Source organism: Mesorhizobium album (assembly GCF_033977205.1).
In the GTDB taxonomy this organism is placed as follows: domain Bacteria; phylum Pseudomonadota; class Alphaproteobacteria; order Rhizobiales; family Rhizobiaceae; genus Mesorhizobium; species Mesorhizobium album.
This window is the reverse complement of record NZ_JAVIIW010000020.1, coordinates 57,672-111,841: the sequence shown is the minus strand read 5'-3', so window position 1 is coordinate 111,841 and position 54,170 is coordinate 57,672. Positions and strand designations below refer to the sequence as shown.

The 54,170-nt window shown below is 64.3% G+C and carries 57 protein-coding genes and 4 pseudogenes (2 of these 61 cut by a window edge); 29 read left to right on the top strand and 32 right to left on the bottom strand.

Going from position 1 to position 54,170, the window contains the following annotated elements; all coding sequences use genetic code 11:
* From RFN28_RS18070 to RFN28_RS18060, 3 genes and pseudogenes are all read left to right on the top strand, one after another.
* Window positions 1-1,430: the 3' portion of a winged helix-turn-helix domain-containing tetratricopeptide repeat protein gene (locus RFN28_RS18070; RefSeq protein ID WP_320288662.1), read on the top strand. 106 nt of this gene lie to the left of the window's left edge; only the last 1,430 of its 1,536 coding nucleotides appear in the window; the start codon falls outside the window, past its left edge; the stop codon is at window positions 1,428-1,430.
* Window positions 1,431-1,726: 296 nt separating this feature from the next.
* Window positions 1,727-1,901: pseudogene (locus RFN28_RS34885) on the top strand (IS3 family transposase); the annotation flags it as partial.
* Window positions 1,902-2,093: 192 nt separating this feature from the next.
* Window positions 2,094-2,309, top strand: coding sequence for a dodecin (locus RFN28_RS18060; RefSeq protein WP_320288661.1), 216 nt, complete (start codon window positions 2,094-2,096; stop codon window positions 2,307-2,309).
* A 285-nt stretch (window positions 2,310-2,594) separates the two neighbouring features.
* Here RFN28_RS18060 and RFN28_RS18055 read toward each other — a convergent pair whose 3' ends face one another.
* The 6 genes and pseudogenes from RFN28_RS18055 to RFN28_RS18030 all read right to left on the bottom strand — a co-directional run bounded on the left by RFN28_RS18055 (window position 2,595) and on the right by RFN28_RS18030 (window position 8,176).
* Window positions 2,595-3,278 (bottom strand): hypothetical protein, encoded by a 684-nt coding sequence (locus RFN28_RS18055; protein ID WP_320288660.1) that lies wholly within the window; start codon window positions 3,276-3,278, stop codon window positions 2,595-2,597.
* Between the two features lie 209 nt (window positions 3,279-3,487).
* Window positions 3,488-4,125: pseudogene (locus RFN28_RS18050) on the bottom strand (magnesium chelatase domain-containing protein); the annotation flags it as partial.
* Between the two features lie 184 nt (window positions 4,126-4,309).
* Entirely contained in the window at window positions 4,310-5,377 is a 1,068-nt protein-coding gene (locus tag RFN28_RS18045) for a cyclic nucleotide-gated potassium channel (RefSeq protein WP_320288679.1), read from the bottom strand.
* A gap of 403 nt (window positions 5,378-5,780) precedes the next feature.
* Entirely contained in the window at window positions 5,781-6,722 is a 942-nt protein-coding gene (gshB, locus tag RFN28_RS18040) for a glutathione synthase (protein WP_320288659.1), read from the bottom strand.
* A 69-nt stretch (window positions 6,723-6,791) separates the two neighbouring features.
* Window positions 6,792-7,166 (bottom strand): GtrA family protein, encoded by a 375-nt coding sequence (locus RFN28_RS18035; protein WP_320288657.1) that lies wholly within the window; start codon window positions 7,164-7,166, stop codon window positions 6,792-6,794.
* Window positions 7,166-8,176, bottom strand: a complete 1,011-nt coding sequence (locus tag RFN28_RS18030; protein WP_320288656.1) for a glycosyltransferase — start codon at window positions 8,174-8,176, stop codon at window positions 7,166-7,168. The genes RFN28_RS18035 and RFN28_RS18030 overlap by 1 nt, the downstream gene beginning before the upstream one ends.
* A 134-nt stretch (window positions 8,177-8,310) precedes the next feature.
* Between RFN28_RS18030 and RFN28_RS18025 the strand changes: the two genes are divergently transcribed.
* The 7 genes from RFN28_RS18025 (at window position 8,311) to RFN28_RS17995 (ending at window position 16,330) form a co-directional block, all read left to right on the top strand.
* Entirely contained in the window at window positions 8,311-10,104 is a 1,794-nt protein-coding gene (locus tag RFN28_RS18025; RefSeq protein ID WP_320288654.1) for a GtrA family protein, read from the top strand.
* Between the two features lie 227 nt (window positions 10,105-10,331).
* A complete protein-coding gene (locus RFN28_RS18020) occupies window positions 10,332-11,681 on the top strand; it encodes a putative bifunctional diguanylate cyclase/phosphodiesterase (protein ID WP_320288678.1) in 1,350 nt (449 codons plus the stop codon).
* 288 nt (window positions 11,682-11,969) lie between these two features.
* Complete coding sequence (locus tag RFN28_RS18015; protein ID WP_320288676.1) at window positions 11,970-12,737, top strand: SDR family NAD(P)-dependent oxidoreductase; 768 nt, start codon at window positions 11,970-11,972, stop codon at window positions 12,735-12,737.
* Window positions 12,734-13,666, top strand: coding sequence for a 2-dehydro-3-deoxygalactonokinase (locus RFN28_RS18010; RefSeq protein WP_320288653.1), 933 nt, complete (start codon window positions 12,734-12,736; stop codon window positions 13,664-13,666). The genes RFN28_RS18015 and RFN28_RS18010 overlap by 4 nt, the downstream gene beginning before the upstream one ends.
* Window positions 13,667-14,305 carry a 2-dehydro-3-deoxy-6-phosphogalactonate aldolase gene (locus RFN28_RS18005; RefSeq protein ID WP_320288652.1) on the top strand — a complete coding sequence of 213 codons (639 nt, stop codon included), beginning with the start codon at window positions 13,667-13,669 and terminating at the stop codon, window positions 14,303-14,305.
* A complete protein-coding gene (locus tag RFN28_RS18000) occupies window positions 14,305-15,177 on the top strand; it encodes an SMP-30/gluconolactonase/LRE family protein (RefSeq protein WP_430678301.1) in 873 nt (290 codons plus the stop codon). The genes RFN28_RS18005 and RFN28_RS18000 overlap by 1 nt, the downstream gene beginning before the upstream one ends.
* Before the next feature lie 94 nt (window positions 15,178-15,271).
* A complete protein-coding gene (locus RFN28_RS17995; RefSeq protein WP_320288649.1) occupies window positions 15,272-16,330 on the top strand; it encodes a D-alanine--D-alanine ligase family protein in 1,059 nt (352 codons plus the stop codon).
* Window positions 16,331-16,624: 294 nt separating this feature from the next.
* Here the strand turns inward: RFN28_RS17995 and RFN28_RS17990 are convergent, their stop codons facing one another.
* From RFN28_RS17990 to dnaK, 6 genes are all read right to left on the bottom strand, one after another.
* The gene (locus RFN28_RS17990) at window positions 16,625-16,912 is read right to left on the bottom strand and encodes a DUF1330 domain-containing protein (RefSeq protein WP_320288648.1); all 288 of its coding nucleotides are present in this window, start codon (window positions 16,910-16,912) and stop codon (window positions 16,625-16,627) included.
* A 36-nt stretch (window positions 16,913-16,948) separates the two neighbouring features.
* On the bottom strand, window positions 16,949-17,650 hold the full coding sequence (gene pyrF, locus RFN28_RS17985) for an orotidine-5'-phosphate decarboxylase (protein ID WP_320288646.1): 702 nt from the start codon (window positions 17,648-17,650) through the stop codon (window positions 16,949-16,951).
* Entirely contained in the window at window positions 17,650-18,246 is a 597-nt protein-coding gene (locus tag RFN28_RS17980; protein WP_320288645.1) for an NADPH-dependent FMN reductase, read from the bottom strand. The genes pyrF and RFN28_RS17980 overlap by 1 nt, the downstream gene beginning before the upstream one ends.
* Before the next feature lie 58 nt (window positions 18,247-18,304).
* Window positions 18,305-18,910, bottom strand: a complete 606-nt coding sequence (pmtA, locus tag RFN28_RS17975; RefSeq protein ID WP_320288644.1) for a phospholipid N-methyltransferase PmtA — start codon at window positions 18,908-18,910, stop codon at window positions 18,305-18,307.
* A 112-nt stretch (window positions 18,911-19,022) separates the two neighbouring features.
* Window positions 19,023-20,153 (bottom strand): molecular chaperone DnaJ, encoded by a 1,131-nt coding sequence (gene dnaJ / locus RFN28_RS17970; RefSeq protein WP_320288643.1) that lies wholly within the window; start codon window positions 20,151-20,153, stop codon window positions 19,023-19,025.
* A gap of 221 nt (window positions 20,154-20,374) precedes the next feature.
* Entirely contained in the window at window positions 20,375-22,291 is a 1,917-nt protein-coding gene (gene dnaK, locus RFN28_RS17965; protein WP_320288641.1) for a molecular chaperone DnaK, read from the bottom strand.
* Between the two features lie 481 nt (window positions 22,292-22,772).
* On the opposite strand from dnaK, the gene RFN28_RS17960 reads away from it, so the two are divergent.
* Window positions 22,773-23,393, top strand: a complete 621-nt coding sequence (locus tag RFN28_RS17960) for a L,D-transpeptidase (RefSeq protein ID WP_320288675.1) — start codon at window positions 22,773-22,775, stop codon at window positions 23,391-23,393.
* Between the two features lie 40 nt (window positions 23,394-23,433).
* Here RFN28_RS17960 and RFN28_RS17955 read toward each other — a convergent pair whose 3' ends face one another.
* The 5 genes and pseudogenes from RFN28_RS17955 to RFN28_RS17935 all read right to left on the bottom strand — a co-directional run bounded on the left by RFN28_RS17955 (window position 23,434) and on the right by RFN28_RS17935 (window position 28,541).
* Entirely contained in the window at window positions 23,434-24,228 is a 795-nt protein-coding gene (locus RFN28_RS17955) for an inositol monophosphatase family protein (protein WP_320288640.1), read from the bottom strand.
* A 72-nt stretch (window positions 24,229-24,300) separates the two neighbouring features.
* Window positions 24,301-25,298 (bottom strand): annotated as a pseudogene (locus RFN28_RS17950) (LLM class flavin-dependent oxidoreductase).
* A gap of 3 nt (window positions 25,299-25,301) precedes the next feature.
* Window positions 25,302-26,138 (bottom strand): arylamine N-acetyltransferase family protein, encoded by an 837-nt coding sequence (locus RFN28_RS17945; RefSeq protein ID WP_320288639.1) that lies wholly within the window; start codon window positions 26,136-26,138, stop codon window positions 25,302-25,304.
* 90 nt (window positions 26,139-26,228) lie between these two features.
* Window positions 26,229-27,398, bottom strand: coding sequence for an AI-2E family transporter (locus RFN28_RS17940; protein WP_320288638.1), 1,170 nt, complete (start codon window positions 27,396-27,398; stop codon window positions 26,229-26,231).
* A gap of 81 nt (window positions 27,399-27,479) precedes the next feature.
* Window positions 27,480-28,541 (bottom strand): LLM class flavin-dependent oxidoreductase, encoded by a 1,062-nt coding sequence (locus RFN28_RS17935; protein ID WP_320288637.1) that lies wholly within the window; start codon window positions 28,539-28,541, stop codon window positions 27,480-27,482.
* Window positions 28,542-28,768: 227 nt separating this feature from the next.
* On the opposite strand from RFN28_RS17935, the gene RFN28_RS17930 reads away from it, so the two are divergent.
* On the top strand, window positions 28,769-29,197 hold the full coding sequence (locus tag RFN28_RS17930) for a DUF6481 family protein (RefSeq protein ID WP_040971073.1): 429 nt from the start codon (window positions 28,769-28,771) through the stop codon (window positions 29,195-29,197).
* 139 nt (window positions 29,198-29,336) lie between these two features.
* Here RFN28_RS17930 and sugE read toward each other — a convergent pair whose 3' ends face one another.
* Both sugE and RFN28_RS17920 read right to left on the bottom strand, forming a co-directional pair.
* Window positions 29,337-29,651 carry a quaternary ammonium compound efflux SMR transporter SugE gene (sugE, locus tag RFN28_RS17925; protein ID WP_320288636.1) on the bottom strand — a complete coding sequence of 105 codons (315 nt, stop codon included), beginning with the start codon at window positions 29,649-29,651 and terminating at the stop codon, window positions 29,337-29,339.
* Between the two features lie 198 nt (window positions 29,652-29,849).
* Entirely contained in the window at window positions 29,850-29,975 is a 126-nt protein-coding gene (locus RFN28_RS17920; protein ID WP_082953831.1) for a hypothetical protein, read from the bottom strand.
* A 250-nt stretch (window positions 29,976-30,225) separates the two neighbouring features.
* On the opposite strand from RFN28_RS17920, the gene RFN28_RS17915 reads away from it, so the two are divergent.
* Entirely contained in the window at window positions 30,226-31,185 is a 960-nt protein-coding gene (locus RFN28_RS17915; protein ID WP_320288635.1) for a cation diffusion facilitator family transporter, read from the top strand.
* Window positions 31,186-31,216: 31 nt separating this feature from the next.
* Window positions 31,217-31,621, top strand: a complete 405-nt coding sequence (locus tag RFN28_RS17910; protein WP_320288634.1) for a GFA family protein — start codon at window positions 31,217-31,219, stop codon at window positions 31,619-31,621.
* A 253-nt stretch (window positions 31,622-31,874) separates the two neighbouring features.
* Here the strand turns inward: RFN28_RS17910 and RFN28_RS17905 are convergent, their stop codons facing one another.
* The gene (locus tag RFN28_RS17905; protein ID WP_320288633.1) at window positions 31,875-33,128 is read right to left on the bottom strand and encodes a DNA recombination protein RmuC; all 1,254 of its coding nucleotides are present in this window, start codon (window positions 33,126-33,128) and stop codon (window positions 31,875-31,877) included.
* 103 nt (window positions 33,129-33,231) lie between these two features.
* On the opposite strand from RFN28_RS17905, the gene def reads away from it, so the two are divergent.
* The 4 genes from def to truA all read left to right on the top strand — a co-directional run bounded on the left by def (window position 33,232) and on the right by truA (window position 36,090).
* Complete coding sequence (gene def, locus RFN28_RS17900; RefSeq protein ID WP_320288632.1) at window positions 33,232-33,762, top strand: peptide deformylase; 531 nt, start codon at window positions 33,232-33,234, stop codon at window positions 33,760-33,762.
* A 5-nt stretch (window positions 33,763-33,767) separates the two neighbouring features.
* Window positions 33,768-34,703, top strand: coding sequence for a methionyl-tRNA formyltransferase (fmt, locus tag RFN28_RS17895; RefSeq protein ID WP_320288631.1), 936 nt, complete (start codon window positions 33,768-33,770; stop codon window positions 34,701-34,703).
* The gene (locus tag RFN28_RS17890) at window positions 34,700-35,206 is read left to right on the top strand and encodes a GNAT family N-acetyltransferase (protein WP_320288630.1); all 507 of its coding nucleotides are present in this window, start codon (window positions 34,700-34,702) and stop codon (window positions 35,204-35,206) included. Before fmt ends, RFN28_RS17890 begins: the two co-directional genes overlap by 4 nt.
* 95 nt (window positions 35,207-35,301) lie before the next feature.
* Complete coding sequence (gene truA, locus RFN28_RS17885; protein ID WP_320288629.1) at window positions 35,302-36,090, top strand: tRNA pseudouridine(38-40) synthase TruA; 789 nt, start codon at window positions 35,302-35,304, stop codon at window positions 36,088-36,090.
* On the opposite strand, the gene RFN28_RS17880 is transcribed toward truA, so the two are convergent.
* The gene (locus RFN28_RS17880) at window positions 36,087-36,692 is read right to left on the bottom strand and encodes a transporter (protein WP_320288674.1); all 606 of its coding nucleotides are present in this window, start codon (window positions 36,690-36,692) and stop codon (window positions 36,087-36,089) included. The two genes, truA and RFN28_RS17880, sit on opposite strands and share 4 nt — an antisense overlap.
* A 2-nt stretch (window positions 36,693-36,694) precedes the next feature.
* A complete protein-coding gene (dapE, locus tag RFN28_RS17875; RefSeq protein WP_320288628.1) occupies window positions 36,695-37,894 on the bottom strand; it encodes a succinyl-diaminopimelate desuccinylase in 1,200 nt (399 codons plus the stop codon).
* Between the two features lie 118 nt (window positions 37,895-38,012).
* On the opposite strand from dapE, the gene RFN28_RS17870 reads away from it, so the two are divergent.
* The gene (locus RFN28_RS17870) at window positions 38,013-39,041 is read left to right on the top strand and encodes a 2-dehydropantoate 2-reductase (RefSeq protein WP_320288627.1); all 1,029 of its coding nucleotides are present in this window, start codon (window positions 38,013-38,015) and stop codon (window positions 39,039-39,041) included.
* Here RFN28_RS17870 and RFN28_RS17865 read toward each other — a convergent pair.
* The 4 genes from RFN28_RS17865 to dapD all read right to left on the bottom strand — a co-directional run bounded on the left by RFN28_RS17865 (window position 39,016) and on the right by dapD (window position 41,391).
* Window positions 39,016-39,717, bottom strand: coding sequence for a hypothetical protein (locus RFN28_RS17865; RefSeq protein WP_320288625.1), 702 nt, complete (start codon window positions 39,715-39,717; stop codon window positions 39,016-39,018). The two genes, RFN28_RS17870 and RFN28_RS17865, sit on opposite strands and share 26 nt — an antisense overlap.
* Window positions 39,718-39,731: 14 nt before the next feature.
* Complete coding sequence (locus tag RFN28_RS17860) at window positions 39,732-40,109, bottom strand: DUF805 domain-containing protein (RefSeq protein ID WP_320288624.1); 378 nt, start codon at window positions 40,107-40,109, stop codon at window positions 39,732-39,734.
* Window positions 40,102-40,464 (bottom strand): DUF805 domain-containing protein, encoded by a 363-nt coding sequence (locus RFN28_RS17855; protein WP_320288623.1) that lies wholly within the window; start codon window positions 40,462-40,464, stop codon window positions 40,102-40,104. Before RFN28_RS17855 ends, RFN28_RS17860 begins: the two co-directional genes overlap by 8 nt.
* 72 nt (window positions 40,465-40,536) lie before the next feature.
* Window positions 40,537-41,391 (bottom strand): 2,3,4,5-tetrahydropyridine-2,6-dicarboxylate N-succinyltransferase, encoded by an 855-nt coding sequence (dapD, locus tag RFN28_RS17850; RefSeq protein ID WP_320288622.1) that lies wholly within the window; start codon window positions 41,389-41,391, stop codon window positions 40,537-40,539.
* Between the two features lie 143 nt (window positions 41,392-41,534).
* Between dapD and RFN28_RS17845 the strand changes: the two genes are divergently transcribed.
* Window positions 41,535-42,374 (top strand): LOG family protein, encoded by an 840-nt coding sequence (locus RFN28_RS17845; RefSeq protein WP_320288621.1) that lies wholly within the window; start codon window positions 41,535-41,537, stop codon window positions 42,372-42,374.
* 17 nt (window positions 42,375-42,391) lie between these two features.
* On the opposite strand, the gene RFN28_RS17840 is transcribed toward RFN28_RS17845, so the two are convergent.
* Together RFN28_RS17840 and RFN28_RS17835 are read right to left on the bottom strand one after the other, a co-directional pair.
* Window positions 42,392-43,012 carry a response regulator gene (locus RFN28_RS17840; protein WP_320288620.1) on the bottom strand — a complete coding sequence of 207 codons (621 nt, stop codon included), beginning with the start codon at window positions 43,010-43,012 and terminating at the stop codon, window positions 42,392-42,394.
* A 339-nt stretch (window positions 43,013-43,351) separates the two neighbouring features.
* The gene (locus tag RFN28_RS17835; RefSeq protein WP_320288618.1) at window positions 43,352-44,290 is read right to left on the bottom strand and encodes a sensor histidine kinase; all 939 of its coding nucleotides are present in this window, start codon (window positions 44,288-44,290) and stop codon (window positions 43,352-43,354) included.
* Window positions 44,291-44,311: 21 nt separating this feature from the next.
* On the opposite strand from RFN28_RS17835, the gene RFN28_RS17830 reads away from it, so the two are divergent.
* The 3 genes from RFN28_RS17830 to RFN28_RS17820 all read left to right on the top strand — a co-directional run bounded on the left by RFN28_RS17830 (window position 44,312) and on the right by RFN28_RS17820 (window position 45,786).
* Complete coding sequence (locus RFN28_RS17830) at window positions 44,312-44,716, top strand: hypothetical protein (protein ID WP_320288616.1); 405 nt, start codon at window positions 44,312-44,314, stop codon at window positions 44,714-44,716.
* A 144-nt stretch (window positions 44,717-44,860) separates the two neighbouring features.
* Complete coding sequence (locus RFN28_RS17825; RefSeq protein WP_320288614.1) at window positions 44,861-45,310, top strand: hypothetical protein; 450 nt, start codon at window positions 44,861-44,863, stop codon at window positions 45,308-45,310.
* On the top strand, window positions 45,310-45,786 hold the full coding sequence (locus RFN28_RS17820) for a hypothetical protein (RefSeq protein WP_320288613.1): 477 nt from the start codon (window positions 45,310-45,312) through the stop codon (window positions 45,784-45,786). The genes RFN28_RS17825 and RFN28_RS17820 overlap by 1 nt, the downstream gene beginning before the upstream one ends.
* 60 nt (window positions 45,787-45,846) lie before the next feature.
* Here RFN28_RS17820 and RFN28_RS17815 read toward each other — a convergent pair whose 3' ends face one another.
* On the bottom strand, window positions 45,847-46,554 hold the full coding sequence (locus tag RFN28_RS17815; protein WP_320288612.1) for a pyrimidine 5'-nucleotidase: 708 nt from the start codon (window positions 46,552-46,554) through the stop codon (window positions 45,847-45,849).
* A gap of 149 nt (window positions 46,555-46,703) precedes the next feature.
* Between RFN28_RS17815 and RFN28_RS17810 the strand changes: the two genes are divergently transcribed.
* The 3 genes and pseudogenes from RFN28_RS17810 to RFN28_RS17800 all read left to right on the top strand — a co-directional run bounded on the left by RFN28_RS17810 (window position 46,704) and on the right by RFN28_RS17800 (window position 49,233).
* Complete coding sequence (locus RFN28_RS17810) at window positions 46,704-47,465, top strand: GGDEF domain-containing protein (RefSeq protein ID WP_320288611.1); 762 nt, start codon at window positions 46,704-46,706, stop codon at window positions 47,463-47,465.
* A 191-nt stretch (window positions 47,466-47,656) separates the two neighbouring features.
* Window positions 47,657-47,836: a hypothetical protein gene (locus RFN28_RS17805; RefSeq protein ID WP_320288610.1), complete on the top strand. Its 180-nt coding sequence runs from the start codon at window positions 47,657-47,659 to the stop codon at window positions 47,834-47,836.
* Window positions 47,833-49,233, top strand: a pseudogene (locus RFN28_RS17800) (GMC oxidoreductase). The gene RFN28_RS17805 and the pseudogene RFN28_RS17800 overlap by 4 nt, the downstream one beginning before the upstream one ends.
* A gap of 145 nt (window positions 49,234-49,378) precedes the next feature.
* Here RFN28_RS17800 and RFN28_RS17795 read toward each other — a convergent pair.
* Window positions 49,379-49,546: a hypothetical protein gene (locus RFN28_RS17795; protein WP_320288609.1), complete on the bottom strand. Its 168-nt coding sequence runs from the start codon at window positions 49,544-49,546 to the stop codon at window positions 49,379-49,381.
* 96 nt (window positions 49,547-49,642) lie between these two features.
* Between RFN28_RS17795 and RFN28_RS17790 the strand changes: the two genes are divergently transcribed.
* Window positions 49,643-50,176: a MarR family winged helix-turn-helix transcriptional regulator gene (locus RFN28_RS17790; RefSeq protein ID WP_320288608.1), complete on the top strand. Its 534-nt coding sequence runs from the start codon at window positions 49,643-49,645 to the stop codon at window positions 50,174-50,176.
* 150 nt (window positions 50,177-50,326) lie between these two features.
* Here the strand turns inward: RFN28_RS17790 and phhA are convergent, their stop codons facing one another.
* The gene (gene phhA / locus RFN28_RS17785; RefSeq protein ID WP_320288607.1) at window positions 50,327-51,160 is read right to left on the bottom strand and encodes a phenylalanine 4-monooxygenase; all 834 of its coding nucleotides are present in this window, start codon (window positions 51,158-51,160) and stop codon (window positions 50,327-50,329) included.
* 138 nt (window positions 51,161-51,298) lie between these two features.
* On the opposite strand from phhA, the gene RFN28_RS17780 reads away from it, so the two are divergent.
* Window positions 51,299-51,775, top strand: coding sequence for an Lrp/AsnC family transcriptional regulator (locus RFN28_RS17780; RefSeq protein WP_320288605.1), 477 nt, complete (start codon window positions 51,299-51,301; stop codon window positions 51,773-51,775).
* Window positions 51,776-51,932: 157 nt separating this feature from the next.
* A complete protein-coding gene (bchE, locus tag RFN28_RS17775) occupies window positions 51,933-53,501 on the top strand; it encodes a magnesium-protoporphyrin IX monomethyl ester anaerobic oxidative cyclase (RefSeq protein ID WP_320288604.1) in 1,569 nt (522 codons plus the stop codon).
* 42 nt (window positions 53,502-53,543) lie between these two features.
* Here bchE and argB read toward each other — a convergent pair whose 3' ends face one another.
* Window positions 53,544-54,170: the 3' portion of an acetylglutamate kinase gene (gene argB, locus RFN28_RS17770; protein ID WP_040971090.1), read on the bottom strand. Its footprint extends 267 nt past the window's final position; only the last 627 of its 894 coding nucleotides appear in the window; the start codon falls outside the window, past its right edge; its stop codon occupies window positions 53,544-53,546.

The following is a 54,170-nucleotide window of genomic DNA, read 5'->3' as shown; positions in this document are numbered from 1 at the left end:
TGCTTGAGGCATTGGTGAAGCGGCCCGGCGAAGTGCTCACCAAATCTCAGCTGATTGATGCGGCATGGCCGGGGACAGCGATCGAAGAGGGTAACCTGGCGGTGCAGATCGCATCCCTCAGAAAACTACTCGGCGCCACCCCGGACGGTCAGGACTGGATAGCGACGGTTCCCCGGGTCGGCTACCGCTTCACCGGGGAGATCGAGAGGCTAGACGGCGCCACCTACCAACGCGAGGCGGTCGAGTCCGGCCCTTCCATTGCCGTTCTCCCGTTCGTCAACCTCAGCGACGACGTCCATCAGCAATATTTCGGTGACGGCCTTGCGGAAGACATCATCACGCGCCTTGCGCGCTTACGCTGGCTGTTTGTCTCCGCCCGCAATTCATCCTTTACATATGGTGCCAAGGCGGTGGACGTGAAGCAGGTCGGTCGCGAGCTCGGCGTCCGCTATGTACTCGACGGAAGCGTACGCCGCTCCGGACAGCGCCTGAGGATTACTGCCAGGGCGAGCGACGCCCATAACGGGCGCCAGATATGGGTTGAGCGCTATGATCTCGAGATGGCGGACTTCTTCGCGCTGCAAGACCAGATCGCAGAAAGCGTGATCGGCGCGATTGAGCCAAGGCTCTATGTAGCCGAGCACGAACGTTTCCAAAGCCGGGCGCCTGGTAGTCTTGACGCTTGGGGCTTCGCGATGAAAGCGATGCCCTACGTATGGACATGGGGTTCCGCGCAGGAGATCGAGCTCGCCGAGCGGCTGCTAGCCAAGGCCACAGACATCGACCCCGAGTATCCGCGCGCGAACTGCCTGCGAGCTTGGGCGCTCGCAGCGCGGGTAATACTGGGGCTGGCAGACCCTGACGCACTTCCGACCGCCCTCGATATGGCCCATCGGGCGATCCGCGGCGACCCGGAAGACCCTTGGACCCACTTCGCCGCGGGTTTTGTGCACATGGCATCGCGTCACTTCGACCAGGCTGTGGCGGCACTGACCGAGGCGATTGTCCTCAACCCGAGCTTTGCCTTCGCTCACGTAATCCTTGGATGCACTTATGGCTACGGCAGCATGCCTGAGGATGGATTGCACCACCTTGCCATCGCAGATCGCCTCAGCCCTCGGGACTTCACGCAGGCCGCAAACCTGTCGACGACGGGGCTGTGCCATTTCGTAGCCAAACGCTTCGCCCAGGCGGCGGAATATGAATGCCGAGCAGTGGAGCTTCGACCTCATTTCGGGACCGCCTGGCGTACCCTCGCGGCATCGGCGGGCATGGCGGGTGACCGTGCCCTCGCCCGCCAAGCGCTCTCTCAGGCTCGGCGGCTTCATCCCTCCCTGTCCGTTGAGTGGATCGAGAAACATCACCCGATCGTACATGAACGGGACAGGGCTCTGTACATCAAGGGATTAAGCATCGCAGGGCTAAGCTAAGCGCGTGGTGGCGCTCGTCGTCTCTGTCTCAGCCACGATCGTCCAGACACTGCAATCTCGCGGTTCCGTGACATTTGCTCTTCACCAAACACCGACTGGAAATGGAGTCGCCTGCGCTTCCACGCACCTTTGGTCAGGACGCAGGCCGATGCCGGAAACTTCGAAATCTTTGCGAATTAATGTAGCACACCGTCAGAATGGGTCGGCCACCAGCGTGGTCGGCCAAAATCAAATGGTTCGCCCTGCGATGATGGCCACCATGGCGACAGCCGACGAGGTCGCCTCTAGGCATGGTGGCCGAGGTCATCCATCGGCGGGCCGCGGCGCAGCTTCCAGGCCGTCGAGTTCGCGACGCTGATCTGGGTCGATTGGTTCAACAATCGCCTGCTGCTGGAGCCCATCGGCAGCGTCCCGCCCGCCGAAGCCGAGGAGCGCTACTACGCCATGCTGCAAGAGCCAGCCATGGCAGCGTGTAGCCTCCGGCAAAACCCGGGGCGGTTCAACTCGCGGAATACAAGTCGATTCCGCCGGTGGCTTGGTACGTTTGACAACAGCAGGTTACTACGTGATCCTCTACTTCCTCGTGCCTGAAAACAAGCAAATGCCTCATCACAGAAATCAGTCACAGGCGCGAGCACAGCCTGCGTTGAATGGGAGGATAGTATGAGCGATCACGTTTATAAAAAAGTGGAACTCATTGGCAGTTCAACGGTATCGGTCACCGAGGCGATCGAGACCGCCATCGTGCGGGCGTCGAAGACGATGCGAAATCTCGAATGGTTCGAAGTCGATCAGATCCGAGGTCATGTCAAGGATGGCGCAGTAGCGCACTATCAGGTCGTGATAAAAGTCGGATTTCGGATCGAAGACACGCAATGAAAACGCTGGAGAACGGTTGTCGTAGATCCGGCGCTCAGCGGCCTTCCGAGCTGCGATCGTGGCGCGCCGTTTAATTAATTAGCCACACCATCAACATGGGTGGTCCACCGGCGAAGGCAGCCTTGTCAGCGATCGAAGCGGCCGACGAGATAATCGACCTTGGCGACGGCGGTATAGCGACTTAAGGATCGATAATCTCTTCGGAGGCGTGGCGGAGGTGCGGCGTTCGGCGCAACGTTATGGGCCGATCGCCAGGCCGGATTGCGGATCGGCCTGATGTCGCTTTCAATTCTTTTCGCGGACGTATCTTACGATTGTAACCAAGCCAAAGACGATCGCCGGAAACAGCACCGCGACAACGACCGGTGGACGAGCTGCGGACGGCGCAACAGCCAAGGGGGCAAGCGTAAAGAACAGCGCTGCGATACAAGTAGTCGCAACCCATTGGGTCAGCAGCCTCCGCATAGTGTCGCGGTGCTTCTCTTCAGGGAACGGCCCGGTTTCTGGCCACCGCCCCATCGCCGCACCTGCCAGCCTGTTGGCGACGTGTGCTGGAATGGTCAGGGATCCGATCGCGGGGTGCCCAAATTGAAGCTTCGCTACCGGCCCGAACAAGACGTTCTTCCTGGTGACCCTGATGGCTTCCCACGGAACAAGAAAGTCCCTGCAAAACGGTCCAAACACCCGCATGATCCCGACCCGGAGTCCTGGAGGGCAGACACTCAACGTCAGTATGCCCTGCATACTGACCCCAAGCCCCATTGAGCCAGACTGACCACGGATTCGCAGAAGCGGCTCCACGGTCTGGTTTGGAAACCTCGCCATAAGCCGAAACCAGCCCGACAACACCGCGAGAATCGTGGTGACCGCCAGCCACAGCGATACAAGAACAGCGGAAAGAAAACCGCAAAATTTCGCTCGATCAAGCTGTTCAACTGATTCGGCCTTCAGCGCCTGCCCTGCGGCCAAGGCGGTAGCTGGAAATGGCCTCAGTGGGCAACAGGCGGGTTGTGATGTTGGTAAACGATCCACTCGCGGCGGTGCGGGGGGCCAGATTGCCGCTACACCAGCCGCACCTAGGCAGGTTGCAGCGGAAGCTATTCCGCGACGCATACTTTGTTTCAATCGACGCCTAGTCCGCGCCGGAACCCCTGCAGTGTTTGAAAATTAATGTAGCATAATATCAGTAGATTGTGCCCGCCGGCTGCCGCTACTTCCAGCGCCCGCTTGGCGCTTTCCTGGCGGCGAGGTCCGGCAGGTCGCGCGCCGCGACCTGGATGCCGGCCTCGGGGCGCGACAGCACCTGCGTGCCGCGAAAATGGTTGGCGACCGCGATCAGGCTGCGCGGCGCGAGAATATCGAAATCCTTGCCGGCCCAGGCCGCCTCCGGCCCGCAGGCGAACGGACAGATCAGGCCCTTGCCTTCGGCATTGGCGCCGACCGCCGCCGGCAGCGCGCCGGCCACCGCCGCGATGGTGCCGTCGAGCGACAGTTCGCCGAGCACGACATAGCCGGCCAGCATGTCGCCCGGAATGGCGCCAAGGGCGGCCATCAGGCCGAGCGCGATCGGCAGGTCGTAATGGCTGCCTTCCTTGGGCAGATCCGCCGGCGCAAGGTTCACCGTGACCTTCTTCGACGGCATCGACCGGCCCGATGCATGAAGCGCGGCCTGCACGCGCTCGCGGCTTTCGGCCACCGCCTTGTCCGGCAGGCCGACGATCTGCATGCCGGCCTTGCCCGGTGCGATCATCACCTGAACATCGACCGGCACGGCCTCGATGCCCTGGAAAGCCACCGTGCGAACCCGCGCCACCATTTGTCTCAAGCCCCCGGATACCGGCCCGCCCGCCAGTCCTGCGATCAGGCGGCGAACGGAGTCGACCAAAACAACCACAGATTTTTGTCTACTGCAAGAACATTACGGGAACAAAGGGGGCGCCGCCTGGCGACGGTCCTGGGGCCGAGATGATACACAGCCAGGGACTGCACACCTGGTACGGTCAAGCCATCGGTGCCGCGCCGCGCCGTTCGAGCGCTGTTTTGCGGATGATTTCAGCGATCTCCGGGCTGCTGCTGCACAGCATCTGGAAATCCGCCGAGTGCAGCGACAGGAGTGAGACCGCTGTTGCGGCGCTGACGGTCGCCATACGCGGTTCGCCGCTGATCAGCGCCATCTCGCCGAAGAAGGCGCCAGGGCCAAGCTCCACCGGGTTCGGTGTCGCGACGTTGACGCGCCCTTCCACGACGAAGAACATCCGATCACCGGGCTCGCCATTGCGGCAGATCACGGCGCCCGCCGGCACGATGCGAGGTCGTAACGCGCGCACGATCTCGACCAGCGCGGCCGGGCCGAGCTTCTGAAACAACGGCACGGCGGCGACCAATTGCCAATTACGGACGAAATCCCCGCGACGGACTTCTTGAGAGAAACCGGTGGCAAGAATGCCAGCCCAGAGCGCGAAGATGCCGATGCCACTCATCATGACCAGTCCGGCAAGGACGCGGCCGGCGAAGCTTTCCGGAATGGCGTCGCCATAGCCGGTGGTGGACAGCGTGACCACCGCCCACCACATTGCCTGGGGGATGCTGCCGAACTTTTCCGGTTGAATGTCGCGCTCGATGACATAGGCCGCGAGCGCGACACCGAACAGAACGACGCCGAAGACCGTGGTGACGCCGATCAGGTTGCGCGCTTCGTTGGTCAGGACCCTGCCAAGCAGCGGGAAGAAAGTCGAGTCGCGCAGCGGTTTCAGCAGCCAGACAGCACAGTAGAGGCTCCGGTCGGGCGTGCCGACGAGCAGAAATGCAGCGAGTGGAACCAAAACCGCGAGCACATCGATGGCGATTGCCGGCGTCCTGTCTCGAACGTCTCCAGCCCGGCGCTTGAGCAGCGTCTTGGCCAGTTGCAGAAGATAGGCGCCCCAAATGACGGCGAGCACGGCAGCCAGAGCCAGTCTGCTTCGTCCGGACATGTCCGGTATCGTGAGCGCAGCCACTGCCAGAAGCCCAGGTGCAGCCAGCACCGCGTTGAGCGGCGCGTAGATTCTTAGGAAAGGCAGTACCGACATTCTGTGCCCACGAGCGGCTACTACGCTCCAAAATAGGATGCCTTCAAGCCAAGCGTAAAGGTGCTTACCGTCGCCGCGATTTGGTCCGAATGGGTTAAGCCGGTCATCAAGACGGACAACTGTCAGGTATCGCATGTCGGCTACGTCGTTTTCGGCACCATCACCCTCAAAATGGATGACGGAACCCGCAAGACGTTCACGCAGGGCGCGTCCTACACGCCCAGCCACGATGCCCATGTGGAAGGCAATGAACGCTTCGTCTGCATCGATGTGATGAGCGCCGAGCAGAACGCCAGGCCGGCTTGGAGCAACTCCAGGAAGCGGTGTTCCGTCAGGAATTGCGTCAAAACAAGAAGATAGAGCGTTTCACCGGTTCCGTGAGACGCTCTAGGCGGAAGGCCTGCTACCGCCTCTTCCCCTCCACGCAATCCCAGAACAGGCTCGCAATATCAGCCCCGCCGAAACGCCGCACTTCGCGAATGCCGGTCGGCGAGGTGACGTTGATCTCGGTCATCCAGTCGCCGATCACGTCGATGCCGACCAGGATGAAGCCGCGTTCCCTGAGCGACGGCCTGATGCGGGCGCAGATCTCGCGCTCGCGCTCCGTCAGCTCGGTCTTCTCGGCGCGGCCGCCGACGTGCATGTTGGAGCGGGAATCGTGCTCGGCCGGCACGCGGTTGATGGCGCCTACCGGCTCGCCGTCGATCAGGATGATGCGCTTGTCGCCCTTGCGCACGTCCTTGAGGTAGCGCTGCACGATGTAAGGCTCGCGGAACAGCTGGCCGAACATCTCGAGCAGCGAGGCCAGATTCCGGTCGGCCTCGTGCAGATGGAAGATGCCGGCGCCGCCATTGCCGTAGAGCGGCTTGACGATGATGTCGCCAAACTCCCTGCGGAAGGCGGCAACCTCCTGGGGGTCCTTGGTGATCAGCGTCTCCGGCATCAGGTCAGGGAACTCGGTGACGAAGATCTTTTCCGGGCTGTTGCGCACCCAGGCCGGGTCGTTGACCACCAGTGTCTTCGGATGGATGCGCTCCAGTATGTGCGTGGTGGTGATGTAGTTCATGTCGAAGGGCGGATCCTGCCTGAGCAGCACCACGTCCATCTCCGACAGGTCGGTGCGCACCGGCTCGCCCAGCGAATAGTGGTTGCCCTTCTCGTCGCGCACCTGCATCTCCTCGACGCGCGCGAACACCTTGCCGTCACGCATCGACAGCCGATCGGGCGTGTAGTGGTAGAGCTTGTGGCCGCGCCGTTGCGCCTCCAGCGACAGCGCGAAGCTGGTGTCGCCGGCGATCGACACGGTGGAGACATGGTCCATCTGGACGGCGATTTTCAGGGGCATCTCGGGTCTCCGGCACAATCTCTGTCGCCGATATAAGGATCTCGAAGGCTTCTGCCAATTGGCCAGAGATTACCGGTCGAAGACCAGCCGCGAATAGCCGAGGAACGACAGCGCCATGGCGACGATCGAGGCAAAAGCAAGTGCTGCCAGGGGAGGCAGCGTTGGCAGCGCGAACAGGGTGGCGCAGTAGACCAGATAGTTGACGACGCTTGTGGCGATGCCCACGCCGCCATAGCGCGCGCCCTCCTGCGCGAGGCCCCGACTCGACGGCGAGAAGGTGAGATGCCGGTTGATCTGCCAGGTGACGCAGAGCGCGAAGCCGATCGACAGCACGCGTGCCGCCAGCGGTCCGAGCGGCGTGGCGGAAAGCAGCAGCCAAAGTGCCGCCGCATCGGCGACGAAGCCGATGCCGCCTGCAAGGACGAAGCGGGTAAGCCGGCCCATCAGGCCGCCCGCGGGGCCTTGCCCGGTTCGCGCTTCGGGGGCGTCGTCTCTCTTGCACTTGCGCGGCGCTCGATGCGGCCGGACGGGATCGAAAGATAGAAGATGCGCTTCTGCTCGGCGCGGCCCCGCGATACCGAGTCGAGGATCAGTCCGGTCACGGCCGAAAGCATCGACAGGAGCAGCAGGCCGACCGACAGCACCCAGGTCGGCATGCGGGGCACCAGCCCGGTCTCGGCGAACTCGATCAGCACCGGGATCATCAGCCCGATGCTGGCCGCCAGGAAGAACAGCGCGAAGGTGCCGAAGAAGCGCAGCGGCTGCGTCTCCTTCATCAGCATGGCGAACATCCACAGAATCCTGGCGCCGTCGCGAAAGGTCGAGAGCTTCGACGACGAGCCTTCGGGGCGGCGGCCGTAGTCGAGCGCCATCTCGCTCACCGGCAGCTTCAGCTGCGAGGCATGAACCGACATTTCGGTCTCGATCTCGAAGCCGCCGGAAACCGCCGGAAAGCTCTTGACGAAGCGCCGCGAAAAGACCCGGTAGCCGGAAAAGATATCGGTGAAATCGGCGCCGAACAGGCCCTTGTAGAGCCGGTTGAAGATGCGATTGCCGAGAGCGTGGCCGTGGCGGCCGGCATCGTCGGTCACGCCGCGCCTGGTGCCCACCACCATGTCGGAGCGCTCGGTCAGCAGGATGTTGATCAGCTGCGGCGCATCCTCCGGCGCATAGGTGCCGTCGCCGTCGGCCATCACATAGATGTCGGCGTCGATGTCGGCGAACATGCGGCGCACGACATTGCCCTTGCCCTGGCGCGGCTCGCGCACCACGGTGGCGCCGGCGGCGCGGGCCTTCAGCGCCGTGAGATCCCTGGAATTGTTGTCGTAGACATAGACCGCCGCCGAAGGCAGGGTTTCGCGGAAGCGCCGCACGACCTCGCCGATCGTCAGCTCCTCATTGTAGCAGGGCAGCAGCACGGCAATCGCCGGCTCGTTGCGAACTTCGTGCGGCATGTCTGTCTCCGGTGCCCGGCCCAAGCCTCCGGCCGCGCCAATGCCGGCCCCAATGCTGGCGTCTCCGGGCCGCTTTACTATTTATTGAAGCCGTTAAGGCTAGGTTTAAGCCTCAACCTCCAAAGGCCTCGACGATGCGCACTACCAAGGACGGCGCCGCCACCTGGAAGTCCGATCTCATGTTGGCGCTGCTTGCCGCCTTGATCGGGCTTGCGCTCAACGCGGCGACCGGCTTTCGCGGGCTGTCCGATGCCGGCGGCGACAATGACAGCCTGCTGCAATTGGTTGAGGTTCGCGACCTGATCGGCGGCCAGGGCTGGTTCGATCTGCATCAGTACAGGATGGGTCTTGAGGGCGGCTTCGCGATGCACTGGTCGCGGCTCCTCGACGCGCCGCTAGCCCTCGGCATCCTGGCGATGTCGCCCCTCACCGGCAGCATGCCGCTGGCCGAGCAGATCATGCAGGTGGCGTGGCCGGCGCTGCTCTTCTGGCTCACGCTGTTCTTCACCATGCGCGCGGCGCGCGCCTTCGGCGGCGCCGTCGCCGTGGTTCCAGCGGTGGTGATCGGCGCCGCCGCCTATCAGTTTGTCGGCATCTATTCGCCGGGTTCACTCGACCATCACAATGTCCAGCTAATGCTGACCATGGCGAGCCTCAGCCTGCTGCTTGAGGCGCCTGCTAGCAGATGGGCTGCACTCCCGTCCGGCATTTGCGCGGCGCTGACGCTGGCCATCGGCATGGAGAGCGCGCCTTACGCCGGCATGATAGGCGCGCTGGCCGCCCTGCTGTTCCTGGTCGACAGAGCCGCGGAAAGACAGATCGCCAGGGATTTCGGCCTCGGCTTTGCCGGCCTCTCGGCCGTCGCCTTCGTGACGACCGTCCCGATGTCTGCCTGGGGCGAGGCGCAATGCGACGCGTTCTCGGTCGTTCAATTCGCCGTCGCAGCGCTGGCCGGCACCGGACTAGCGGCTATTGCCTCGATCGATGCCGCGAGCCGCACGCGCCAAGGTCGCCTGCTATCGCTGGGCGTGCTTGCCGTCGCCTTGGGTGCGGTGGTTATCGGGCTGTTCCCGCAGTGCCTTACGGCGCCCTATGCCAATCTCGATCCGCGCCTCAAGGAGCTTTGGCTCGATCACATCAACGAAGCGCAGTCGCTGTTCTCGCTGCTTGTTCATGAGCAGGCGCGCATAGCGGCCCGCTATGCCACGCCGTTCGTGGCCATCGTTCTGATGGCGCTGCGGCTGGGTCGCGGCGACTGGCGCCGGCAGGACACGCTTGTCGGCGCGCTGCTTGCGATGTCCTTCGTCGTCGGCGTGTGGGAGGTGCGGGGGTCCACATTTTCGATCGCCTTTGCCATAATCCCGCTCTCCGCCTGGATCGCGAAATGGCGCGCACGGGCCGAGGCCGGTTCTTCCTTCGGCATGGCGCTGCGGCTGGCCGCCGTCTGGCTGGTCTCGGTCAATCCGGTCTGGACCGGCGCGGCCGCCGCGATGTCGGTCGTATTCGAGAAAACCGTGCCCGCTGCCGGTGACGCCGACAAGGCCTGCCAGAAAAAACCCACCTTCGCGCCGCTCGCTGGCCTGCCCGGCACCACCGTGCTTGCGGTTTCCAATCTCGGGTCGCCGATCCTGGCCTATACGGGACATCGCGTGCTCGCCGGCCCGTACCATCGCAACGTCGCCGGCAATCTCCTGGCGCTGGACGCCTTCCTCGGCTCGGTTGAAGACGCGCGGCGGATCGTGGAAGCGCATGGCATTGGCCTGGTGGCGGTCTGCGCGGGCGACTTCGAGAACGCCTTTCTGGCCAAAAAGGCGCCGCAAGGCTTTCTCGCCGGCCTGCTGCGCGGCAACGTGCCGGACTGGCTCGAGCCAATCCAGGAGAGCAAGGGCAGCCCGCTCGAGCTCTACCGCGTCAGGCAAGCCGGCTAAGAGCAATTCCAGGAAAAGTGCGTAGCGGTTTTCCGTCCGGAATTGCGGCAGGGAAACAGAGCAATTCCAGGAAAAGTGCGCAGTGGTTTTCCGTCCGGAATTGCGCAAGAGGGATTCGAAGCCCGACCTTTTTTGGGGGACATTCGGAAAATCGATTTTCTCGATACTTTTCCTAAACGCTTTGCTGCCAGTCTGAAGAGAAATACCGCCGTCAGAACAGGGACATGATGCAAACGACGTTTGGCACCGGGCAGCCAGGCAGGGAAAGCACGGATCTGGCCTTCACCGATCCGCTGACTGGACTTGGCAACCATCGTCGCTTCTTCGACAAGGTCGATCGTCTGATCAGCGACCGCGCCGACGATCCCGCGCCCTTCACGGTCGGCATCCTCGACCTCGACGGCTTCAAGCCGATCAACGACCTGTTCGGTCACAAGGCCGGCGACGACATCCTGATCCAGGTGGCGATGCGGCTGCGCGCCTCGATGGACGGCTATTCCACCGTCTGCCGCATCGGCGCCGATGAGTTCGCCTACCTCTATCCGATGGTGTTCAGCGAGGAGCAGGCGGCCGAGAAGTCGCGCATGCTGATCGAGATCCTGTCGGCACCCTATGATGTCGGCGAGCGCACCGCGAGATTGTCGGCCTCGGTCGGCTGTTCGCTGTTCTATTCCGGCGACGAGACCACCGAGATCCTGATCAACAAGGCCGAGACCGCGCTCTACCACGCCAAGCGTTCGGGCCGCGGCCGCGTCGTCGTCTACACCCGCGAGATGGAGGAGGCTGCCAAGCGTGTCACCCGCATCGAGCAGGCGCTGCGCCGAGCCGTTTCCGCCGGCGAGGTCGAGCCGCATTTCCAGCCGATCGTCGACTTGAACACGCGCCGCACCATCGGCTTCGAGACGCTGGCCCGCTGGTCCGACCGCGATCTCGGCATGGTGCCGCCGAGCGTCTTCATTCCGATCGCCGAGGAGCGCGGCATCATCGGTCCGCTGTCGCAGCTCGTGCTGCGCAAGGCGACCGAGGCGGCGCGCAGCTGGCCGAAAGACCTGCTCCTTTCCTTCAACCTGTCGCCATCGCAGCTCGTCGACCAGAACACCGGCCTGCACATACTGGCCATCCTCGACCGCACCGGCTTCGATCCGCACCGGCTGGAGATCGAGATCACCGAAACCGGCCTGATGACCGATCCGGCATCGGCCGAAAAGATCGTCGAGGACCTCCGCCGCGTCGGCATTCGCGTCTCGCTCGACGATTTCGGCACCGGCCAGTCCTCGCTCGGACGCCTGCGCGAATTTCATTTCGACAAGCTGAAGATCGACCGCGCCTTTGTCTCCTCCATCCTCGACGACCGGCCGTCGGAGCACATCATCCGCGCCATCCTCGCCATGTGCGAAGGGCTCGGCATGGATGTGGTGGCCGAAGGCATCGAAGAGGAGGCGCAGGCCGACCGCCTCGTCCAGTTCGGCTGCGCCGGCGGCCAGGGCTACCTGTTCGGCAAGCCGGCCGACGCCGACGCCACGCTTGGCTATCTGCGTGATTCCTATCGCGGTGCCCTGCACGCCAAGGCGATCTGACTACCCCACCCCTAACCCTTGCCCCACAAGGGGGAGCAATCGCATATGGCGGCGCCGGCTCCCTCATCCGGCCGCTTCGCGGCCACCTTCTCCCCGTTGGGGAGAAGAGACTGGCGCCGACGCTGGCAATCTCCTCTCCTCTCGGGGAGAGGTCAGCCGAGCGAAGCGGAGGCTGGATGAGGGGGAGCGCCTCATTTGTCGGACATAAGCCGCAAAAAACCGCCTTTTCGCCCTTGCCCCCGGGACCGGCGTGGCTAGGATGCGCGCCGGCCAAAGGGAGAAAAGATGATGATGCCATCGGCGCGTTTCGCCGACCTCGACGGCGCCTCGGTGCTGATCACCGGCGGCGGTTCCGGCATAGGCGCGGCGCTGACCGAGGGCTTCATGCGGCAGGGCGCGAAGGTCGCCTTCATCGACATTGCCAACAAGCCCAGCACGGCGCTTTCCGATCGCTTGGAAAAGGAGCTCGGCCGCCGCCCGCTCTACCTCAAGACCGACCTGCGCGACGTCGAGGCGCTGCGCGCCGCGGTGGCCAAGGCGGCAAAAGCGCATGGCGATGTCACAGTGCTCGTCAACAACGCGGCGCTTGATGACCGCCATGAGGTGAAGGACGTCACGGTCGAGTTCTGGGACAACAACCTTGCCATCAACCTGCGGCCGCATTTCTTCACCGCCCAGGCGGTGGCGCCGGGCATGAAGCGCGCCGGCGGCGGCTCGATCATCAACTTCACCTCGACGTCCTATCTCATCAACCATCCGGACATGCCGGCCTACACCGCCGCCAAGGCCGGCATACTCGGCCTCACCAAGGGCCTTGCCGGCAAGCTCGGCGCCGACGGCATCCGCGTCAACGCGATCGCGCCGGGCTGGGTGATCACAGAGCGCCAACGGGAGCGGTGGGTCACCGAAGAGACGCTCGCAGCCCATGTCGCCAAGCAATGCATCAAGCAAGTCATGCAGCCCGACGACATCGTCGGCACGGTGCTGTTCCTGGCTTCCGACGCCTCGCGCATGCTGACGGCGCAGATGCTGATCGTCGACGGAGGGGTCCTGTGAGCGGCGCGCCCGCGGTCGCCGCCCTCGACTGGGGCACGACCAGGCTGCGCGCCTGGCTCATCGACAGCGAGGGCCACGTGCTTGCCGAGCGGCGCGGCGACGACGGACTGATCACCGCGCGTGAAAAAGGTTTTGCCAGGGTGCTGGAAGGCCACCTCGCCGCCATGGGCGCGACGGAGGCCTTGCCAGTCATCATCTGCGGCATGGCGGGTTCCCGCCAGGGCTGGATCGAAGCGCCCTATGTCACGGTGCCGGCGCCGATCGGCGCGATCCTTGCCGGTGCGGCCCGAATCGAGGACGAGCGCCGCGACATCCGCATCGTTCCCGGCCTCGCCCAGCGTCTCGTCGACGCGCCGGACGTCATGCGCGGCGAGGAAACGCAGCTCGCCGGCGCCGGTTTGCCGGCAAAGGGCCGCCATCTCGTCTGCATGCCTGGCACGCATTCGAAATGGGTCGTCGTCGAGGACGGCGCGGTCGTCGGCTTCGGCACCTGGCCGACCGGCGAATTGTTTTCGGTGCTTTCCGCCCATTCGATCCTGAAGCATTCGCTGGGCGAGCATCCGGCGCCGGTCGCCGCGGACAGCCCGTTCTTCCGTCAGTGGTGCGAGCGGGCGTTGGGCGAGGGCGGCGACGTCACCTCGAAACTGTTCGCGATCCGCGCCGCTGGGCTGCTGCAGGATTTGAAATCCGACGAGGCGGCGGCCTGCCTGTCCGGGCTCCTGATCGGCGGCGAGATCGCTTCGGCGAAACGCCGTTACGGGGTCAGCGAAGCGCCTGTGGTGCTGATCGCCTCCGGCGCGCTGGCTTCGCTTTACGGCGCCGCCCTGGGCTTCGCCGGCCTTGCCTTCAGGATCGTCGATGCGGATGAAGCGGTGCGCGCCGGCCTGGTCGAGGCCGCGCGCGAGAACGGCATGATCGGAGGCGCTTGAATGATCGAGACCGCACCTTTCCCCAAGCTCAAGCGTGGCCTCGTCGCCATCCTGCGCGGACTGAAACCCGGCGAAGCGGTGGCGATCGGCCGGGCGGTGTTCGATGCCGGCATCGAGGCGATCGAGGTGCCGCTCAACTCGCCGGAGCCGTTCGCCTCCATCGCCAGCATCGTCCGCGCGCTTCCGAAAAGCGCGCTGATCGGCGCGGGCACGGTGCTGACGGCGGCCGATGTCGATGCCTTGCACAAGGCAGGCGGCCAGCTGCTGGTCAGCCCCAACATCGATGCCGAGGTCATGGGCCGCGCCATGCATTACGGCATGGTGACGATGCCGGGCGTCTTCACGCCCACGGAAGCCTTCCAGGCGATCAGGCTCGGCGCGTCGGCGCTGAAATTCTTTCCGGCGAGCGTGCTCGGCGCCGGCGGCATAGCCGCGGTCCGCGCCGTGCTGCCGGCAACCACGCTGATCGGCGCCGTCGGCGGCGTCTCCGACAAGGATTTTGCCGGCTACAAGGCGGTCGGCGTCAGCGTCTTCGGCCTGGGGTCGAGTCTTTATAAGCCGGGCGCCAGCGTCGAGGACGTGGCTGAACGCGCCCGCGCCGCGGTCGCCGCCTGGGATGAAGCCTTCGGAGGGGTATGATGGACAGCGTTTCGGTCTTCAGCGATCACATCTGCCAGTTGGGCGAGGGGCCAAGCTACGATCCCGGCACCGACACCCTGTTCTGGTTCGACATCGTCAACGGCAAGCTTCTGGAAAAGCCGCTCGCCGGCGCGCTGAAGGTCCATGACCTCGGCCTGATGGCCAGCGCCATTGCCGTCATCGACGACGACCGCCAGCTGATCGCCACCGAGATCGGCCTGCAGGTCCGTGACGTCAAGACCGGCAAGCTGACGCTGCACACGCCGATCGAGGCCGACAATCCCTTGACCCGCTCCAACGATTCCCGCGTCCATCCCTGCGGCGCCTTCTGGGTCGGCACGATGGGCAAGGACGAGGTGAAAGGCGCCGGCGCGATCTACTGGTTCTTCAAGGGCGAGCTTCGCCGGCTGTTCTCCGACATCACCGTCTCCAACTCGATCTGCTTTTCCGAGGATGGGGCGATCGCCTATTACACCGACACCGCGACCGGCCTTCTGATGCGCGTCGCCTGCGATCCGGCGACTGGCTTACCTATTGGCGAGCCGAAAGAATTCGTCGATCATCGCTCGCAAAAAGGCTATGTCGACGGCTCCGTCGTCGACCGTGATGGCGTGCTGTGGAACGCGGTCTGGGGCGGCAGTGCAGTGAAGGCCTATTCGCCCGACGGCACGTTGCTGCGCGAGGTCCCGATGCCGGTGACGCAACCCTCATGTCCCGCCTTCGTCGGCCAGAAGGCCGACCGCATCGCGGTGACATCGGCCTGGAAGGGCAAGGACGAGAAGCAGCGCAAGCTCGATCCGCAAGCCGGCATGACCTTCCTGCTCGACATTCCGGTCAAGGGCCGCTTCGAACCGCGCGTGCTGATCGCCTGAGCGGCTTGCGGATTGTCGCCCAGCCTGGTCGGTTTCCCGCAAGCCGATTGTAGCGGCCATGCGATGGTAGCGCCTGATTTTGCTGGGAGCTTCCATGCAGCGGAACAAGTCGACGCTGATCCTTGTCCATGAACCGGAGAAGGCCTGTTTCGATCGGCTCGTGGCCGATGGCTATCCGACGCAACGCGCCACCGAGATCTCGTCCTATCTGGCGCAGTCGACAGATCTTGCGCCCGAGTTCGGCCAGCTCGCCGCCGCTTGCGAAAAACGCGGCTTGGTCTTCATGGCCGTCGAGCTCGACGATGCGGCGACCGTGCTGGCGAAGGCCAATTCGGAGACGACACTGGTCTGGACGCTGACTGACGGCATCGCCTATTTCCGTGGCGGCGCCTCGCCGGCGCTGGCGCGGCTGAATGGGCTGCGGACGATCGGCGCCGACGATTCGCTGTTCGCGCTCTGCCAGGACAAGTTCCGCTCCGGCGCCGTGCTCGGCGCACTCGGCCTGCCGGTGCCGCCGGCCGGCCTGGCGCGGGACGGGACGTGGCTGGTCGAGCCGCCAGCCTCGCCCGCCGGCTGGTTCGTCAAGCCGAACCGACTGGGCGCCAAGATCGGCATCTGGCCGGATTCGCGCGTGGCCGATCTTGGCCATGCGCTGGAGCTTAGCCGGCGTGTCTTTGCCCATTACCGCGACGATGTCGTCGTCCAGCCCTATGTCGCTGGCCGCAATGTGCGCGCGAGCTTTCTTGGGCTGAAGCCGCAGACCGGCGTCGAGGCGCTCGGCATCGTCTTCGTGGAATCCGGCGGCGACTTCCAGACCATGGCCGACAGCCTGGCGCTCTATGGCGATACCGGCCAGGCCGCCAGGGACGCCGGGGCCTATGCCGAGCCGGAGCTTCAGCCCGTCGCCGCCAGCCAGCCGGCCGCCGACCGGGCGATCCGCGCCCTGGCGCAAAGGCTGATCGCCGGGCTTGGCCTGAGAGACGTCTTCTCCGTCGACCTCAGGGTCGAGCCCGACGACACGATCCATCTCATCGAGTTCGAGGTCTGCCCCGGCCTGCCTTGCTTCGATTTCCGCGACTATTGCCGCAAGCAGTGGGGCATGAGCCTCGCCGACGCGATGGCGGAGACGGCGGCGAACCGCCTGAGGTCGTGATCTTCGCGATTGGGCGAAAACGCCCATCTTTTCGTCCTTGGGCGTAGCAAGGAGCGCGGCGACGCAGCGCAGACCCAAGGATCCATGCCGTGACTCCGAAGTATTGCGACGATGCAGAATTCTGCTCCGCTGCACCCTTCGATCGAGGTTACGGCATGGATTCCAGGGTCTCCGCGACGGAGCTTCGCTCCTGCTTCGCCCTGGAATGACGAAGCGCAAGAAGGGCTTCGGCCAATCTCCAGCGTGTCACCACACCGGCATTGTCGGACCTGCCAAGGCCCCTGCGCCCAGGGCCTACACGCCCTCAACCAGCACGATCTCGCCGTCGGCAACCTTCTGGCGGATGGCGACGGCGCGTTGATATTCCGGCGAGTGGTAGCAGTCATGCGCTGCGGCAAGCGATTCGAACTCGATGATCACGTTGCGCGCGCGGCCGGGCCCTTCGGCCTTCTCATGCTCGCCGCCGCGCGCCAGGAATTTCACGCCGAAACGATCGAAGGCGAGCTTGGCGGCGGCGACATAGTCCTTGTAGCCTTCCGGGTCGCGCACATCGACGCGGGCAATCCAGTATCCCTTTGGCATTCCTGTCTCCCTGTTTCTTTCGTCAGCGGACCGCGCTTATGCCGAGCACATTTCGGCCAGGATCGCTTCGGCCGCCGCCCGCCGGTCCGCAGCCTTGACGATCGGCCGGCCGACGACGAGGTGGCTGGAGCCGTTGCGAATGGCTTGCGCCGGCGTCACGACGCGCTTCTGGTCGCCATGGTCGCTGCCCGCCGGCCGTATGCCCGGCGTCACCACCGCCATGTCGGGCCCGACGATCCGCCGCACCGCTTCAGCCTCCTCGGCCGAGCAGACGATGCCGCCCATGCCTGCATGCAGCGCCTGTTCGGAGCGTCGCAGCACCAGCGTGTGCGGATCATACTCATAGCCGGCATCGATCATGTCCTGCTCGTCCATCGAGGTCAGCACGGTCACCGCGAGCAGGCAGAGATCGCTGCCTTTGGCCGCGTCGACCGCCGCCTTCATGGTCTTGGGATAGGCATGCAGCGTCAGCATCGAGACCCCCATCCTGACGATGTTCTCGACTCCCTTGGCCACCGTGTTGTCGATGTCGAGCAGCTTCATGTCGAGGAAGACCTTGGTACCGCCGCTCACGAGCTCGCGCGCGAAATCGAGCCCGCCGGCGAAGGCGAGCTGGTAGCCGATCTTGTAGAAGGAGACGGTGCCTTCGAGCTCGCACACCGCCTTCTCCGCTTCCGTGAGCGTCGGCACGTCGAGGCCGACGATCAGCCTGTCGCGCATGGTCTCGACCGGATGCATCAGGCCTCGATCCGCACGGACAGCATGCGCGAGGTTTCGATCAGTGTACGGCATAGGCGCTCCATCGATTGGTGCAGTCTGGGGTCGCGGAATTGTCCGTCCTCGGCGAAGGCCTCATTGGCGCTGGAAACCGAACATTCCGGGGTGATGACGTCCATCTGGCAGCGCACCAGCACCGCGCGCAGATGGTTGATGCAGCGTATGCCGGCGAACTTGCCCTCGGAGGAGGAGCAGAGCGCGACGGCCTTGCCGTAGAGCGGCCTGAACGAGCGGGTGCCATCGCGTCGCAACCGGCTCACCCAGTCGATCGAATTCTTCAACAGCGGCGGGATCGAGCCGTTATATTCGGGCGTCGCGATCAGAAGCCCGTCATGAGCGGCGATCTGCTGGCCGAGCTTCATGGCGTTCTCGGGGATGCCTTGTTCCTTTTCGAGGTCTTCGTCCATGATCGGCAGCGGATAGTCGCCGAGCGAGATGCGCGTCACTTCCGCGCCTTGCATGGCGAGTTCCTTTTGCGCCACATCCGCCGTCCTGCCGCTGTAGGCGCCGGTGCGGATCGAGCCTGCGAAGACGAGGATTCTTGGGACTACTGCCATCGGCCACCTGTCGAACGAGGTATAGGCTGAATGGCGATCGATTCCCAAGCGCTTTCGATCAACGTCCCCCGCGCCGGTAGATCCACAGCTGCGTCGGCGGGATGTTGCGGATGATGAAGTCGAAATGCTTGACCGTATAGTTGCCGCGGCCGGGCGGGATCGGAGACAGCGGGCCATAGGTCAGCTGCACGATCGGCCGGCCGGCCGGGATGCGGTCGAGCAGGTTTTCAATGTAGGCGATGCGCTGGGCGACCGGGAAATTGAGCAGGGGCACGCCGGAGACGACGGAATCGAACACCATGTCGCGCTTGTCGCCGAGCGTGGCGTCGAGATTGAAGGCGTCGCCCTCGATGACGTTGACGCGTGGATAGAGCCGCCGCAGATGGCGCACGAAGTCGGTCGAGTATTCGATCGCGTAGAGGTTTTCCGGCTTTACGCCCTGGGCCAGGATGGCGCGGGTGATGACGCCGGTGCCCGGTCCGACCTCAAGCACCGGCAGGCCCGATTTCGGGTTGACGATCGAGGCCATCTTGCGGGCGGTGATGGAGCTGGTGGGAACGATCGAGCCGACCGCTTTTGGCTTGTCGATCCAGCCCTTGAAGAACTTCAGCTCGTCGTCGAATTTCTCCGCCAGCGCTTTGCGCAACCCGGGACCACGTGCCATGCGAGCTCTCCTCAACGCTCCCCACCCGCTACTTATCAGCTAGGTGGAACAAGGCAAGGCGTCAACCTGGCATAAGATGTTGATGACGCTCGGCAATGTTGCCGGATAAGGATCAGTGCTCGCCAAAGGACTCGAAAAAGTCCTTCATGCGGGCGAAGAAGCCGCTGGACTGGGGCGAATTGTCCTTCGAGGAGAGCTGCTCGAACTCCTCCAGGAGCTCGCGCTGGCGCCGCGACAGGTTCTGCGGCGTCTCGACCGCCGTCTGGATGTAGAGGTCGCCGACATTGGGCTGCCGCAGCACCGGCATGCCTTTGCCCTTCAGTCGGAACTGGCGGCCGTTCTGGGTGCCTTCCGGCACCTTCACCTTGGTCTGCGTGCCGTCGAGCGTCGTCACCTCGAACGAGCCGCCAAGCGCGGCGGTCGTCATCGAGATCGGCACCTTGCAATAGAGGTCGGCGCCGTCGCGCTGGAAGAATTCATGCGGCTTGACCGCGAGGAAGATGTAGAGATCGCCGGACGGGCCGCCGCGCAGACCGGCCTCGCCCTCATTGGCAAGCCGGATGCGGGTTCCGTCCTCGATGCCGGCCGGGATGTTGACCGACAGCGAACGCTCCTCGGTGACGCGGCCCTGGCCGGCGCATTTCGGGCAGGGGTCCTTGATCGTCTGGCCACGTCCCTGGCATTGCGGACAGGTGCGCTCGATCGAGAAGAAGCCTTGCGTGGCGCGCACCTTGCCGTGGCCGTGGCACATGGCGCAGGTCACCGGCTGCGTGCCGGGCTTGGCGCCGGTCCCTGAGCATTCCGAACAGGAAATCGAGGCCGGCACGCGGATCTGCGCCGTCTTGCCGGAGAATGCCTCTTCGAGCGTGATCTCCATGTTATAGCGCAGGTCCGCGCCGCGCTCGCGGCCACCCGACGAGCGGCGCTGGCGGCCGCCCATCATGTCGCCGAAAATGTCTTCGAAGATGTCGGCGAAACCGCCGGCGCCGAAGCCGTGCCCAGCGCCGTTCATGCCGCCCTGCTCGAAGGCGGCGTGGCCGAAACGGTCATAGGCCGCGCGCTTCTGCGGGTCCTTCAGCGTCTCGTAGGCTTCGTTGATTTCCTTGAACTTGTGCTCGCAGGCATGATCGCCGGGGTTGCGGTCGGGATGGAACTGCATGGCGAGCTTGCGGAAAGCGCTCTTGAGCTCCTTGTCGTCTGCACCTTTGTGCACGCCCAGCGTTTCGTAGAAATCAGCTTTCATTTTTTCCCGCGGTCCGGATGCTCAATGTCTTCAAGCATTGTTGGCGTCGTTTGCCGGCACGTTGTTCGATTTAGGAGCGATGGTGCCCGGATGCTAGTGCCGAGCCGGGTTCACCGGTGTTTTTACGTCGCTTTTTAGGCCAGACCGGCACTTTTTCAGCGAAGGTTGCAAAAAAGCCCGGCCTTGCGCCGGGCTTTTCGCATTATTTGCCGTCAGACGGCTCAGGCCGACTTCTTCTTGTCGTCGTTCTCGTCGATTTCCTCGAAATCGGCGTCGACCACGTCCGAGTCCTTGGCGGCGTCCGCCTTGGCGTCGGCTTCGGCCGCTTCCTTCTGCGAGGCCTCGTACATGGCCTGGCCAAGCTTCATCGAAGCTTCGGCGAGCGATTGCGACTTGGCCTCGATGTCGGCCACGTTGTCGCCCTCGGCGGCAGCCTTCAGCGCGCTGATGGCGTCGGCGATCGCGGTGCGGTCGGCCTCCGAGACCTTGTCGCCATAGTCCTTCAGCGACTTCTCGGACGAATGCACCAGGGATTCGGCCTGGTTGCGGGCCTCGACGAGAGCGCGGCGCTTCTTGTCGGCCTCGGCGTTGGCCTCGGCGTCCTTCACCATCTTCTCGATGTCGGCGTCGGACAGACCGCCGGACGCCTGGATACGGATCTGGTGCTCCTTGCCGGTGCCCTTGTCCTTGGCCGAGACGTTGACGATGCCGTTGGCGTCGATGTCGAAGGTGACCTCGATCTGCGGCACGCCGCGCGGAGCCGGCGGAATGCCGACCAGGTCGAACTGGCCGAGCAGCTTGTTGTCGGCCGCCATCTCGCGCTCGCCCTGGAAGACGCGGATGGTCACCGCCGACTGCGAATCCTCGGCCGTCGAGAACACCTGACTCTTCTTGGTCGGGATCGTGGTGTTGCGCTCGATCAGCCGGGTGAACACGCCGCCAAGCGTCTCGATGCCGAGCGACAGCGGCGTCACGTCGAGGAGCAGAACGTCCTTGACGTCGCCCTGCAGCACGCCGGCCTGGATGGCGGCGCCGAGCGCGACCACCTCATCCGGGTTGACGCCCTTGTGCGGCTCCTTGCCGAAGAACTGCTTCACGATCTCCTGGATCTTGGGCATGCGGGTCATGCCGCCGACCAGCACCACCTCGTCGATCTCGCCCGCCTTCAGGCCGGCATCCTTGAGCGCCGCCTTGCAGGGATCGATCGTGCGCTGCACGAGATCCTCGACCAGGCTCTCGAACTTCGCCCGGGTGAGCTTCATCGTCAGGTGCTTCGGCCCGGTGGCGTCGGCGGTGATGAAGGGCAGGTTGATCTCGGTCTGCGTCGTCGACGACAGCTCGATCTTGGCCTTTTCGGCCGCTTCCTTCAGGCGCTGCAGCGCGAGCTTGTCGGCCTTGAGGTCGATGCCCTGCTCCTTCTTGAACTCGGACGCCAGATACTCGACCAGGCGCATGTCGAAGTCCTCGCCGCCGAGGAAGGTATCGCCGTTGGTCGACTTCACCTCGAAGACGCCGTCGCCGATCTCGAGCACCGAAATGTCGAACGTGCCGCCGCCCAGGTCATAGACGGCGATGGTCTTGCCTTCCTTCTTGTCGAGGCCATAGGCAAGCGCTGCAGCCGTCGGCTCGTTGATGATGCGCAGCACTTCGAGGCCGGCGATCTTGCCGGCGTCCTTGGTCGCCTGGCGCTGGGCGTCGTTGAAATAGGCCGGAACGGTGATGACCGCCTTCTCGACCTTCTCGCCGAGATAAGCTTCCGCCGTCTCCTTCATCTTCTGCAGGATCATGGCCGAGATCTGGCTGGGCGACAGCTTCTTGCCGCCGGCCTCGACCCAGGCATCGCCGTTGTCGCCCTTGACGATCTTGTAGGGGACAAGCTTCTTGTCCTTTTCCGTCACCGGATCCTCATAGCGGCGGCCGATCAGGCGCTTGACCGCGAAGATCGTGTTTTCCGGATTGGTCACCGCCTGGCGCTTGGCCGGCTGGCCGATGAGGCGCTCGCCGTCGCTGCCGATGGCGACGATGGAAGGGGTCGTACGCGCGCCTTCCGCATTCTCGATGACCTTTGAATCCTTGCCGTCCATGATGGCGACGCACGAATTGGTGGTTCCGAGGTCGATACCGATTACTTTTGCCATTGTTCTAGTCTCTCCGCTGAGCAGGCTCTCAGGACCCTGACAAGGCGTTCCGACGAAAGCCCCTGTTCACAAGAAATTCCGCCACGGTCCCCTGTTTTTCAAGGCCGGACGGTTGGCGCGTATATAAGAACAGGCGGCACGGGGCGCAAGCATCCTGCGCACGGTGGCTGAAGTCCGTCAGGGGTTGGGGAAACAGACCGGCCAGTGATCAGCCGGGGTCGAACCGGATTTGCCCTATCTCACTGTCCGGGCAGGATTTTTCCCGAACGGAACATCGTCGTCATGCGTCGGTCGCATGGCAGGCGGGGGAAGCTTTGCCCTGGGGGCGTGACTTTGCGTCGCGAATAAGCCTGAAAACATCTTTGCCGCCATGTGCCGGCAATCAGCCGGCGGAGAAGATCGAAAGCTTGGCAAGCGAGGCATGCGGGATTACGAATAAGGCAGAATGCGGCAGATCGCCGGCACGGTGCCGGCTTGGGCCATGCGCGCGAAATCGATCCTGATCGTGGTATTTGCCGGAATGGTCGCATTCTCCGGCTGCACCGCCGGCGGCGCATTGCAGAGTTCTCCTTTAGCCTATGGCGGGCTCACCGACGCCGGTTTCCGCATCCCGCCGGTTCCGATCTACAAGGTCGACCAGAAATTCCACCGGCAGACAGTGCCCTATGCGACCGACGAGGCGCCCGGCACCATCATTGTCGATACAGGAGCGAAATTCCTCTACTACGTGCTGGGAGACGGTCAGGCGCTGCGCTACGGCATCGGCGTCGGCAAGGCAGGCTTCGAGTGGCATGGCACCGCGCACGTCGCGAGGAAGCGCGAATGGCCGGATTGGAGCGCGCCGTCCCAGATGATCGTGCGCGAGCGCAACCGAGGCCACATCATACCGGCCCATATGGAAGGCGGACTCATGAACCCGCTCGGCGCGCGGGCGCTTTATCTCTTCAACGACAAGGGTGACACCGGATATCGCCTGCACGGCAGCCCCGAATGGTGGTCGATCGGCAAGGCCGTGTCGGCGGGTTGCATCCGCCTCATGAACCAGGACATCATCGATCTCTACGACCGCGCCCCAATCGGCACCAAGGTGATCGTCATATAGATACCGCGTTGCCGTCTTCCCGCGGCCGCGCCAATGCCGACTAGTTTCGGAACGCCTCCGTGCAAAGCGCGCCCAGCTTCGGGAAGATGTTGCTTCCGCCGGCGATCACTTGGGTCCCTTGGCTAATAACGGTCTTGGGGTCCGGCTTAAGCACCGTGCCGCCCGCCTCTTCGACCAGGAGCATGCCGGCCAGGCAGTCCCAGGCGTTCATGTGCTCCTCGACATAGCCGAGCAGCCGTCCGGCCGCGGCATAGGCGAGCATCAAGGCGCCGGAAGCATTTCTGAAGAAGACGCCGCCTTCGGCCATGATCATGCTGATCAGCACCGCGACATGTTCCGTGGCGGCCCGGTTCGAAAGTCCGGTTCCGACGGAGCCTTCGGAAAGCGCTTTGGCGCCGCTCGCCTTGATCGGCCGGCCGTTGACGAAGGCCCCGCCGCCAAGGCGACCGTGAAAAGTCTCGCCGGACGAGGCCTCGTGGATGACGCCGACGACCGTCTCGCCGTCCCTGGCGCAGGCAATGACGACGCACCAGGCGGGAATGCCGCGCACGAAATTGGCGGTGCCGTCGATCGGGTCGATCACCCAGACATAGCCAGTCCTGCCGGCCGTCGGCGCATGCTCCTCGCCGACAATGCCGTCTTGCGGATAGGCCTCGGCGATCGCCGCGCGGACGAAAAGCTCCACCTCGCGGTCGGCATCCGAGACAAGATCCTGATGGCCCTTGCTCTCGATGGTCAGGTTTTCGAGATCGCGGAAATATTTGAGCCCAAGCTCGCCGGCGCGCCGCGCGAGATCGATGGCGAAATGCATGCGCTGGTCGAGGTCATCTGTCACGGGAACGCTCGCGCTTGAGGAGAGACGACCGCCCTTAGCAGGCGAGCATGTCAGGCAAAAGTCGCCGAGCGGTCATGCGGCTTGCGACATCGATCCGTGCACGTCCGCCAGGATCTCGAAGGAGCGCACCCGCGCCGCATGGTCGAACATCTGCGCCGTCACCATCAGCTCGTCGGCGCCGGTACGGCGCACGAAGGCGTCGATGCCCTGGCGGACCGTCTCCGGCGATCCGACGACGGCGCAGGACAGCGCCTGGGAGAGCATGGTCTTGGCGACGGGATCGAGGTCGCGGTCATAGTGTTCGACCGGCGGCGGCAGTTGCCCGGGCCGGCCGCTACGCAGATTGACGAAAGCCTGCTGGAGCGAGGTGAACAAGAGCTTCGCTTCGGCGTCGGTGGGCGCGGCAAAGACATTGAGCCCGAGCATCACATAGGGCTTGTCGAGCTGGGCCGATGGCTGGAAGCGGGTGCGATAGACCTCCAGCGCGTGATCCAGCTCGGCCGGCGCGAAATGCGAGGCGAAGGCATATGGCAGGCCAAGCAGTGCGGCGAGCTGCGCGCCGTAGAGGCTGGAGCCCAGGATCCAGACCGGCACGTCCTGGCCTTCGCCCGGCACCGCGCGGATGCGCTGCCCGTCCTCGGCCGGCTGGAAATAGCCCATCAGCTCGACCACGTCCTGAGGGAAGTTGTCGCTGGCCTCCAGGTTGCGGCGCAGCGCCCGCGCCGTCAGCATGTCGGTGCCCGGCGCGCGGCCGAGGCCGAGGTCGATGCGGCCCGGAAAAGTGCTGCCAGCGTGCCGAACTGCTCGGCGATCACCAGCGGCGCATGGTTGGGCAGCATGATGCCGCCGGCGCCGACGCGGATCGTTTTAGTGCCGCCAGCCACATGGGCGATGACAACGGAAGTCGCGGCGCTCGCGATGCCCGGCATGTTGTGGTGCTCGGCGAGCCAGTAGCGCTTGTAGCCCAGCCGCTCGGCATGGCGGGCAAGGTCGAGCGAATTGGCAAGCGACTGCGAGGCATTGCTGCCTTGGGTGATCGGCGACAGGTCGAGAACCGAAAGGGCCGTCATTGATCAGGTCTCCACGATGGTCTTCTGCCGCAGCCTCGCCTCGAAGGCGGCGCGGTCGGGAATGATGATGGCAAGCTGGTTCTCCAGCACGTCGGCGAGCTCGGCCGCCGTAGCGATCTCCCGCTGCTCGCTGCGGCCGCCAAGATGATGGATCGACAGCCGGTTGTTGCGCAGCCCGTAGCGCCGGTCGGGCAGGGCGCGCGCGGCGACCAGGGTCGACAGGAAATGCGAGCTCGGATGCGTCGACAGAAAATGGCTGCTCACCTGATAGTCGACCTCGTAGGCCCGCTGCATGTCGAAGCGGTAGAGCGTGCGCCAATCGCCACCGATATTGGCGCCACCGATATTGGCCTGCAGGCGAAAATGATCGGCGCTTTCGACGATGCGGAACGTCTCGTGCGGCGTCTGCTGTTCCAGGCCCGGCTCCAAAAGCAGCGGCGCCGTCAGCGTCAGGCCACCGAAACCGACATCGGCGATGTAGGTCTTGCCGTCGAAATCGACCCGCAGCAGCATGTGACTGCGCGCCGTGACGGCGTCGTCCGACTGGCCCCACAGCACGCGGGCGGCGAGACCGCTGACGGCAAACCCCAGCGCCTCAAGCGCATGCATGAAGATCAGATTGTGCTCGAAGCAGTAGCCGCCGCGGCCGTGTTTGAAGACCTTGTTCTGCAGCGAAGCCGGATCGAGGCCGACCGAAACACCCATCAATGGATCGATGTTCTCGAACGGGATTGCCTGCGGGTGGGCCAAATGCAGCGACCGCAGCGTGGCAAGCGAGCTATCGGTCGGCCCGCTATAGCCGATGCGGGCGAAATAGGCATCGAGATTGAAGTCGCTCATCAACAGAGGGTCCGGCTTGACCGGCCCGATATAGGCTCTCCCCGCCGACGCCGCAAACAATGGGCAAGGCCTCGACATTGGGCCAGGGCATTACGCTCCCGACCTGTTGTCGTTCTCGGCCGGCTCGTCATCGATGACGATGGCCTGTTGCGCCGCCAGGAAGTTGCCGACATGGCTGAGGCCGTCGAAATGGTCGCAGAACACCTTGACGACCACCAGCAGCGGCACCGCCATCAGCGCGCCGACGAAACCCCACAGCCAGGACCAGAAGGCGATGGCGATGAAGATCGCCACCGTGTTGAGCTCCAGCCGCCGGCCGACCACGGTCGGCGTCACGAACTGGCCTTCGACCACGTCGCACAACAGCACGAAAGCGGGCGCGAGCAGCGCGTAGGAGATCGTATCGAAGCTGATCAGCGCGATGACCGTGACCAGAAGGATAGTCATCAGCGCGCCGACATAGGGCAGGAAGTTGAGCAGCGCCGCGGCCGCGCCCCAGACCAGCGGGTTCGGCATGCCGAGCCCCCACAGGCCCAGGCCGATCACCGTGCCGAGACCGGCATTGATGACCGTGACGGTGAGCAGGTAATGCGAGATCTCGCGCTCGACGTCGTAGACGACCCGCAGCGCCCGCTTCTTCTGAGTGAGACTGGCGAAGGACTGGACGATCTTCTCGTAGAACAAGGTGCCCGAGGCGAGCAGGAACAGCGACAGCACGAAGACGATGGTGATGCTGGTGCCTGCCTGCAGGATGTTGCTGGCTGCCGTCGGCAAGATACCGGACGACGCCACCGCGACCTTCTGCACGCCCGGTTCCTGCGCTGTCTCGGTCAGCGCTTCCAGCTGGCGCGAGACATCCATGATCTTTTCGAGCGGACGCTTGAACGGCGCCAGCCGCTCGGTGAGTTGCTGGCCGATCGAGGAGGTGTTGTTCACGAGCTCGATGACCGGGCCGCTGAGCAGATAGCCGACGCTGGCGACGAAGAAGATGGAAAAGAGCACCAGCAAGGTCGCGGAGAGCGCGTCGGGAATGCCGTGCTTGCGCAGGAAGCGCACGATCGGCGTCAGCGTCAGCGCCAGCAGGAACGCGAGGATCACGGGCATGAAGAAGGCGCGAGCAAAATAGAGCGCGAACACCATCAGCAGAACGAAGATGCCGATCAGCAGCGATCGCATCAGCCGCAGTTCCGCCTTGGTTCCGGCACCCGGATCGGGGCTTTCGGCAATGCTCGCGCCGGAAGCGGTCGTGTCGGCTTTCATCAGTTCCCCTCGCGATCGTCGAGAAGAACGTGCCCGCCGCGCCGAGGTTCCGTTAGCCGGCGGTGACCGACGGACCTTACTTCAGGAGACCGGCGCCGGTGCGGCAGGCGCGGCCTTTGCCGTTGCCTTACGCACCATGGGCGCCACCTTGGTGCCGTAGAGCTCGATCGCCTTCATGATCTTGGCGTGCGGCATGGTGCCGATCGCCATTTGCAGCAGGAAGCGGTCGTTGCCGAAGATCCTGTGCTGGGCGATGATCTTCTCGGCCACCTGCTCGGGATTGCCGACGAACAAGGCACCACCTGGACCCCGCGCGTGGTCGAAATGCGCCCGCGAGGTCGGGCCCCAGCCGCGCTCGCGGCCGATGCGGTTCATCACCTCCGCCTGCGGTGCGTAAAAATCGTCGGCCGCCTGCTCCGCAGTCTCGGCGATGAAGCCGTGCACGTTGAGGCTGGTGGCGAGCGTGGCAGGATCGGTGCCGGCGCGCCTTGCCGCCTCGCGATAGATCTCGAACAGCGGTGCGAAGCGGGCCGGCTCGCCGCCGATGATGGCAAGCGCCAGCGGCAGGCCGAGCGCGCCCGCGCGGGCGGCCGACTGCGGTGTGCCGCCAATGGCGATCCAGATTGGCAGCTTGTCCTGGAAGGGGCGCGGATAGACGCCGCGGCCGTTGATCGGCGCGCGCAAGCGTCCTTGCCACGCCACCTTCACCTGATCGCGGATGGCAAGCAGCAGATCGAGCTTCTCGGCGAAGAGCTCGTCATAGTCCTCGAGATTGTAGCCGAACAGCGGGAAGGATTCGATGAAGGAGCCGCGTCCGGCCATGATCTCGGCGCGGCCGCCGGACAAAAGGTCGAGCGTCGCGAACTGCTGGAAAACGCGCACCGGATCGTCGGAAGAGAGCACGGTGACCGCGCTGGTGAGCTTGATGCGCTTCGTCCGTTCGGCCGCCGCCGCCAGCGCCACCACAGGCGCCGAGGCCGCATAGTCGGGACGGTGATGTTCGCCGAGGCCGAACACGTCGAGACCGACCTGGTCGGCCAACTCGACCTCCTCGATCAGGTTGCGCAGCCGTTCATGCGGTCCGATGGCGCCCGGGCCGGGTTCGGGGCTGACATCCGCGAAGGTGTAGAGGCCGAGTTCCATTTCGATTGCATCCTGGTGGGCTGTTTGAGCGTTGATTGTTGGCGCTAGAGGTAGCGATCGGCCCTGCCGCCCGCCAGTGCCGCGATGTGTGAACAGTGCATCGCGCGGCAGCGACGTATCCCGGCGGCAACAGCCCATATTTTCATGGCTGGCATACCGTTTTGGCGCTTGAATTCGTGACTTTCGCGCGTATGTAAGCGTCGCGAATTGACTGCAGGGAAGTGGACTTGGCTATCTACAGGGAAAAAGACATTTTCGAGCGGCGCAACGCCGCGAACGAGGCAAAGAAGGCGCTCCTGGAGCGCTTCAAGGCAAAGCCGGCGGCGGACGATCCAGCGGTGCTGGCGCGCCAGGCCGAACGCAAGGCGATCCTCGAGGCTCGTGCGATCCGCGAGGCCGAGAAGGCCAGACTGAAGCAGGAAAAGCTGGCGCGCGAAGCGGCCGAGAAGGCCGAGCGCGAGGCAGCGGCAGAAGCGGCGCGCATTGCCGCCGAAGAAGCGGCGGCAGCCGAGGCCAAGATCCGCGAGGCCGAGGAAGCCGAGCGCATCGCGCGTCTGCTCGCCGACGAGGCCGAGCGCAAGGCCAAGCGCGACGCGCGCTACGCCGCCCGCAAGGCGCGCGTCGGCCGGCAGCCGCCAGGCTTCTCCGCCCGCTAATATCGGTTTCGTTCGAAAGTGTTTCGGGGTCGCCACTGGCGGCCCTGAAGGCGTTTGCCCGGAGCAATTCCGGTGAAAAGCGCTTAGCGGTTTTCCGTCCGGAGCTGCGCGAGGACAAATCTGACGGGCCGATGCCGTGTCAGGCGACAAGCTTCAGCCCGACGATGCCGCAGACGATCAGGCCGATGCAGGCAAGCCGCACCGCGGTCGCCGGCTCGCCGAGCAGCCAGATGCCGAGCAGGGCCGTGCCTACGGTGCCGATGCCGGTCCACACCGCATAGGCGGTGCCGACAGGCAGCGTCTTCAGCACCAAGCCGAGCAGGCCGAGACTGACGATCATCGAGGCAATCGTGAGAAGGGACGGCAGCGGCTTCGAGAAGCCGTCCGTGTATTTGAGGCCGATCGCCCAGCCGATCTCGAACAGACCGGCGAAGAAGAGAAAGATCCAGGACATCGCGGACACTCCGTAGATCCAGCATCGAGCATTCGACGCTTGAAGTGGCGGGTCGTCCCGGCCAGGTTTCGGGGAAGCGCGAGGTCGTCCTCGCGGCTGTCATATAGATAGCCTGTTCGCCAATCAACAAAACACCGGCAGCATTCGGCATGCCGCCGGTTCAAATCCGCATCGCGACGGAGCGGCCACGCTGGCCGATCACTTCTCCTTGATGCGCATCGCCTTGACCGGCGGTGCCTTCGGAGCCGGGGCCGCGGCTGGTTTCTTCGCGTCCTTCTTCGGCTTGCGGGGTTCCTTGCCCGCCTTCATCGCACCTTTAGCCATGATTCGCTCCTCCGATTGTGGGCGGCACGAGTGAAACAAGAGAAAGGCCGGACCGCAAGAGGTCGCTTGCCACCTGGGAAGCCGGCTTCCCGGAATGTCATCCGTTTTCCCTTGATCCCGCGACCTCGAGATCGATTCGGCAACAGAAATGCATACAGCATCTTGAACCTCCGAGCGGCTGGCGCATTGTCGGAAGAGCTTCGGCCGGCAGATCCTTAAGCTCGGCACTTGGAAAGGAATCGGGAAGCGCATGGCAGGGCATAGCGGCACGAAAAGAGTGATCTACGCCGCGCTCGCTGGCAATCTCGCGATCGCGTTGACCAAATTCGCCGCGGCACTCTTTACAGGCTCTTCAGCCATGCTGTCGGAAGGCGTGCATTCACTGGTCGACACTGGCAATGGCGCGCTTCTGCTATACGGCATGCGGCGCGCCGCGCGACCGCCCGACCGGACGCACCCGCTCGGCCACGGACGCGAACTCTATTTCTGGAGTTTCATCGTCGCATTGCTGGTGTTCGCGCTCGGCGCCGGCATTTCCTTCTATGAGGGCGTCATCCACATCATGGCGCCAGAACCGGTCATCGACGCCAGGGTCAACTACATCGTGCTCGGTCTGTCCTTTCTGTTCGAAGGCAGTTCCTGGCTGGTGGCGCTGAAGGCGTTCCGGGAGCAGAAGCGAAAGCTGGGCTGGTTCGAGGCGGTGCGGCTGAGCAAGGACCCCAGCGCCTACACGGTACTGTTCGAAGACAGCGCCGCGTTGCTCGGCCTCATCGTCGCCTTTGCGGGCATCCTAGCGTCCGAACTTCTGGCGATTCCCGAGCTCGACGGCGTCGGCTCTATCGGCATCGCGATCATCCTGGGCGCAACCGCGATCTTCCTGGCGCGCGAGAGCAAGGGCCTGCTTCTCGGCGAGCCTGCTTCGCCCGAAATGCAACGCAAGGTTCTGGGGATCGCCGAGCAGGATCCGGCCGTGCAGCGGGCGAACGGCATATTGAGCGTCCATATCGGTCCCGAGGAGATCGTCGCCGGCTTGAGCATCGAGTTCGAGGATCATCTCACCGCGCCGGAGATCGAAGCGTGCATCGAGCGCCTTGAGGCGCGGCTGAACAAGGAGATGCCGGAGATCGCCAGGCTTTTTGTCAAGCCACAGGCCGCCGGCATATGGGAGCTCAGGCGAAAGGCCATCGCCGAGACCTCCGGCGAGGGTTAGACTTGGGTGAAACTCTGATGGAGAAAGACCGATGAAGATCGACGGCGGGTGCCATTGCGGCGCCATCACCTACGAGGCCGAGGTCGATCCCGAGAAGACCTCGATCTGCCATTGCACGGATTGCCAGCAGCTCACCGGCACCGCGTTCCGCGTCACCGTGCATGTGCCGGAAGAGGACTATCGCATCACCAAGGGCACGCCCAAGGTCTATATCAAGACCGGGTCGAGCGGCGCCAAGCGGGCACAGGGCTTTTGCGGTGATTGCGGTTCGCATCTCTACGCCACGTCCGTCGGCGACGGGCCTAAGGTCTACGGCATCAGGACCGGCACCGCACGCCAGCGCGACCAGCTGGTGCCGAGAACACAATACTGGCACCGCTCGGCGCTGCACTGGCTGCCGGAATTCGAGGGCACCAGGATCGTCGAGGAGCAGTAGCGGTCATCGCATCGGCGGACTGGCGCAGACCTCGGCGATTGGCCGAATCTTCCGCGCCTTCGTCATCCTCGGGCTTGACCCGAGGATCCATGCCGTGACCGTCATCGAGGAACGCGACGGACCAGAATTCTGCACCGCCGCAACGCCTTAGCGTCACGGCAGGATCCTGGGTCTGCGCGCGTCGCTTCGCTCCTTGCTTCGCCCCAGGATGACGAAGTGATAGCCGTTCCGGCCAATCTCCAAGGCGGGGTGGCTAATCGCCGTCTTCCACCACCCTCAGCCGCAATTGGCCCGTCTTGGAATCGGCCACCCGCGCGCCGGCCTCCACCTTGGCCGGGCCACCGCGCGGCGGCTCGGCCTCGCCTTCGCCGAACTCCAGCGCCTCGATCTTCTGGCCGCGCTTGGTGACTTTCGTCGTCGACACGAGAATGTCGTCGATATCCTTGGCCGCCTGGCCGAAATGCGTCTGCAGCCGGCGCACGCGCTCGTCGACGCGCGCCACGTCCTCCATCAGGCGGATCACCTCGCCCTGGATCAGATGCGCTTGCTCGCGCATGCGCGCGTCTTTGAGGATCGCCTGGATGACCTGGATCGACAGCATCAACAGCGACGGCGAGACGATGACGACGCGGGCGCGGTGCGCCTTCTGCACCACGGCCTCGAAATTCTCGTGGATCTCGGCGAACACCGACTCCGACGGCACGAACATGAAGGAGGTGTCCTGCGTTTCGCCCTGGATCAGGTATTTTTCGGCGATATCGCGGATATGCACCTCGATGTCGCGCCGGAACGCCTGCGCCGCCACCTTCTGCAGCTCGGCCCCCTCGGCGGCGCGGATGGCATTCCAGGCCTCCAGCGGGAACTTGGCGTCGATGGCGAGCATCGGCGCGCCGTTCGGCATCCGCACCAGGCAGTCCGGCCGGCTGCCGTTGGAGAGGCTCGCCTGGAACTCATAGGCGCCGTGCGGCAGGCCGTCGGCGATGATCGCTTCCATGCGCGACTGGCCGAAGGCGCCGCGCGTCTGCTTGTTGGAAAGGATCGCCTGCAGTTGCACGACCTGGCCGGCGAGCGACTGGATGTTGCCCTGCGCGGTGTCGATCACCGCCAGCCGCTCCTGCAGCTTGGCCAGGCTCTCATGCGTCGACTTGGTCTGCTCGGCCATGGTCTGGCCAAGGCGGCCGGTCATCGCGTCGAGCCGCTGGCCGAGCGACTGGGTGAGCTCGGCCTGCCTGGCTCCGAAGACTTCGGCGATCGCGCCCATGCGCCCTTGCATCTCGGCCTGCGCTTGCAGGATGTCAGCCATGCGCGCTTCGGTGTCGCGGGCATGGTCGGCGGCCTCCGCCGTGGCAACCGCGCGCGCCTTGGCCGCGCGCCAGAGCGCGATGACAAGCGCCAGGAACAATGCCAGCAGCAGGAGCGCACCAAAACCGAGCGCTTCGCCGAGCGTGATCGTGGTGGCGCCGAGCCGCGCGACCGGTTCCGAAAGTATTGAGGTCATGTCGTTCATGGAAGCAGCATAACCGATTCGGCCTGCTGGCATAGATCAAAACGTGAACATGTCAGGGCTATCCCGGTTGACGCTTCTCCAACGAGGTCTTAGGTGAAACGCCATGTCGATCAAGCCGCTCATCATCCTTCCCGATCCTCTCCTGCGCCAGGTTTCCAAACCGGTCGAGCGCGTCGACAGCGATTTGCGCAAGCTCGCCGACGACATGCTGGAGACCATGTATGACGCGCCGGGCATCGGATTAGCGGCGATCCAGGTCGGCGAAGCGCTGCGCCTGCTGGTGATCGACCTTGCCAAGGAAGGCGAGCCGCCGGCGCCGCATGTCTTCATCAATCCGGAAGTCCTCGAAAGCTCCGACCAGCGCTCGGTCTATGAGGAAGGCTGCCTGTCGATCCCGGACTATTATGCCGAGGTCGAGCGTCCCGCCGCCGTGCGGGTGAAATATCTCGACCGCGACGGCAAGCTGCAGGAGATGCAGGCCGAAGGCCTGATGGCGACCTGCCTGCAGCACGAGATCGACCATCTCAACGGCGTGCTGTTCATCGATCACATCTCGAAGCTGAAGCGCGACATGGTGGTGAGGAAGTTCAAGAAGCTCGCCAAGGAGAAGGCGCCGGGCAAGATGGTAGGCTAGGGGTCATGCCCCTTCGCGTCATCTTCATGGGCACGCCGGATTTTTCCGTGCCGACGCTCAGCGCCATTGCCGAAGCCGGCCATGACATCGCCGCCGTCTACACGCAGCCGCCGCGCGCCGCCGGCCGGCGCGGGCTGGAATTGACGCCCTCGCCCGTGCAGCGCGAGGCGGAACGGCTTGGCCTCGAAGTGCGGACGCCGACATCGCTCAAGGGCGACGCTGAGCAGCGGGCCTTTGCCGCCTTGCACGCCGATGTCGCCGTGGTCGTCGCCTATGGTCTGCTTCTGCCGAAACCCGTTCTTGAGGCGACGAAGCTCGGCTGCCTCAACGGTCATGCCTCGCTTTTGCCGCGCTGGCGCGGTGCTGCTCCCATCCAGCGTGCCATCATGGCCGGCGATGCCGAGACAGGCATGATGGTCATGCGCATGGAAGAGGGTCTCGACACAGGGCCGGTGGCCTTGGTTGAAAAATGCGCCATCGGTTCCGATATGACCGCCGGCGAATTGCATGACCGCCTGATGGCGATCGGCGCTTCGCTGATGGTGGAAGCGCTCGCGCAGTTGGGGATAAATTGTCTGACATTTACCCCGCAGCCAACGGCGGGGGTGACCTACGCCAAGAAAATCGATAAATCGGAGACGCGCGTTGACTGGACGCGGCCTGCCGGCGAAGTCCACAATCACATTCGCGGCCTCTCGCCCTTTCCGGGCGCGTGGAGCGAGGTCGAAATTGGTGGCCGCATGGAGCGGCTGAAACTGCTTCGCTCGACGCTGTCTGAAGGCGTCGGCGAGTCGGGAGGAATTCTCGATGACCGGCTGACGGTCGCCTGCGGGTCAGGCGCGGTCCGGCTGGTCGAAGTTCAACGGGCGGGCGGAAGGCCCGCCGCCGCGCAGGAATTCCTGCGTGGGGCCAAGATCGAAAAAGGAATGAAACTCAAATGAGCATGATGTCGATACGCGCGGCGACGCCGCGGGATCGCGAGACGATCCGCCTCGTCGAGGAGCATGCCTTCGGCCAGCAGACCGAGGCCGGCCTGGTCGACGCGCTGGTGACCGGCGGCGACGCGGTCGTCGAGCTGGTGGCGGAAGAGGATGGTCAGGTCGTCGGCCATATTCTGTTCTCCAGGCTTTTCGTGCAGAACGGCGGCAAGCGTTTCGCTGCCGTGGCGCTGGCGCCGCTGGCGGTCGAGCCGTCCTTCCACGGCACTGGCATCGGCGGCGCGCTGATCCGCGAGGCGCATGTCCGCCTCAAGGAAGCCGGCGAGACGCTGGCCGTGGTGCTAGGCGATCCGGCCTATTACGGCCGCTTCGGCTACACCCATGCCCGCGCCGAGAAGTTCGAGAGCGAATACCAGGGCGAGGCGCTGCAGGCTCTCGCCTGGGGCGACGCGCCCGAGGCCGGCAAGCTGGTTTATGCTTCGGCTTTCACAGCGCTGGCCGCCTAGAGCATGATCCCGAAAAGTGGGAACCGGTTTTCGGGAAAGATCATGCTCAACCGAAAAGACAAAGCCTCGCCACGATCGCAGGCGGTTGTCTGAACATGCCGCGTTTTCGGCTCGATATCGAATATGACGGCAGCCAATTCGCCGGCTGGCAGCATCAGGCGGACCAGCCTTCGGTGCAGCAGGCGATCGAGCAGGCGATCGAAAAGTTCTGCGGCGAAGAGGTGAGAATACGTGCCGCCGGCCGCACCGATGCCGGCGTGCACGCCACCGCCCAGGTGGCGCATGTCGATCTCGCCAAGGCTTGGGCGGGCGACAAGGTGCGAGATGCCGTCAACGCCCATCTGCAGGCGGCCGGCGCGCGCATCGCCATCCTGAAGGCGGCGGTCGCCGCCGACGATTTTGACGCCCGGTTCTCCGCCACCGGCCGCCACTATCTCTACCGCATTCTCAATCGCCGCGCCCCGTCGGCGCTGGAAAAGGGCAAGGTCTGGTGGGTGCCGAAGCGGCTCGATGCCGAGGCCATGCACGAGGCGGCAAAAGTGCTGCTCGGGCGGCACGATTTCACCACCTTCCGCTCTACCCAATGCCAGGCCGAGAGCCCGGTCCGCACGCTGGCGCGTCTCGATGTCAGCCGCGTGGGCGATCTCATCGAGGTCAGGACCTCGGCGCGCTCCTTCCTGCACAACCAGGTGCGCTCGATGGTAGGCTCCTTGCGGCGCGTCGGCGACGGCTCCTGGAGCGCCGCCGATCTCAAGGCGGCCCTCGAAGCGCGCGACCGCGCCGCCTGCGGCCAGGTTGCCCCGCCGGACGGGCTTTTTCTCGTGGGGGTGGATTATCCGGAGGTGGCTGGCAAATCCGTGGTGGCAGAGGGCGCTGAGATCTAGCCCCTTGCCCCATTCGGTATGTCGATGCCAAGCAGCGCCTGCAGGCCGAACAGGACGAGCAGGGAGGCCACGAACATGCCGGCAAACACAGCGGTGCCGACGGCGGCGCCCTTGCCGATCGTCGCATTGGTCATGCGCCAGGTCAGCACCATCGACAGTGCGAACAAGAGCAGCGAGACCAGGCCGCTGATCTCGTCGGTCGAAGGCAGGAAGAGCCTGAGCAGCGCCGACGGCAGCATCAGCCAGGCGATGATTGCCGATGCCCAGTTGGAGGCGACGACATAGTGGACGAAGCGCCCGCCGATGCCGGCGCGCGGCGCCACCAGCGCAAGCACCACCAGCGGCAGCACCCAGGAGCCGATATCGACCGTCGCCAGCTTGATAAGCATGCTGAGACGGCCGGCGAACGCGTTCGGATCGCCGATCTCGTTGGCGATACCGACCCAGCCCACGATCAGCGCCGGCGCCGCCACGACGATGGCGAAAAAGGAGTTCCAGAAACCGTCCGCCGAAAGGTCGAGCATGCGCAGGCCGTCGGCCTTGCCGAACATCAGCCGCCAGGCGCCGGTCAGCGAAGCAAAGGTTTCATCCGCCGAAAGCATTGTCACGTGAGGCCTTGTCCGAACCAGTCTTCGATGAAGCGTTCGTAGATCCCAGTCAGCGTCTCGAGGTCGGCGACTGCCACACGCTCGTCGACCATGTGCATCGTCTTGCCGACCAGCCCGAATTCGACCACCGGGCAATAGTCCTTGATGAAGCGCGCGTCCGACGTGCCGCCGGAGGTGGAGAGCGCCGGCGTCCTGCCTATCACGGCCACGACCGACTTGCTCAGCGTGTCGATCAGCTTCTCGTCGCGGGTGAGGAAGACATGGCTCGGCCGGTCGCGCCAGACGAGCTCGTAGTCGACCGGCGTCTTTTTGCCGGGCCGGTACTTCTTTCGTCCGGCCGCCTGGTCAAGCCGGTTGTGGATCTCGGCCTGGATCGTTTCGGCATCCCAGGTGTCGTTGAAGCGGATGTTGAAGGTGGCGGTGGCCTTGGCCGGGATGACGTTGGTCGCCAGGTTGCCGACATCGATTGATGTCACTTCCAGATTGGTCGGCTGGAAATCCTTCGTTCCCTCGTCGAACACCGGATGCAGCAGCGCGTCGACCAGGCTCATCAACCCGCGCACCGGGTTGTCGGCAAGCTGCGGATAGGCGGCGTGGCCCTGGCGGCCGTTGACGATGACGCTGCCGGAGAGCGAGCCGCGCCGGCCGATCTTGATCATGTCGCCGAGCGCATCCGGATTGGTCGGCTCGCCGACGATCGAGGCATCCCATTTCTCGCCCTTGTCGGCCGCCCATTCGAGCAGCTTCACCGTGCCGTTGATGGCCGGCCCTTCCTCGTCGCCGGTGATCAGCAGGGATACCGAGCCTTTCGGCCCGCCATTCTTGTCGATATGGCGCGCCACCGCGGCGATGAAGCAGGCGATGCCTCCCTTCATGTCGACAGCGCCGCGGCCATACATCTCGCCGTTGGCGATCTCGGCGGCAAAGGGCGGATGCGTCCAGGCCGCCTCGTCGCCGACCGGGACCACGTCGGTATGGCCGGCAAACATCAGATGCGGGCCGTTGCCGGAGCGGCGCGCATAGAGGTTTTCGATGTCGGGCGTGCCGGCCTCCGAGAACACCGGCCGCTCGACCGAGAAGCCGAGCGGCCTAAGCATGTCCTCCAGCGTCCGCAGCGCGCCGCCCTCGGCGGGCGTCACGGAAGGACAGCGGATCAGGGCGGCAAGATTCTGGGCGGGATCGGTCGGCAATTTCATGGGCAAAGCGATAGTCGAAAGCGGTAGGCGTGTCACGGTGGCAGATGATCGCCGGGCAAACCGCCGACAATATGGTTGCCGTGTCGTATAGTCGCGCGAGCCGGGACGGGGTGATCACATGGCCAATCAAGGAAAGACGATCGCAATCGCCGGCGCCGGCAGCATCGGCTGCTATGTCGGCGGCTGCCTGGCGCTCGCCGGGCGAAAGGTAAATTTCCTGGGACGCGGCCGCATCGTCGAGGCCATGCGCAAGGACGGGCTCCGGGTCAGCGATCTCGACGGCCGCGATCGCCGCATCGACCCTGAGGCGCTCGCGGTCACTGATGACCCCGCGTTGGCGCTGCGCACTGCCGATATCGTTCTGGTCACGGTCAAGAGCGGGGCGACCGAAGAGATGGCGGCGCTAATAGCGACCCATGCACGCCCCGATACCATCGTGGTCAGCCTGCAGAATGGCGTCGACAACGCGGACAAGCTGCGCGCCGGACTGCCGGAACGGCGCGTGCTGGCAGGCATGGTGCCGTTCAACGTCGTGCAGTCGCCGGGCGGCGTGACGCCGCTCAGGGTTCATCGCGCGAGCGAAGGCAAGGTGATGATCGAGGAGGCCGGCCTCGTCGGGCTGCTCGATGTCGAAGGGCTCGGGGTCGAAGCCCATTCCGACATGAAGGCGGTGCTGTGGAGCAAGCTCCTTATGAACCTCAACAACGCGCTTGTGGCGCTCTCCGGCCTGCCGCTGGCGCGCGAGCTGGCCGACCGCCGCTGGCGCTTGATCCTGGCCGGCCAGATCGACGAGGCGCTTGCCGCGATGAAGGCCGCCGGCATAGAGCCGGCGCGCATCACCGGCCTGCCGCCGTCGCTGCTGGCGAAAGTGCTGAGGCTACCCGACTGGCTGTTCGGGCTGCTGGCGCGGCGCATGCTGGCGATCGACCCGCAAGCGCGCTCCTCCATGTGGGACGATCTCGAGCGCCGCCGTCCGACCGAGATCGACGATTTGCAGGGCGCGGTGCTCGGCCTGGCGGAGCGGACCGGCACGCCGGCGCCGACGATCGAGCGCGTCGCGGCGCTGGTGCGTCAGGCGGAAGCGGAAAAGCGCGGCCCGCCGGGATTGACGCCGGACAAAGTCAGCGACGGTTCTCGATCAGCGTGATCTTCTGCCAGATCTTGCGCGACAGGTTCGAGCTCAGATTCTCGATGTCGTTGACGCCGTCGATGACCACGTCGTCATTGACCGACTGCGCGAACAGCGCCGCGATCTTGCCGGTGATCGACAGCATTTCCGAGCAATAGTCGAGATAGCGCGCAAGGTCGGCGGCATTGGCGATGCGGCTGGGCGAGTGCGAGGTCGGCTTGAAGTTCGCCGATAAAGCCGCCGGATCCTTGGTGAGCTGGTGCATGTCGATGACATGGATCAGCGAGCGCAGCCCATGCAATTGCCGGAAGACCTTCTTGCGCTTGATCCTCTCCTCGGTGCGGACCAGCGCCAGGAAGCCGAGCACCGCCAGGATGACCGTATTGATCGTCGCCTCGATGCCTTGCACCGACTGCACGGCGTCGTCGGTTCCCGAGATACCGTCGAGCGGCAGGATGGTGCCGACGAACAGGAACACCAGGACGCCGGCGACGAAAGCGGCGACGATCAGGCCGCGCAGCCACCAGATCGGCGCCTCCAGCTCCCTGGCGGCCCTCGCCAGGTCGTGCGACAGCGACACCAGCTCGCCGGCGACGCCGCGCAGGCCCGCCTCCGGGAAACGCTCGCCGATCCGCTCCTCAAGCCTCTCGGCGGTTTCGATGATCAGCTTGGGATCGAGCGTGCGATAGCGCATGGCGGCTGCGGCGCTCAGCGGTCGGCCGGCGCGTTGGTGCGGCTGCCGTAGCGATTGGGCCCGGCTTGTCCCGGAAACAGGCAGAGCACCAGGAAAGCGACGATCGACACGATGGGAACGAACAGCACCAGCGCCGCGATCCCGGGCTTGTCGAAATCATGCAACCGCTTCACCGCCAGCACGATGTTGGACCACAGCGATCCGAGGAAGGCGAGGAAGAAGACGAACGACCACAAATTGCTCTCGGCCGAGCCTTCCGGCACCAGCGTGAAGCGGTAGAGCGGGAACGCCTGGATGAGGGCAACCAGCAATCCGCCGAGAAAATAGGCCGCGCGGCTGACGCGGCCCGAGGTTTTGAAGAAGAGCCAGATGAAATCTGATTTTTCAGGCAAGCGGGTCCGGTCCGTATTGATTGGCGCCTCTGGTGCCTTCCAGGATGCCGAGTTCGACCAGCAGCCATATGCCGCCGATGATAGGGATCAGGCCGATCAGCGTCCACCAGCCCGACTTGTTACGGTCGTGCCAGCGTTTGGCATAGAGAGCAATCGCGAAATAGATCGATGCCAGCATAACCAGGATGCCGACGACGCCGAACTGGGCGCCGCTTTCAGTGGTGAAGCGTGTGCCGAGGATCGAATCGAGAATGAATGCAATAATGGCGAGAACGACGAATATGCCGATGCCGGCCCAGAATTTGGCGCGGTTGATGCGGCCGTCGAAACTCGTCAGCAGATATTTCCAGTCCATAACGCCCCTCCGTGTTGAACCAGCGCGACGGAATGTCGCGCCGGCGGAAGGTGCGTCCGTTTCCGGAAAAGATCAATCGCGCAGCAATTCGTTGATCGAGGTTTTGGAGCGGGTCCTGGCGTCGACGCGCTTGACGATGACGGCGCAGTAGAGGCTGGGGCCCGGCTCGCCATTGGGCAGCGGCTTGCCCGGCAGCGATCCGGCGACGACCACGGAATTTGCCGGCACCTCGCCGTAGAAGACCTCGCCCGTGGTGCGGTCGACGATCTTGGTCGACTGTCCGATGAACACGCCCATGCCGAGCACCGAGCCTTCGCGCACGATGCAGCCCTCGACCACTTCGGAGCGCGCGCCGATGAAGCAATTGTCCTCGATGATGGTCGGGCCGGCCTGCATAGGCTCCAGCACGCCGCCGATGCCGACGCCGCCGGACAGATGCACGTTCTTGCCGATCTGGGCGCAGGAGCCGACCGAGGCCCAGGTGTCGACCATCGTGCCTGAATCGACATAGGCGCCGACATTGACGAAGGACGGCATCAGCACCGCCCCCGGCGCGACATAGGCCGAGCGGCGCACGACCGAGGACGGCACGGCGCGGAAGCCCGCCTTTTCGAAATCGACGGCGCTCCAGCCATCGAACTTCGACGGCACCTTGTCCCACCAAACCGCCTGGCCCGGGCCGCCCTTGATGATCTCCATCGGGTTCAGCCGGAAGGAGAGCAGGACCGCCTTCTTCAGCCACTGGTTGACGAGCCACTTGCCATCGTCCTGCCGTTCGGCGACGCGGACCACGCCGCGGTCGAGCAGGTCGAGCGCCGACTGGATGGCGTCGCGCGTTTCGCCGCGGGTCGCGGTCGAAATCGTATCGCGCTCCTCGAAGGCCTTTTCGATGGTCTTTTCGAGGCTCGCCAGATCGGGCATGGACATGAATTTGCTCCATTACAAAGCTGTTAAGGGCTGCGCCTTAACCTGTTTTGAAATCGCGCGGACCCTATGTGATGCCTTGATGGGGGTCAATCGCGGCTGCGTCACGGGACGGCGCAAGTAAGGGAATTGGAACGGTGGACTCAATGACACCTATGGAAAAGGCGGGCTGGACGCCGCTGCCGCATTCGGACGAGGATCTGGAGCGGGCGAAAAGCGTGCCGGACACGCCGCAGACGCGCGCCGAAACCTATCGCCTGGCCTGGAACGATCCCGATTTCATGACGCGACGTGAGCTGCGGCCAGTGCGCCTCCAGCTCGAGCTGCTGAAGCCCGAGATGATCCTGGCCGAGCGCGGCATCCGTTCGACGGTCATCCTGTTCGGCGGCGCGAGGCTGCCGGAGCCGGGCGGCGTCGCCTGGGCTGCCAAGAACGAGACGCAGAAGAAGAACCTCGAGCTGAACAGCAGATACTACGAAGAGGCGCGCAAATTCGCACGGCTGTGCTCGCAGCAGTCGGCCACGTCCTACTATCGCGAATATGTCGTCGTCACCGGTGGCGGACCCGGCGTCATGGAGGCCGGCAACCGCGGCGCCGACGATGTCGGCGCGCCGTCGATCGGCCTCAACATCGTGCTGCCGCACGAGCAGGCGCCGAACGCCTATGTGACGCCCGAGCTCTGCTTCAACTTCCACTATTTCGCCATCCGCAAGATGCATTTCGTCATGCGCGCCAAGGCAGTCGCCGTGTTTCCGGGCGGCTTTGGCACGATGGACGAATTCTTCGAGACGCTGACGCTGATCCAGACCGGGCGCATGGAGCGCGTGCCGGTGATCCTGTTCGGCAAGGCGTTCTGGCAAAGGGCGATCGACCTCGACTTCCTTGCCGAGCAAGGCACCATCTCGCCGGGCGACCAGGACATCATCGATTTCGTCGACACCGCCGACGAAGCCTGGGACATCATCCGCCGCTTCTATAGCCTCTGAGAGGTGCAGACCGCCCGCTACTGCAGGTCGGCCAGCCAGCCATTGGAATGCGCGAAGCGCACGATGGCGGCGCGCGAGTGGAGCTCCAGCTTGTCGGTTGCCCTGGTCCGGTAGGTTTCGATGGTCTTTATGCTGAGGTTCAGCCGCGAGGATATCTCCTTGTTGCTGTAGCCAAGGGCGACCAGCTGGATCACCGATCGCTCCCGTTCGCTGAGGTTGCCGGCGTCGCCCTGCGTGCCGTGGCGCGGGTTCAGGATTCGCGCCGCAAGCGCCGGGTCGACATAATTATCGCCGGCCAACACGCATCGGATGGCCTGCAGCAGATCCGTCGCGGTCGACCGCTTGACCACGAAACCGCGCGCTCCGGCCGCCAGTACCTGGCGCAGGCAGCCGGGGTCGTCATGCGCGGTGAGCGCAATGCAGCCGAGCTCGGGAAAGCGTTCGACGAGCCGCTCGATGAGCGTGACCCCGTTGACGCCGGGAAGCGAGATATCGACCACGGCGACATCGGGAAGAGCCTTGCCGATGCCCTCGAGGGCTTCATCGGCACTGGCCGCCAGTCCGACGATCGTCAGATCCTCCTGGCCGTCGATCATCGCACCCACGCCGGATAGGATGATCGGGTGGTCATCGACCACGAATATGCGCCTGCAGCACACCTTCAACCTCCATCAGTCTGTCAAAGGCCTCGTCACGTGGTGAGGTCCATTTGTCCTTGATGGTCTAGGCAACTGCCCCGCCTGGCGCGGGACGCCCGTCTGTCTCAGCAGCCTCAAGCGGCTGCAACGGGTAAAGCCATCCCCCGCCTAACCCCATGATGCCGATTGTAAGCCGCGGCCGACGATTTCGGATGTGGAACGCTTCACTTAGAGCAATTCCAGGAAAGATGCGTGGCGGCTTTCCGATCGGTATTGAGTAAAAACAAACAGTTGGACCAGCCTGGCAATTCTGCCAACGCTGAGATTCGCCCCGACTGCTCAGCCGGTCAAAGGCACATCGGCATAGATAGCGGTGCCTTTGCCCCTGGCGGTTTCGACGGTCAATGCGCCTCCGATCAAGGCAAGGCGCTCTTTCATTCCTGCCTGCCCCAGATGGTGAGAGCCAGGCGTGACATTGCCGTCAAATCCCCGGCCATTGTCCTCGATGGTGAGGCGAAGCCTGTCGTCGCGAATATGCGCCGTCACGCTGACCCGGCTTGGCCGGGCATGCCTGCCAATGTTGGTGAGGGCCTCCTGGGCGATGCGGTAGAGCGTCAGGGCGACCTCCGCTGCGAGCGGCCGCGAAAGCGCTTCGAGATCGACATCGCAGGGGATGCCGAGCTGAGCGCACAGCATGCTGGCCAGATCCTCGACCGAGGCGCGAAGTCCCAGGCGATCGAGGTCGGCGGGCCGTAGGCTCCAGGCGGCATCGCGCACCTTTGCGCTCAGCTGGTCGACGATCTGGGCAGCGAGCGCCAGGCGGGCATCGAGTTCCGCGGAGTCCGCGCGGATGGCGTGCAGTTCAAGCGCGACGCTTGCCAGCATCTGGCCGAGATCGTCGTGCAGCTCGCGTGACAGGCGCAGGCGCTGTTCTTCCTGCACGGCAATCAAATGCCGCGCCAGTTTCCGGCGCCGGGCCCTGTCGTCCTTGCCTGTAGTGCCACCCGCCCGCATCAACCCTTCTCTTCTCTGTGCCGCCGCGAAGGGTCGCAAGCCGTCCACGGGTCGGCGAGAAAAGGCATGAAGTCCACGCAATATACACCCGGCATAGGCCTTTATGCCTGTCAGTTTTTTCCCGATCCCTTCCACTTTTCCCGACAAGGGCATCAGCAGAAAATCCGGCAGGCGATGCCGATCAGCCCCAATGTTTCGGCGTCTCTTCTGCAGGCATCCTTGTTGCGTTGTCTCGGTCATCTTCGTGGCGGCCGAGATGTTCAACACACAACCAAGGAGAACGTCATGAAAAGCATCATCCTGGCCGCGGCTATCCTGTCGGCGCTGACGGTTTCGGCATCCGCATTGTCGATTGGCAGCGGCAACGGCAATGGCAACGGCAATGTCGGGGTCGGCAACGGCAACGGAAACGGCAACGCCAACACCGGCGCCTTCAACGGCAACGGCAACTTCGGTTTCGGCAACGGCAATGGCAACGGCAACGCCAACATGGGTGCCTTCAACGGCAACTACAACGGCAACCTCAATGCCGGCGCCGCCAACGGCAACGGTAACGGCAACGGCAACTGGGGCCTCGGCAACGGCAACCTGAACGGCAACGCCAACTGGGGCTTCGGCAACGGCAATGCCAACGGCAACGCCAACGCGGGCGTTGGCAACGGCAACGGGAATGGCAACGGGAACCATTAGCGTCGCCAACCGGCAGCATCGAAAGATGCTGACGCTTCTGGGATCGCCGAGCCACGCGCCCGTCCCCCGCGCAAGGCTTGTCGCGATTAGTCGCCGGCGGTCCCAGTCCTTTTCCGTTTTGAAGCCATGGAAGGAGTTCGCTCAATGAAACCGAGCGTCGTATCAGCACTGTGCCTTGGCCTCCTAGGCGCGACCGCCGCGCAGGCCGCCGACACCGGCAGCCAGGCCTTCAGCATGTCACGCGTCCAGCAAACCGCCGGCCAATACGGGCGGTATATCGGTTCGAACGTCAGAGGCATGGATCCGCTCGGCAGCCTGGGCGGCAATGTCGGCTACAAGAACACCGGCACCGGCAATGTCGGCGCCTTCAACAGCGGGACCGGCAACGTCGGCGCTTTCAATGGTAACGACAACACCTCGCCGACGAGCGGCAACCACAACATCGGCGCCTTCAACGGCAACGGCAACACCGGGGAGTATGACGGCAACGCCAATGTCGGCGCCTTCAACGGTAACTTCAACGGCGGCTCGTTCAACGGCAACGGCAACGCCGGCGCGTTCAACGGCAATTTCAATGGCCGGGGGAACCGCTGATGGCCAAGCCCGGACCATCCGCTTCCATCCGGCGGGGTACTCGCCGGGCGAGGCTGCTTGACGGAAATGGCCTTGCCGTCTGCACGTTGCTTGCCGCGATCGTTGTCGCAGACGCCTCGACGGCGGCCAGGATTGCCGACCTTCCCCTCGGCCGCGGCGATGTCGCGGTGGCCGGCCTTGGCGCCGTTCCGTACAGCGCCGATGTTTCGAACGGCAACTGGAACTCCGGCAATTTCAACGGCAACGGCAACCGCGGCAGCTTCAATAGCAACGGCAATGCCGGCAGCTTCAACGGCAATGGCAACGCGGGCAGCTTCAACGGCAACGGCAATTGCGGGAGCGGCTTCGGCAATAGATTTTCGTCCGACGGCAATGGCAATGGGAAGCGCCGGGATATGCCTGGATGGTGCCGGTTCCTGAAAAACCTGAATGGCCAGTTGGGGCTGCCGTCCGGCACGATCCCGGACTTCGACTAATCTCGATTGCCGCCGACGGGCGGCTGCCTTTCCCGGCGGTGCCGGCAATCTGGAGTTGGTTCAGGCCGGAACTTCGACGATCGCCGTCAGGAAGCCGGCAAGGTTGTCGGTGACGAAATCCACGTCGTCCTCGTTCGCCGGATCGCGCTCCCAAATCTCGGAGAAAGTCGGCTCGAAATTGCGCGGCACGACCAGCACGGTCGTCATGCCGAGCGATTTCGGCACCGAGAGGTTGCGCGCCAGGTCCTCGAACATTACCGCGTTGTGGCCTGTGACCGAATGCAGCTCGGCGAACCGTTCATAGGTCTGGCGCGCCGGCTTGGGGTTCAAGCCCGCCGCGACGATGTCGAAGATGTCGTCGAAATGGTCCAACACGCCGAGCTGGCGCGCGGCGCGCTCGGCATGCCTGCGGTCGCCATTGGTGAAGATGAACTTGCGGCCGGGAAGCTGGCGGATCGCGGCGCCCAGCACCGGGTCTGGCACCAGCCAGGAATAGTCGATGTCGTGCACCTTCTCGAGGAAGTCGTCGGGGTCGATGCCGTGGCGCGCCATCAGCCCGTTCAGCGTCGTGCCGTATTGCTGGTAGAGCTCTTTTTGCAGCTTGCGCGCGTCCTCGCGTGACAGGGTCAAAAGCTCGCTGACATAGGCGGTCATCTTCACGTCGATCTGCGCGAACAGGTTCGAATGATGCGGATAAAGCGTGTTGTCGAGGTCGAACACCCAGTCCGTGACATGGGCAAATCGCGCGGGGTCGGGTGTCGTTGTCATGGCTTCCTTATGGCATGCTGACGCCGACTTTATCCACAACTTCCGCGCGTCATGTGTCGTGAAATTGGCGGCTCGTTTCAAATTTTAACCGTCTCCGAAAGGTCGCCTTCAACGCTTGCTGGCACAGAGGCATTGCGTGGGAGTCAGCGATGAGTCGCATCTTTTTGAAGTCCGCAGCCGTAGCGTTCGCTTCGGTCGCAGTCTCGCTTTTGTTGACACTGATTGTGGTCCCGGCAATGGGCTTTTCGATCAGCCGGACCGTGTGGCTCACGTCCACGGTTTGTCCGCTGATGCTTGCCTGGATCGCCAGCGCCGGCACCTTTTGGCAAAGCGATCGGCTGAAGAACGCGCATCGCGAGCTTGCCCGCGCTCATGCCCAGCTCGCCGCTGCCCACCGCCGCCTGTCGGAGAAGGCAAGCCGCGACGACATGACCGGCATGCTCAACCGCGAGACCTTCTTCGCCGCGCTCGACGGATCCCGGCGCAAGGCCGATCGCGGCGCGCTGCTGATCATCGATGCCGATCACTTCAAGACCATCAACGACAATTACGGTCACCTGACCGGTGACGATGCGCTGCTTTTGATCGCCGCCGCCATCGAGCGCGGCGTGCGCAGCGGCGATGTGCTCGGCCGCATCGGCGGCGAAGAGTTTGCCGCCTTCCTCGTCGGCGCCACCGAGCCGGAGGCCAGGCGCGTCGCCGAGCGCATCCGCCGCGAGGTCGAGCTGATCCGCTTCCGTCCCGTCGATGAGCGGACCGTGCCGCTGACCGTCTCGATCGGCGGCATCACCTGCGGCGAGGGCGCCACCGTGTCGGAGCTGATGCGCGCCGCCGATCGCAGGCTCTACGAGGCCAAGCATCGCGGCCGCAACCTGTCGATTCTCGATCGCGACATTTCGGAAGCGGCTTGAAGGGGCTCTGCACGCGCCGAGCGGAGCAAAGGGCATTAGCAGATTCCTAACCCTCTCGAAATTCAACCGCGGCGACCCAGCGGTTGTAACGGGGTCTTCACCTAGACTTGGCACGGAATTGGCGTCTCCGGTGGCATGTGTGCCGTCAGGGAACGGCATGCGCGGATCGAGGCCGCAGCGGAAGACGTGTCATGAGCTATCTCATAAGCAGGATCTCGCGCCGAACCATCGTGCAGGTGCTGATCGCGCTGCCACTGTTCCGCAACCGGCCGGCTGTCGCCGACCCTGACGAGATCGCCCCAGAGAAGATCGACCGAGACGAGATCATCGAAGTCAACGGCTGGATCCTGAGGCGGAGCGATCTGGCATGATCTTTGACAGCTACGAGGCCTACAAGCAGGTGGGCTTCAAGCCCAAGGTCTGCGTCCTCGGCTCCGGCCCCGCCGGCACCACGATTGCCAGGAAGCTGGGCGCCGCCGGCATCCCGGTGGTCGTCCTGGAGGCCGGATCGCGCTAATTCAGCGACCAGTCGCAGGATTTCTATCGCGGCGCCACGGTCGGCGACTTCTATTTCGATCTCGACATCACCAGGCTGCGTTTCATGGGCGGTTCGTCCAACCATTGGGCCGGCTGGTGCCGCGTCCTCGACAAACAGGATTTCGAGCCCAAGGCCTGGGCGCCGGACACCGGCTGGCCGATCAGGCGCGCCGACATCGAGCCCTATCTGGGGGAAGTCCACGACATCCTCGAACTGCCCGATTTCCGGTCCGATGTGCCGATTTCGGACGACATGCGCTGGGTGCAGCTGATCAAGAGCCCGGCCGTGCGCTTCGCCGAGAAGTTCGGTGACGAGCTCGACCGGAGCAGGACCATCGCCGTCGTGCTCAACACCTACGCAACCGAGCTCGCCGGCGACGGCAAGCGCGTCACCGGCGCCAGATTGTGGTCGAGCGGCCAGGACGCCGGCACTTTCGCGGCGGATTACTTCATCGCCTGCACCGGAGGGTTGGAGAACTCCGGGCTGCTCTTGTGGTCGAACCGGCGCTCGAATGGCGGCGTCGTGCCCAACGCAGCCGCGCTCGGCCGCTACTGGATGGAGCATCCGACCTTCGAAGGCGGCAACGCCATTCTCGCTAACTACAGCGAGTTCGAGGTCGATGCCTCCAACGAGGCCTTCTTCTCGCCGACACCGGCCGCGATGGAACGGCTGCAGATCATGAATTTCGGCATCCGCCTGATCGAGACGCCATACCCGCACGTTAAGCGGCTGATCGCCGACCTCGCTTGCACAGCGCCCAACATGGCGGAGTGGATGTCCGACCAGTTGGAGCAGAGGTTGCGTTGCGCGGCCCAGCTCTACGTCGCCTGGGAACAGGCGCCGCTCGCCTCGAACCATATCGAGCTGTCGAAGTCCGAGGTCGACCACGCCGGCGTGCCGCGCATCGAGCTGCACTGGAAGAAGTCGCCGCTCGAGCGCCGCACGCTGCTGGAAGGGCTGAGGCTCTTCGGCACCACGTTGGCGCAGAAGAATCTCGGCCGCGTGCGCATTGCCGACTGGATCGGCAATGGCGGCGACTACCCGACCAATGAGGAGACGGCAGGGCACCACCATATGGGCGGCACCCGCATGGGCACCGACATCACCAGGAGCGTCGTCGACGCCAACTGCAAGGTGCACGGCATGGACAATCTCTATGTCGGCGGCTCTTCGGTGTTCTGCACCTCCGGGCAGTGCAACCCGACGACCACCATCACCGCGCTCGCCTGAATGCATGTCGCCCAAACAGCGGTTTTGGGTAAACGGCATGGATCCTACAAAAGTGCACAGCGTCTTTCCGTCAGCCAAATATCGCGAAAACAGGCGGCGCCAGCGCAAGTCCGGCGCCGCCTTGGCGCGCCTTTGGGTATCCTGCCTAAATCCCGTAGACGGCGATCCGTACCAGCACCGCCGCAGCCGCCAGCGCCACCAGCAGAATGCCGAGGCCGATGGGCGAGCCCCAGCCGTACCATTCCATCGCCAGCTTGGCGTATCGGTACTCTTCCTCGTTCGAGAGGGGCTTACGCTCTTGAATCAAGCTCATTTCTCTCACTCCTTTCGGCGACTTTGCCCTTGCTCTGCCCAAGGTGTCGTCGCATATTGATACGGCAGTTGTATTTTTAAACAGATTGATAATTAGATGATCGAATCAAAGGCGTCAAGCACGGATCGCGCTGAAATGACGAAGGCCATCGGCCTCGCCGTCATGCGCTGGCAGGATGCGACGCAGGCCTATGACGAGGCGGTGGGAGCACGGCTCGGGCTGATCGCCGCCGAGCGGCATTGCCTTGGCCTGCTTCATGGCGGGCCGCAGTCGGCGGGAGCCGTGGCAGCGGCGACCGGGCTGACGCCGGCGGCGGTCACGGCGCTGATCGACCGGCTGGAGGCGCGCGGGCTCGTCACTAGGACCCGCAGCCTGGAGGACAGGCGCAAGGTGGTGATCGAGGCGACCGAGCTGACCAGGGAGCTGTCGGAGCGCTACTACGGCCCGATTGCGCGGGAAGGCGAAAAGGTGTTCGCGAAATTCAGCGACGCCGAGCTGGCGGCCGTGCTGCGCTTCATCAATGCCGCGCTCGACCTGCAGGGCGAGCAGCTGGCCAGGCTCAAGGCCGAGCCGGCTGCGACCGGCCGATACCCGGGCGACAAGAGCGTCGACGGCGGATCTTCCGAATAAACCCAGAGCGGTTCAGCGGCCTTCGGCAACTGAACCGCTCTGACGGCCGGCTGGGCGAAAGCCGGCCTTAAAGCGCACCGCGCCGAAGCGGCTCCGGAATCGCGCGTTTTAGGTTTGCGCGATGTCCAGAACCGCTGCGTAGCGACCGTATTAGACGGTGGCCGGGTCGAGTGCCGGCTGGCCCTTGAATCGCGCGATGATACCGGCGAGATCGCCGTGGGCGAAGGCATCGCGCAGCACATCGAAGGACGGCAGCACGAAATAGGCGCGCTGGAACTTGTCGATCTCGTAGCCGGTGCGCATCACCGTCTCGAGGTCGAACGGCACGTGGTGGGCGTCCTTGCTTTCGACCGCGAACTGCAGCTCGGTGAAGGAGGACATCAGCCCGGCGCCGAACGCCTTGAGCGGTTGGCCTTGCTCTTGGATGAGGCCGTACTCGGCGCTGTACCAGTAGAGCCGGGTGATCATCTCGTCGCCGCCGAGCGCGATCATGTCCTCGGCCTTATCGCCATACATCTGCATGAAGTCGGCAAACACCGGCTGGGTCAGGATCGGCACATGGCCGAAGAAGTCGTGGAACATGTCCGGCTCGACGATGTAGTCGAGCTCCTTCCTGGTCCGCAACCAGTTGGTGACGGGGAAGCGGCGGTTGGCCAGATGCTCGAAGAACGGGCCTGCGGGGATCAGGCCGGGCACCGCAACGATCTCCCACCCGGTCAGCTTGCTGAGCGTCGCGCTGACCGCGCCGAAATCCGGAATTTTGTCGAGCAGGCCGAGCGCCGCGACGCCGTCGAGATAGGAGCGGTGCGCCAGCCTCTGCGTCAGCTTCGTCTGGCGATCGCAGAGCGTGCGCCATACCGCCTGCTCCTCGGCCGAATAGTTGTATCCTTGAGCCACCGTGAAGTCGGCGCGGCAGACCGAATAGTCGCCGCGAAGGCCCTGCGCTGCGCATTCACGGGCATAATCGGCAACGCTGATCGTCATTTCTTCCTCCTCGAGATCATGATCCGCGGATCGTGAACGCATCCTAGCCGCAGCCGGCGAGGCAAATCAGCTTTGCTTGTAGCTTGATGGCCGATTTTGAGGTAAGCTTCGCTCGAATTCACGAGGCCGAGAGTGAAAATGCCTCAATTGGACGAGTTTGAAATAAGGATGCTCGACATCCTGCAGCGCGACGGACGCATACCCGTATCGGAACTCGCGCAGGAGATCGGCCTGTCGACCACACCCTGTGCGCGCCGCTTCGAGGCGCTGCAGGCCACCGGTATCATCAAGGGCTTCGCCGCCATGCTCAGCCGCCGCGCGCTCGGCTTGACGGTCGAGGTGTTCATCCAGGTCCGCCTGGTCAGCCACAGCGACGGCACGCCGGAAAGCTTCATCGCCGCGGTGCAGCGCATGGATGAGATCTCGTCCTGCTGGACGATGACCGGCGACCACGATTTCCTGCTGCATGTGATGGTGCCGTCGGTGGACGACCTCAATGCTTTCGTCATGCACCGTCTGATGCGGCTTCCCGGCGTGCGCGACGTCCACACCCAGCTGGTGCTGCAGAACATCAAGGGACCAGGCCACGTGCCGCTCAACCATCTGCGGCGCTAGAGCAGTTCCGGGAAAACTGCGACGCGGTCTTCCGTTCGGAACTGCGTCAACGCAAGGCGGCCATTTCTGCGGGAAAGCTGCGTCGAAACTGCTGAATCGCGCCAAGGCGGCTTCGATATCGGCGACTAGCACCGGCGGACCGACAAGGAGGTCCGCTATGAACATCGTGCTGGTCAACCCGCCGCATACGGCCATCGGCAGCCGTGTGCCCGACGATCATCTGCCGCCTCTGGGGCTGCTGGCGATCGGCGGTCCGCTGCTCGATGCCGGCCATAGCGTGCGCCTGGTCGATGCCGAGTTCGGGCCGATGCCGCTTGCCGCGCTGGTCGACGAGGCCTTGAGCGGCGGTCCGGATTTGATCCTTATCGGCCATTCCGGCTCGACCTCGGCGCACCCGACCGCGTTGCGGATCGCCGAGATGGTCAAGGTTCGCGCGCCTGAGGCGATCATCGTCTATGGCGGTGTCTTCCCGACCTATCACTGGCGCGACATCCTGGCCGGAACGGCCGTCTTCGACTTCATCGTGCGCGGCGAAGGCGAGGCGACCGCGGTGGCGCTGGTCGAGGCGCTGGAGAGGCGCCGGCCGGTGTCGGGCGTCGCCGGCATCGCCTACCGAGATGACCTCGGCCGGCCCTTTGCCACGCAGCCTGCGATGACGATTGCCGACCTCGACGCCTATCGCGTCGGATGGGAGCTGATCGACCATGGCCGCTACAGCTATTGGGGCGGCAAGCGCGCCGTGGTCATGCAGTTCTCGCGCGGCTGTCCGCATCTGTGCAACTATTGCGGCCAGCGCGGCTTCTGGACCCGCTGGCGCCACCGCGATCCGGTCAGTTTCGCCAAAGAAATCGCCTGGCTGCACCGCGAGCACGGCGTCGAGCTGATCAATCTGGCGGACGAGAACCCGACCTCCTCGAAGAAGGCTTGGCGGGCCTTTCTCGAAGCCATGATCGCCGAGAACGTGCCGGTGCTGATCGTCGGCTCGACACGTGCCGACGACATCGTGCGCGACGCCGATATCCTTGATCTCTACCGCAAGGCAGGCGTCATCCGCTGGCTGCTCGGCATGGAGAACACCGACGAAGAAACGCTGTCGCTGATCCGCAAGGGCGGCAGCACCAAGTCGGACCGCGAGGCGATCCGGCTGCTCAGGCAGCACGGCATCCTGTCGATGGCGACCTGGGTCGCCGGATTCGAGGACGAAGGCTTTCGCGATCTCTGGCGTGGCTTTCGCCAGCTCATCGCCTATGACCCGGACCAGATCCAGGCGCTCTACGTCACGCCGCATCGCTGGACGCCGTTCTTCCGCATCGCCAGGGACCGCAAGGTCATTCAGCGGGATGTCCGCCTCTGGGACTACAAGCATCAGGTGCTGCATATGACGCGGCTGAAACCCTGGATGCTGTTCTTCGCCGTCAAGCTGATCGAGCTCGCCGTGCAGTCGCGGCCGAAGGCGCTGGCGCGCATCCTCTTCCACCCCGATCCCGAGCAGCGGCATTCGATGCGCTGGTACACGAAGATGGGCCGCCGCGTCTGGTTCCGCGAGGTCCGGGGTTTTCTGGTCCGCGACCGTCGGGTGCAGGACGGCCCGACGCTCGCCGAATTCTGGGGCGCGCCGCAGGACGGCGAAGAGGAATCGATGATCTTTCAGCGCCCGGCGCGAAAGCCGGCAACGCCCGTTATCGAAGGCGCCTTTAGATCGGGCGAAACACGATTAGCCGGCTGATTATGGCAGTTCACCGTTTTTGGAAACGGTGAACTTGCCCTCTTACGGCACGATCAGCGTGCCGGCGCCGTGCTCGGTGAACAGCTCGAGCAGCACCGAATGCGGCGTCTTGCCGTTGAGGATGACGACGCCTTCGACGCCGCGCTCGATCGCTTCGATGCAGGTCTCGACCTTCGGGATCATGCCGCCCGAGACCGTGCCGTCCTTGATCAGCGCCTTGGCCTCGGCCACCGTCAGCTCGTCGATCAGCTTCTTGTTCTTGTCGAGAACGCCGGGCACGTCGGTGAGAAAGAGCAGGCGCGAGGCACGGCAGGCGCCGGCAATGGCACCGGCGAAAGTGTCGGCGTTGATGTTATAGGTATGCCCGTCGCGGCCGGGCGCCACCGGCGCCAGCACCGGGATCATCTCCGAGCGCGCCAAGAGGTCGAGCAGCGTGCGGTCGACCTCGACCGGCTCGCCGACGAAGCCGAGGTCCAGCACCCGCTCGATGTTGGAATCCGGATCGATCATGGTCTTGCGCGCCTTTTCGGCGAACACCATGTTGCCGTCCTTCCCGCAGAGCCCGATCGCCCATTCACCTTCGGCGTTGATCAGCGCCACGATCTCCTTGTTGATCGAGCCGGCCAGCACCATTTCGACGATCTCGACCGTCTTCTGGTCGGTGACGCG

Bases quoted from the DNA above. Each gene is read 5' to 3' on its own strand.
- RFN28_RS18060 (WP_320288661.1), top strand. From the start codon at position 2,094: ATGAGCGATCACGTTTATAAAAAAGTGGAACTCATTGGCAGTTCAACG.
- RFN28_RS18045 (WP_320288679.1), bottom strand. From the start codon at position 5,377: ATGTCGGTACTGCCTTTCCTAAGAATCTACGCGCCGCTCAACGCGGTG.
- gshB (WP_320288659.1), bottom strand. From the start codon at position 6,722: ATGCCCCTGAAAATCGCCGTCCAGATGGACCATGTCTCCACCGTGTCG.
- RFN28_RS18035 (WP_320288657.1), bottom strand. From the start codon at position 7,166: ATGGGCCGGCTTACCCGCTTCGTCCTTGCAGGCGGCATCGGCTTCGTC.
- RFN28_RS18030 (WP_320288656.1), bottom strand. From the start codon at position 8,176: ATGCCGCACGAAGTTCGCAACGAGCCGGCGATTGCCGTGCTGCTGCCC.
- RFN28_RS18025 (WP_320288654.1), top strand. From the start codon at position 8,311: ATGCGCACTACCAAGGACGGCGCCGCCACCTGGAAGTCCGATCTCATG.
- RFN28_RS18020 (WP_320288678.1), top strand. From the start codon at position 10,332: ATGCAAACGACGTTTGGCACCGGGCAGCCAGGCAGGGAAAGCACGGAT.
- RFN28_RS18015 (WP_320288676.1), top strand. From the start codon at position 11,970: ATGATGCCATCGGCGCGTTTCGCCGACCTCGACGGCGCCTCGGTGCTG.
- RFN28_RS18005 (WP_320288652.1), top strand. From the start codon at position 13,667: ATGATCGAGACCGCACCTTTCCCCAAGCTCAAGCGTGGCCTCGTCGCC.
- RFN28_RS18000 (WP_430678301.1), top strand. From the start codon at position 14,305: ATGGACAGCGTTTCGGTCTTCAGCGATCACATCTGCCAGTTGGGCGAG.
- RFN28_RS17995 (WP_320288649.1), top strand. From the start codon at position 15,272: ATGCAGCGGAACAAGTCGACGCTGATCCTTGTCCATGAACCGGAGAAG.
- RFN28_RS17990 (WP_320288648.1), bottom strand. From the start codon at position 16,912: ATGCCAAAGGGATACTGGATTGCCCGCGTCGATGTGCGCGACCCGGAA.
- pyrF (WP_320288646.1), bottom strand. From the start codon at position 17,650: ATGCATCCGGTCGAGACCATGCGCGACAGGCTGATCGTCGGCCTCGAC.
- RFN28_RS17980 (WP_320288645.1), bottom strand. From the start codon at position 18,246: ATGGCAGTAGTCCCAAGAATCCTCGTCTTCGCAGGCTCGATCCGCACC.
- pmtA (WP_320288644.1), bottom strand. From the start codon at position 18,910: ATGGCACGTGGTCCCGGGTTGCGCAAAGCGCTGGCGGAGAAATTCGAC.
- dnaJ (WP_320288643.1), bottom strand. From the start codon at position 20,153: ATGAAAGCTGATTTCTACGAAACGCTGGGCGTGCACAAAGGTGCAGAC.
- dnaK (WP_320288641.1), bottom strand. From the start codon at position 22,291: ATGGCAAAAGTAATCGGTATCGACCTCGGAACCACCAATTCGTGCGTC.
- RFN28_RS17960 (WP_320288675.1), top strand. From the start codon at position 22,773: ATGCGCGCGAAATCGATCCTGATCGTGGTATTTGCCGGAATGGTCGCA.
- RFN28_RS17945 (WP_320288639.1), bottom strand. From the start codon at position 26,138: ATGAGCGACTTCAATCTCGATGCCTATTTCGCCCGCATCGGCTATAGC.
- RFN28_RS17940 (WP_320288638.1), bottom strand. From the start codon at position 27,398: ATGAAAGCCGACACGACCGCTTCCGGCGCGAGCATTGCCGAAAGCCCC.
- RFN28_RS17935 (WP_320288637.1), bottom strand. From the start codon at position 28,541: ATGGAACTCGGCCTCTACACCTTCGCGGATGTCAGCCCCGAACCCGGC.
- sugE (WP_320288636.1), bottom strand. From the start codon at position 29,651: ATGTCCTGGATCTTTCTCTTCTTCGCCGGTCTGTTCGAGATCGGCTGG.
- RFN28_RS17920 (WP_082953831.1), bottom strand. From the start codon at position 29,975: ATGGCTAAAGGTGCGATGAAGGCGGGCAAGGAACCCCGCAAGCCGAAG.
- RFN28_RS17915 (WP_320288635.1), top strand. From the start codon at position 30,226: ATGGCAGGGCATAGCGGCACGAAAAGAGTGATCTACGCCGCGCTCGCT.
- RFN28_RS17910 (WP_320288634.1), top strand. From the start codon at position 31,217: ATGAAGATCGACGGCGGGTGCCATTGCGGCGCCATCACCTACGAGGCC.
- RFN28_RS17905 (WP_320288633.1), bottom strand. From the start codon at position 33,128: ATGAACGACATGACCTCAATACTTTCGGAACCGGTCGCGCGGCTCGGC.
- def (WP_320288632.1), top strand. From the start codon at position 33,232: ATGTCGATCAAGCCGCTCATCATCCTTCCCGATCCTCTCCTGCGCCAG.
- fmt (WP_320288631.1), top strand. From the start codon at position 33,768: ATGCCCCTTCGCGTCATCTTCATGGGCACGCCGGATTTTTCCGTGCCG.
- RFN28_RS17890 (WP_320288630.1), top strand. From the start codon at position 34,700: ATGAGCATGATGTCGATACGCGCGGCGACGCCGCGGGATCGCGAGACG.
- truA (WP_320288629.1), top strand. From the start codon at position 35,302: ATGCCGCGTTTTCGGCTCGATATCGAATATGACGGCAGCCAATTCGCC.
- RFN28_RS17880 (WP_320288674.1), bottom strand. From the start codon at position 36,692: ATGCTTTCGGCGGATGAAACCTTTGCTTCGCTGACCGGCGCCTGGCGG.
- dapE (WP_320288628.1), bottom strand. From the start codon at position 37,894: ATGAAATTGCCGACCGATCCCGCCCAGAATCTTGCCGCCCTGATCCGC.
- RFN28_RS17870 (WP_320288627.1), top strand. From the start codon at position 38,013: ATGGCCAATCAAGGAAAGACGATCGCAATCGCCGGCGCCGGCAGCATC.
- RFN28_RS17865 (WP_320288625.1), bottom strand. From the start codon at position 39,717: ATGCGCTATCGCACGCTCGATCCCAAGCTGATCATCGAAACCGCCGAG.
- RFN28_RS17855 (WP_320288623.1), bottom strand. From the start codon at position 40,464: ATGGACTGGAAATATCTGCTGACGAGTTTCGACGGCCGCATCAACCGC.
- dapD (WP_320288622.1), bottom strand. From the start codon at position 41,391: ATGTCCATGCCCGATCTGGCGAGCCTCGAAAAGACCATCGAAAAGGCC.
- RFN28_RS17845 (WP_320288621.1), top strand. From the start codon at position 41,535: ATGACACCTATGGAAAAGGCGGGCTGGACGCCGCTGCCGCATTCGGAC.
- RFN28_RS17830 (WP_320288616.1), top strand. From the start codon at position 44,312: ATGAAAAGCATCATCCTGGCCGCGGCTATCCTGTCGGCGCTGACGGTT.
- RFN28_RS17825 (WP_320288614.1), top strand. From the start codon at position 44,861: ATGAAACCGAGCGTCGTATCAGCACTGTGCCTTGGCCTCCTAGGCGCG.
- RFN28_RS17820 (WP_320288613.1), top strand. From the start codon at position 45,310: ATGGCCAAGCCCGGACCATCCGCTTCCATCCGGCGGGGTACTCGCCGG.
- RFN28_RS17815 (WP_320288612.1), bottom strand. From the start codon at position 46,554: ATGACAACGACACCCGACCCCGCGCGATTTGCCCATGTCACGGACTGG.
- RFN28_RS17810 (WP_320288611.1), top strand. From the start codon at position 46,704: ATGAGTCGCATCTTTTTGAAGTCCGCAGCCGTAGCGTTCGCTTCGGTC.
- RFN28_RS17805 (WP_320288610.1), top strand. From the start codon at position 47,657: ATGAGCTATCTCATAAGCAGGATCTCGCGCCGAACCATCGTGCAGGTG.
- RFN28_RS17795 (WP_320288609.1), bottom strand. From the start codon at position 49,546: ATGAGCTTGATTCAAGAGCGTAAGCCCCTCTCGAACGAGGAAGAGTAC.
- RFN28_RS17790 (WP_320288608.1), top strand. From the start codon at position 49,643: ATGATCGAATCAAAGGCGTCAAGCACGGATCGCGCTGAAATGACGAAG.
- phhA (WP_320288607.1), bottom strand. From the start codon at position 51,160: ATGACGATCAGCGTTGCCGATTATGCCCGTGAATGCGCAGCGCAGGGC.
- RFN28_RS17780 (WP_320288605.1), top strand. From the start codon at position 51,299: ATGCCTCAATTGGACGAGTTTGAAATAAGGATGCTCGACATCCTGCAG.
- bchE (WP_320288604.1), top strand. From the start codon at position 51,933: ATGAACATCGTGCTGGTCAACCCGCCGCATACGGCCATCGGCAGCCGT.